The 57,671-nt window shown below is 57.9% G+C and carries 46 protein-coding genes, 1 tRNA gene and 2 pseudogenes (1 of these 49 running past the window's edge); 27 read left to right on the forward strand and 22 right to left on the reverse strand.

The window, feature by feature from the left end; genetic code table 11:
• Nucleotides 1-294: 294 nt before the first annotated feature.
• The 6 genes and pseudogenes from L995_RS02140 (at nt 295) to L995_RS32720 (ending at nt 9,166) form a co-directional block, all read left to right on the forward strand.
• Nucleotides 295-2,052 carry a M14 family metallopeptidase gene (locus tag L995_RS02140; RefSeq protein ID WP_017404579.1) on the forward strand — a complete coding sequence of 586 codons (1,758 nt, stop codon included), beginning with the start codon at nt 295-297 and terminating at the stop codon, nt 2,050-2,052.
• Nucleotides 2,053-2,243: 191 nt separating this feature from the next.
• A tRNA-Arg gene (locus L995_RS02145) sits at nt 2,244-2,320 on the forward strand.
• A 74-nt stretch (nt 2,321-2,394) separates the two neighbouring features.
• Nucleotides 2,395-3,539 (forward strand): annotated as a pseudogene (locus L995_RS02155) (IS3 family transposase); the annotation flags it as partial.
• Between the two features lie 226 nt (nt 3,540-3,765).
• Nucleotides 3,766-5,181, forward strand: a complete 1,416-nt coding sequence (locus L995_RS31630; RefSeq protein WP_156135964.1) for a tyrosine-type recombinase/integrase — start codon at nt 3,766-3,768, stop codon at nt 5,179-5,181.
• 5 nt (nt 5,182-5,186) lie between these two features.
• A complete protein-coding gene (locus L995_RS32715; protein ID WP_156135965.1) occupies nt 5,187-8,516 on the forward strand; it encodes a hypothetical protein in 3,330 nt (1,109 codons plus the stop codon).
• 2 nt (nt 8,517-8,518) lie between these two features.
• On the forward strand, nt 8,519-9,166 hold the full coding sequence (locus tag L995_RS32720) for a hypothetical protein (RefSeq protein WP_156135966.1): 648 nt from the start codon (nt 8,519-8,521) through the stop codon (nt 9,164-9,166).
• Between the two features lie 66 nt (nt 9,167-9,232).
• On the opposite strand, the gene L995_RS32725 is transcribed toward L995_RS32720, so the two are convergent.
• Nucleotides 9,233-10,186 (reverse strand): hypothetical protein, encoded by a 954-nt coding sequence (locus tag L995_RS32725; RefSeq protein ID WP_156135967.1) that lies wholly within the window; start codon nt 10,184-10,186, stop codon nt 9,233-9,235.
• Nucleotides 10,187-10,544: 358 nt separating this feature from the next.
• Between L995_RS32725 and L995_RS31635 the strand changes: the two genes are divergently transcribed.
• A complete protein-coding gene (locus L995_RS31635; protein ID WP_082001469.1) occupies nt 10,545-10,976 on the forward strand; it encodes a helix-turn-helix domain-containing protein in 432 nt (143 codons plus the stop codon).
• Nucleotides 10,977-11,100: 124 nt separating this feature from the next.
• Here the strand turns inward: L995_RS31635 and L995_RS02170 are convergent, their stop codons facing one another.
• Together L995_RS02170 and L995_RS02175 are read right to left on the reverse strand one after the other, a co-directional pair.
• A complete protein-coding gene (locus tag L995_RS02170; RefSeq protein WP_047468832.1) occupies nt 11,101-11,454 on the reverse strand; it encodes an H-NS histone family protein in 354 nt (117 codons plus the stop codon).
• 324 nt (nt 11,455-11,778) lie between these two features.
• The gene (locus L995_RS02175; RefSeq protein WP_047468663.1) at nt 11,779-12,189 is read right to left on the reverse strand and encodes an Rrf2 family transcriptional regulator; all 411 of its coding nucleotides are present in this window, start codon (nt 12,187-12,189) and stop codon (nt 11,779-11,781) included.
• Between the two features lie 56 nt (nt 12,190-12,245).
• Between L995_RS02175 and L995_RS02180 the strand changes: the two genes are divergently transcribed.
• Complete coding sequence (locus L995_RS02180) at nt 12,246-13,223, forward strand: alpha/beta fold hydrolase (protein WP_047468835.1); 978 nt, start codon at nt 12,246-12,248, stop codon at nt 13,221-13,223.
• 28 nt (nt 13,224-13,251) lie between these two features.
• On the opposite strand, the gene L995_RS02185 is transcribed toward L995_RS02180, so the two are convergent.
• Entirely contained in the window at nt 13,252-14,811 is a 1,560-nt protein-coding gene (locus L995_RS02185; protein WP_156135968.1) for a hypothetical protein, read from the reverse strand.
• On the reverse strand, nt 14,808-16,631 hold the full coding sequence (locus L995_RS02195) for a restriction endonuclease (protein ID WP_047468669.1): 1,824 nt from the start codon (nt 16,629-16,631) through the stop codon (nt 14,808-14,810). The genes L995_RS02185 and L995_RS02195 overlap by 4 nt, the downstream gene beginning before the upstream one ends.
• A gap of 68 nt (nt 16,632-16,699) precedes the next feature.
• Between L995_RS02195 and L995_RS31640 the strand changes: the two are divergent.
• Nucleotides 16,700-16,873, forward strand: a pseudogene (locus L995_RS31640) (GTP-binding protein); the annotation flags it as partial.
• A gap of 222 nt (nt 16,874-17,095) precedes the next feature.
• Here the strand turns inward: L995_RS31640 and L995_RS02200 are convergent.
• Together L995_RS02200 and L995_RS02205 are read right to left on the reverse strand one after the other, a co-directional pair.
• Complete coding sequence (locus tag L995_RS02200) at nt 17,096-17,653, reverse strand: HAD domain-containing protein (protein WP_047468673.1); 558 nt, start codon at nt 17,651-17,653, stop codon at nt 17,096-17,098.
• A 484-nt stretch (nt 17,654-18,137) separates the two neighbouring features.
• The gene (locus L995_RS02205) at nt 18,138-19,040 is read right to left on the reverse strand and encodes a LysR family transcriptional regulator (RefSeq protein ID WP_047468675.1); all 903 of its coding nucleotides are present in this window, start codon (nt 19,038-19,040) and stop codon (nt 18,138-18,140) included.
• Nucleotides 19,041-19,148: 108 nt separating this feature from the next.
• Between L995_RS02205 and L995_RS02210 the strand changes: the two genes are divergently transcribed.
• The 3 genes from L995_RS02210 to L995_RS02220 all read left to right on the forward strand — a co-directional run bounded on the left by L995_RS02210 (nt 19,149) and on the right by L995_RS02220 (nt 22,283).
• Nucleotides 19,149-20,342: a CaiB/BaiF CoA transferase family protein gene (locus tag L995_RS02210; protein WP_052195734.1), complete on the forward strand. Its 1,194-nt coding sequence runs from the start codon at nt 19,149-19,151 to the stop codon at nt 20,340-20,342.
• Nucleotides 20,339-21,205 carry an FAS1-like dehydratase domain-containing protein gene (locus L995_RS02215; protein ID WP_047468676.1) on the forward strand — a complete coding sequence of 289 codons (867 nt, stop codon included), beginning with the start codon at nt 20,339-20,341 and terminating at the stop codon, nt 21,203-21,205. The genes L995_RS02210 and L995_RS02215 overlap by 4 nt, the downstream gene beginning before the upstream one ends.
• Before the next feature lie 82 nt (nt 21,206-21,287).
• Nucleotides 21,288-22,283 (forward strand): Bug family tripartite tricarboxylate transporter substrate binding protein, encoded by a 996-nt coding sequence (locus L995_RS02220; RefSeq protein WP_047468679.1) that lies wholly within the window; start codon nt 21,288-21,290, stop codon nt 22,281-22,283.
• Nucleotides 22,284-22,396: 113 nt separating this feature from the next.
• Here the strand turns inward: L995_RS02220 and L995_RS02225 are convergent, their stop codons facing one another.
• From L995_RS02225 to L995_RS02240, 4 genes are read right to left on the reverse strand one after another with little or no spacing between them, the layout of a single operon-like run.
• Complete coding sequence (locus L995_RS02225; RefSeq protein ID WP_197065096.1) at nt 22,397-23,374, reverse strand: Bug family tripartite tricarboxylate transporter substrate binding protein; 978 nt, start codon at nt 23,372-23,374, stop codon at nt 22,397-22,399.
• Between the two features lie 29 nt (nt 23,375-23,403).
• Nucleotides 23,404-24,612: a pyridoxal phosphate-dependent aminotransferase gene (locus L995_RS02230; protein WP_047468682.1), complete on the reverse strand. Its 1,209-nt coding sequence runs from the start codon at nt 24,610-24,612 to the stop codon at nt 23,404-23,406.
• Between the two features lie 13 nt (nt 24,613-24,625).
• Nucleotides 24,626-25,288 (reverse strand): RraA family protein, encoded by a 663-nt coding sequence (locus L995_RS02235; protein WP_047468685.1) that lies wholly within the window; start codon nt 25,286-25,288, stop codon nt 24,626-24,628.
• Complete coding sequence (locus tag L995_RS02240) at nt 25,285-25,953, reverse strand: RraA family protein (protein ID WP_047468688.1); 669 nt, start codon at nt 25,951-25,953, stop codon at nt 25,285-25,287. The genes L995_RS02235 and L995_RS02240 overlap by 4 nt, the downstream gene beginning before the upstream one ends.
• Before the next feature lie 101 nt (nt 25,954-26,054).
• Here L995_RS02240 and L995_RS02245 point away from each other — a divergent pair, with 101 nt between their 5' ends.
• Nucleotides 26,055-26,927, forward strand: coding sequence for a LysR family transcriptional regulator (locus L995_RS02245; RefSeq protein WP_047468691.1), 873 nt, complete (start codon nt 26,055-26,057; stop codon nt 26,925-26,927).
• A gap of 131 nt (nt 26,928-27,058) precedes the next feature.
• Complete coding sequence (locus tag L995_RS02250; RefSeq protein ID WP_047468695.1) at nt 27,059-27,727, forward strand: RraA family protein; 669 nt, start codon at nt 27,059-27,061, stop codon at nt 27,725-27,727.
• Between the two features lie 208 nt (nt 27,728-27,935).
• On the opposite strand, the gene L995_RS02255 is transcribed toward L995_RS02250, so the two are convergent.
• Nucleotides 27,936-28,853 carry a LysR substrate-binding domain-containing protein gene (locus L995_RS02255; protein WP_047468698.1) on the reverse strand — a complete coding sequence of 306 codons (918 nt, stop codon included), beginning with the start codon at nt 28,851-28,853 and terminating at the stop codon, nt 27,936-27,938.
• A gap of 106 nt (nt 28,854-28,959) precedes the next feature.
• On the opposite strand from L995_RS02255, the gene L995_RS02260 reads away from it, so the two are divergent.
• From L995_RS02260 to L995_RS02280, 5 genes are all read left to right on the forward strand, one after another.
• On the forward strand, nt 28,960-30,144 hold the full coding sequence (locus L995_RS02260; protein WP_052195735.1) for a CaiB/BaiF CoA transferase family protein: 1,185 nt from the start codon (nt 28,960-28,962) through the stop codon (nt 30,142-30,144).
• The gene (locus L995_RS02265; protein WP_047468701.1) at nt 30,137-31,114 is read left to right on the forward strand and encodes a hydroxymethylglutaryl-CoA lyase; all 978 of its coding nucleotides are present in this window, start codon (nt 30,137-30,139) and stop codon (nt 31,112-31,114) included. Before L995_RS02260 ends, L995_RS02265 begins: the two co-directional genes overlap by 8 nt.
• Nucleotides 31,115-31,124: 10 nt before the next feature.
• On the forward strand, nt 31,125-31,523 hold the full coding sequence (locus L995_RS02270; protein ID WP_047468704.1) for a VOC family protein: 399 nt from the start codon (nt 31,125-31,127) through the stop codon (nt 31,521-31,523).
• Between the two features lie 96 nt (nt 31,524-31,619).
• Entirely contained in the window at nt 31,620-32,582 is a 963-nt protein-coding gene (locus L995_RS02275; protein WP_047468707.1) for a Bug family tripartite tricarboxylate transporter substrate binding protein, read from the forward strand.
• Nucleotides 32,583-32,595: 13 nt separating this feature from the next.
• Nucleotides 32,596-34,146, forward strand: coding sequence for a carboxylesterase/lipase family protein (locus L995_RS02280; protein WP_052195736.1), 1,551 nt, complete (start codon nt 32,596-32,598; stop codon nt 34,144-34,146).
• Here L995_RS02280 and L995_RS02285 read toward each other — a convergent pair.
• Nucleotides 34,143-35,081, reverse strand: coding sequence for a LysR family transcriptional regulator (locus tag L995_RS02285; protein ID WP_047468709.1), 939 nt, complete (start codon nt 35,079-35,081; stop codon nt 34,143-34,145). The genes L995_RS02280 and L995_RS02285 overlap by 4 nt on opposite strands.
• An 87-nt stretch (nt 35,082-35,168) precedes the next feature.
• Here L995_RS02285 and L995_RS02290 point away from each other — a divergent pair, with 87 nt between their 5' ends.
• From L995_RS02290 to L995_RS02310, 5 genes are all read left to right on the forward strand, one after another.
• On the forward strand, nt 35,169-36,365 hold the full coding sequence (locus L995_RS02290) for a CaiB/BaiF CoA transferase family protein (RefSeq protein WP_082001464.1): 1,197 nt from the start codon (nt 35,169-35,171) through the stop codon (nt 36,363-36,365).
• Nucleotides 36,366-36,367: 2 nt separating this feature from the next.
• A complete protein-coding gene (locus L995_RS02295) occupies nt 36,368-37,219 on the forward strand; it encodes an HpcH/HpaI aldolase/citrate lyase family protein (RefSeq protein WP_052195738.1) in 852 nt (283 codons plus the stop codon).
• Between the two features lie 39 nt (nt 37,220-37,258).
• Complete coding sequence (locus tag L995_RS02300) at nt 37,259-38,230, forward strand: Bug family tripartite tricarboxylate transporter substrate binding protein (RefSeq protein WP_047468718.1); 972 nt, start codon at nt 37,259-37,261, stop codon at nt 38,228-38,230.
• Nucleotides 38,231-38,320: 90 nt separating this feature from the next.
• Nucleotides 38,321-39,280, forward strand: a complete 960-nt coding sequence (locus tag L995_RS02305) for a D-2-hydroxyacid dehydrogenase (protein WP_442855448.1) — start codon at nt 38,321-38,323, stop codon at nt 39,278-39,280.
• Nucleotides 39,281-39,286: 6 nt separating this feature from the next.
• Nucleotides 39,287-40,594: a glycerate kinase type-2 family protein gene (locus tag L995_RS02310; RefSeq protein WP_047468720.1), complete on the forward strand. Its 1,308-nt coding sequence runs from the start codon at nt 39,287-39,289 to the stop codon at nt 40,592-40,594.
• A 171-nt stretch (nt 40,595-40,765) separates the two neighbouring features.
• On the opposite strand, the gene L995_RS02315 is transcribed toward L995_RS02310, so the two are convergent.
• The 3 genes from L995_RS02315 to imuA are packed head-to-tail and all read right to left on the reverse strand — an operon-like array spanning nt 40,766 to nt 45,940.
• Nucleotides 40,766-43,885, reverse strand: a complete 3,120-nt coding sequence (locus tag L995_RS02315) for an error-prone DNA polymerase (RefSeq protein ID WP_047468722.1) — start codon at nt 43,883-43,885, stop codon at nt 40,766-40,768.
• A complete protein-coding gene (locus tag L995_RS02320; RefSeq protein WP_047468725.1) occupies nt 43,882-45,192 on the reverse strand; it encodes a Y-family DNA polymerase in 1,311 nt (436 codons plus the stop codon). The genes L995_RS02315 and L995_RS02320 overlap by 4 nt, the downstream gene beginning before the upstream one ends.
• The gene (gene imuA / locus L995_RS31645) at nt 45,140-45,940 is read right to left on the reverse strand and encodes a translesion DNA synthesis-associated protein ImuA (RefSeq protein ID WP_156135970.1); all 801 of its coding nucleotides are present in this window, start codon (nt 45,938-45,940) and stop codon (nt 45,140-45,142) included. The genes L995_RS02320 and imuA overlap by 53 nt, the downstream gene beginning before the upstream one ends.
• Before the next feature lie 354 nt (nt 45,941-46,294).
• Here imuA and L995_RS02325 point away from each other — a divergent pair, with 354 nt between their 5' ends.
• Nucleotides 46,295-46,483: a DUF3606 domain-containing protein gene (locus tag L995_RS02325; RefSeq protein ID WP_047468728.1), complete on the forward strand. Its 189-nt coding sequence runs from the start codon at nt 46,295-46,297 to the stop codon at nt 46,481-46,483.
• 103 nt (nt 46,484-46,586) lie between these two features.
• On the opposite strand, the gene L995_RS32730 is transcribed toward L995_RS02325, so the two are convergent.
• The 4 genes from L995_RS32730 to L995_RS02335 form a co-directional block, all read right to left on the reverse strand.
• The gene (locus L995_RS32730) at nt 46,587-47,315 is read right to left on the reverse strand and encodes an HNH endonuclease (protein WP_156135971.1); all 729 of its coding nucleotides are present in this window, start codon (nt 47,313-47,315) and stop codon (nt 46,587-46,589) included.
• Complete coding sequence (locus tag L995_RS31650) at nt 47,312-48,670, reverse strand: AAA family ATPase (RefSeq protein ID WP_082001465.1); 1,359 nt, start codon at nt 48,668-48,670, stop codon at nt 47,312-47,314. Before L995_RS31650 ends, L995_RS32730 begins: the two co-directional genes overlap by 4 nt.
• Nucleotides 48,671-49,045: 375 nt before the next feature.
• Nucleotides 49,046-50,992, reverse strand: coding sequence for a UvrD-helicase domain-containing protein (locus L995_RS02330; protein ID WP_047468731.1), 1,947 nt, complete (start codon nt 50,990-50,992; stop codon nt 49,046-49,048).
• A complete protein-coding gene (locus L995_RS02335; RefSeq protein ID WP_082001471.1) occupies nt 50,989-53,352 on the reverse strand; it encodes an AAA family ATPase in 2,364 nt (787 codons plus the stop codon). Before L995_RS02335 ends, L995_RS02330 begins: the two co-directional genes overlap by 4 nt.
• A gap of 975 nt (nt 53,353-54,327) precedes the next feature.
• Here L995_RS02335 and L995_RS33650 point away from each other — a divergent pair.
• On the forward strand, nt 54,328-54,621 hold the full coding sequence (locus tag L995_RS33650; protein ID WP_197065097.1) for a YozE family protein: 294 nt from the start codon (nt 54,328-54,330) through the stop codon (nt 54,619-54,621).
• 55 nt (nt 54,622-54,676) lie between these two features.
• Here L995_RS33650 and L995_RS02345 read toward each other — a convergent pair whose 3' ends face one another.
• Together L995_RS02345 and L995_RS02350 are read right to left on the reverse strand one after the other, a co-directional pair.
• Nucleotides 54,677-55,705 (reverse strand): glyoxalase superfamily protein, encoded by a 1,029-nt coding sequence (locus tag L995_RS02345; RefSeq protein ID WP_047468734.1) that lies wholly within the window; start codon nt 55,703-55,705, stop codon nt 54,677-54,679.
• A gap of 189 nt (nt 55,706-55,894) precedes the next feature.
• Entirely contained in the window at nt 55,895-57,127 is a 1,233-nt protein-coding gene (locus L995_RS02350) for an MFS transporter (RefSeq protein ID WP_231574334.1), read from the reverse strand.
• Between the two features lie 347 nt (nt 57,128-57,474).
• Here L995_RS02350 and L995_RS31655 point away from each other — a divergent pair, with 347 nt between their 5' ends.
• Nucleotides 57,475-57,671 carry the 5' portion of a helix-turn-helix transcriptional regulator gene (locus L995_RS31655; RefSeq protein WP_082001467.1) on the forward strand. 187 nt of this gene lie beyond the right edge of the window, so only the first 197 of its 384 coding nucleotides appear in the window; its start codon is at nt 57,475-57,477; its stop codon lies beyond the right edge, outside the window.

The following is a 57,671-nucleotide window of genomic DNA, read 5'->3' on the forward strand; positions in this document are numbered from 1 at the left end:
GGCTTCGGCGGCGGTGGCCGTGGCGGCTCCTCGCGCGGCGGCTACGGTCGCTGACCGGCACTGAATACCCGGCGTGCCAGGCGGCATGCCGGGCATTGCACCAGCCCAAAGGGCTGCATCTCCCCGGGGCTGCAGCCCTTTTGCATTGCACAGATTGCGCCTTCAGCCGACAGCGCGCCGCAAGCCTGCATGGCTATCATCCCGATAGCATTGCGGCCTGCGGCGACTGAAGGCCGCACCCCTTTTTCCCGGATTCCCCAAGATTCCACACGACTGGTTCCTCAAGGCCACGCCATGACACTGCTGACTCCACCCGCCATACCCTCCAGCCAGCGCCCCGATCCGGAGCTGCCACAGGGCCGGCTGCGGTGGTCGGCCCTGGCATGCACCGCCCTGCTGGCCGCCTGCTCCAGCACGCCGCTGCCGCCGTGGCCCACGTCCTCCAAGCCCCAGGTGGCCACGCCCACCCGCCCGGCCCCGGAAATACCCGTGGTGCCCCAGGCGACCACGCAGCCGATCGCACCGGCCAACAACCTCGTCCCCCTGCCCTACAACGCGGCCGTGGCGGCGCGCTTCCCCGACCCGGCCACGCGCTATGACACGCCCGGCCTGGCGCCGCAGCGCAACCAGTTCACCACGGCCAGCGAACTGTCTTCCTGGCTGAACAGCCAGGCCAGCAAATCTCTGGGCCGCGACACGCGCCTGGGAATCGTGCAGCCCGGCAGCTCGCAGCGCGGCAGCCCCATCCAGGCCCTGGTGGCCACGCGCGCTCCCGGCATCCAGCCGTCGGCGCTGTATGACAGCCGCCGCCCCACGGTCATGCTCGTGGCCGGCCAGCATGGCGACGAGCCTGCAGGGACCGAGGCATTGCTCATCATTGCCCGCGAACTCGCTCCCGGCGGCCTGCTGGAGCCGCTGCTGCAGCAGATCAACGTGATCCTGGTCCCGCGCGCCAACCCCGATGCCGTGGAAGCCGGCACGCGCAATGCAGCCGATGGCACCGACATCGCCCATGACCACCTGCTCCTGAACACGCCGGAGGCCAAGGCCCTGGCCACGCTGGCACGCGACTACCGCCCCGTCGCCGTGGTGGACCTGCAGGAATTCCCGGCCGCCAGCATCTTCCTGCAGAAGTACCAGGCCATACAGCGCTACGACGCCCTGCTGCAGTATTCGGCCACGGCCAACCAGAATGAATTCGTGACCAAGGCTGCGCGCGAGTGGTACACGGCACCGCTGCGCACCGCGCTGTCGCAGGCCGGCCTGAGCAGCGACTGGTACTACACCACCAGCCAGGAGCTGCAGGACAAGTCCATCTCCATGGGCAGCCTGGCGCCCGATTCGCTGCGCAACATCAGCGGACTCAAGAACTCGGTGGGCTATCTGGTCAGCAGCCGTGGCTCGGACCTGGGCCGCGCCCACATCCAGCGGCGCGTGCACACCCTGGTCACCGCCGCCACACGCATGCTGCATTCGAGCGCCGAGCGCGCCAAGGACCTCACCCAGGTGCAGGCCTTCGTGGCGCGTGAGACCGCCTCTCTCGCCTGCCACCAGCAACTGGCCGTCCAGGCCGAGCAGACGCCCGAGCAGCGCACGCTCACCATGATCCAGCCCGACACGGGTGCCGACCAGCAGGTGCGCGTGGACTGGAACGCCTCCCTGCAGGCCCGCACCACGCTGTCGCGCCCGCGCTCCTGCGGCTACTGGCTGTCCGCCAGCGCCCAGACCGCCGTGGACAGGCTGCGCCTGCTGGGCCTGCAAGTGCTCAAGGTGGCCGAGCCCGGCCAGCTGCTGGCCGACTCGTACAACGAGGCCCGCTCGGCCACGCCCGCCAGCGGCGCCTATGCGCTCACGCGCGGCGCCGTCGAAGCACCCGTGGGCAGCTACTACCTGTCGATGAACCAGCCCATGGCCAATATTGCCGCTGCGGCGCTGGAGCCCGACACGCCCTACAGCTACCTCGCACGCGGCCTGGTGCCCACGCTGAGCGACATGGCGCGCGTGATGGCCCCCCCTTCGGTGGTGTTCGAGGAAGAAGAAGACGCCGAATGACGGCAAGGGCGCCAGGGCACGCCGCCAAGCCCTGAGCGCCCGCCCATTGCGGGTATGATCCGCGCTGGCCCGTCAGCGGCCATACCTGCCCGTAGCTCAACCGGATAGAGCAATTGCCTTCTAAGCAATAGGTCGGGGGTTCTTATTGACGGTCTTCCTAGTTGCACATTAGGAATGTATTAAGTTTATGCGCGGCGGTAGCTCAACCGGATAGAGCACCAGCCTTCTAAGCTGGGGGTTACGGGTTCGATTCCTGTCCGCCGCGCCAAGCTAAGCTAAGTTCGCCTGTGGAGTTGACCCGGTTGCGTGGACACAACATTGTTTGTGTTCAAGGAGCCGCAAATGTCCAAAGTCAGGCAGCCGTATCCGGCGCAGTTCAGGCAGCAGATGGTCGAGTTGGTACGTGCCGGACGCACGCCTGCCGAACTCTCACGCGAATTCAACGTCACCGCGCAGTCCATCACCAACTGGGTCGGTCAAGCAGCCATTGATAGTGGCAAACCGCTGCCCGGCAAGGAAGGCTTGACCTGCGTCGAGCGCGAGGAGCTGGTACGGCTGCGTCGTCAACTGCGTCAAGTTCAGCAGGAGCGTGACATCCTGGCAAAGCCTACGACCTGGTTTGGCAGTCGCAGCGATGCGACTTCGACGAAGTCTTCGGACTCATGATGGCAAACCAGGCCGACTTCCCCGTGCGCACCATGTGCCGTGTTCTAAGCGTATCCGCCAGCGGCTTCTACGCTTGGCGAGAGCACAGGCCTTCCCAGCGCAGCATCACCAACGCAGTAATGACCGAACGAATACGCCAGATTCACAAGGACTCATATGAGTCCTACGGCATGCCGCGCGTGAGGGCCGAGCTCATCGAGCAAGGTGCCTCCATCAGCCTACAGCGCGTTGTGCGCCTGATGCGTCTGGCCTGCATCCAGGGCATCCGCCACCAACGCCGTGGCTTCTCGATTACCACGCGCTAAGACAAACGCTTCTCATCCGCCAACGACATGGTCGTTCAAGGCTAGAGAACCCTATCAACTCTGGGTGGCCGATATGACCTACGTGCCCACCTGGACGGGGGTTCTTGCACTTGGCCGTGGTCATCGACGTGTGGAGCCGGCGTGTGGTGGGTTGGTCTATGACCGAGAGAATGACGACCGACTTGGTGCTATCGGCGCTCAACATGGCGCTGACCCAGCGCAAGCCGCAAGACGTCATCCACCATAGTGACCAAGGCAGCCGATACACCAGCCTGGCCTTCGGCGAGCGCTGCCGTCAGATGGGTGTTCGCCCCTCAATGGGCACTGAGGGAGATGCCTATGTCAACGCGATGGCTGAGAGCTTCTTTGCCAGCCTGGAGGCTGAACTCATCGAGAGTCACAGGTCACAGCTTTGATTCAAAGGCGCAGGCCCGCATGGCCGTCTTCACTTGGATTGAAGGTTGGCACAACCCCAGGCGCCGTCACAGCGGTCTGGGCTACCCCTCACCTCTGAAGCCAGCAGGCACGATTCAATGCCTGGAAGCACGACCCACCGTACGCTGACGAAGCACCCCAGATGGTTTGAGAATCAAACCAGAAACCGCCCACCGGACCGGGTCAAACTGCACTGTTCCGCATGCTCGAATCAGCATAGGGAGGCATGTTGCGCATCAAGGCGTAACATCGTTAGACAGGCTTCACCTCTTCTGTAGAGTGTTTGCAGTTGCACATTGGAGGGCGCTTGAAGAACGTCTCGCTCCTTGGTATCGAGGTCGATGGTCGAAAATCCTTCGCTCTCCTCGACGTGGACGGTCGACGCGTCGCATCCTTTGACGCGTTTGCGAACAGCATTATTCGCAACCCCGTCAACACTCGGATGGCGTACTGTCGAAATTTGGCTCGGTTCTTCGACTATTTCATAGAGGCAACAAGGCACCTTGCGACCAAGGCGGCCGTCCCGACGCGGGATGATTTAGTCGATGTGCTAGCGGCATATCGCGAATACCTTGTGTACGGGGGTCACTCAGGCAACCGACTCGCACGTGATGTCAGTTCGACACTACCGTCGCCTATGGTCAGTACTGCAAGCTGCGACTTGATGCATGCACCGGTACGTCGGTTCATTGAGTTGTCCGAGACTCTTCGAAAGCACCTCGAAGAGTTGGCGAGACACGGTTTGTTGACGTCGACCATCGACCCCCTCCCACTTCTGCCTTCCGTCGGCACTCGTCCAACCAAGCGTTTCCAGAAGGCAGCTCTATTGACTAGTTCCATGCTTGCTGGAGTAGTATCTGGCGGGCCGCAGCTTTTGAAGGAAGCGGCGCTGCCAAGCGTCAGAGGAACCTCGCCCTACAACGAGAAGCGCGCCTTTCCTTTTGACGCAGCCCTACCACTAATCGATAAAATGCCGTCTTGGCGGGACAAAGCCTTGTACAGCTTCTGTGCGGCGTCCGGATGCCGCATCAGCGAAGCCTTACAGCTGCTTTGGGAGGACGTTCGAGTTGCGGAAAGCACGGTAAAGCTTGTCGCGCCCAATCGTAGGGCCAACGACAGTAGTTATTTGGCTCTCGAACCTTGGGAGCGCGACAAATTGGTCTGGAAGGGCCGCGCCACGCAGACAACTTTTCTCATCGAGCCTTTTGCCTCTATTTTCTTCGAGGCGTTGGAGAAATACATACGATTTGAATACATGCCTCATGGGCTACATCAGTTCGTATTTCAACACCGTAGAAAGGGCATGGAGGGCAGACCCTTCTTTCTAAGCGCACCCAGCACGCGGAATGAAGTGTTCCAAACTGCAGTTGCAGGCTGCATCCTACTGGCAAGCGAGCGCAAAGGTCTGAGCGTCCATTCGCTTCGTCACTTATATGGAACGTACCTGCTTAATTATTTCCCCCGTGCTGACGGGTCCTATGGATTGCCTATCGGACTCGTAAAGCATCTCATGGGTCACAACAGCGTGACTTCTACTGAACGATATGCCCGCCATGATACCGACCTTCTTCAGATAGAACTTGCGTTCGCAAATACCATGGTCTTCGGAAATGGCAGCATCAAATCATTGAATCAGATGAAGCGCGATGCGCTGCAGGCAAAGCTAGCGGCAGTTGAAATTTCTATTTTAGCAGAAAGCATTAGCCCAATTTCGGTGAGGTAGGAAGGATGCTTAATACCACAAGGGGACAGCTCGTCATCAATTTAACCGGAAAAGAGCTTGACCTTGCGGTGCGTTTGTCGCTCGAGGAAGCCGCTACTGCGCTGGTCGGCCTCTACGGCGCAGAAGATTTTGACCTTGCTGCCGTTACGACGAAGACCCGTACTCGACTGGCATACGCTAAATACGTCTGTCTCTGCACCCTCGTCAAGCGAGGTGTGAAGTTCGATGAATCCTACGTTCTTGAAGCATTTGCAGCAGAAAGCTTCATAAACGGTCCAATGTCAAAAGAAGCATTCTACAGATTAACCCTGGCTGAGCCGGACGGCCCTTATCCCTATCGACCCAGTTACCGAGCTACAGTCCAATTCGGTCTTGGTTTTTTTCTCATTGCATTGCACAGCCGCGGCGCCATCACGCTCCCATTTTCATTCAGATGGCCATTCCCTAAGCGAGAAAATAAAGCCCGGATGGAAATTACGCCATTCCTGGGCTCCGAGCTTATCAAGCTCGTGCGTTCGGTCGGTGATGCCGAATCGCCATACGCTGAAGCACTTGAGTCGGTGACAACACATAAAAGTCGCAGGACCTGGTTTCTTTCACATGGCACAAAGTTGTTGCTTTCTCTCGGGTGGAACCAGCCAGAAGACGTCAATCTGGACGACCTTATCAAACTGAAGGAGGCAAACGACTCAACCGACTTTAGCCGTTGCGGCAGGTCAATTGGCTATCGAGCTCTAGTGACAGTGTTGGAGCGACGTTATGGGGCTGACGTGAACGTTTCAGTCCGCGCATGGGATGAGGCATTACGAGATGCGGAGCGCAAGAACTACAAGACAAGCCGTATGCTAAGTAGCCCAAAAAAACCGGATAGCACCCTTGAGGTGTTCTCAATGCTTCCGTCAGATGCACTGCCTGAGCGAATCATTCGCGTCAAATCACTACCTGGTCTCGACGTAGATTTCTCATCAATGCGAAAGACGTGGATTGAAATCCAGAGGATTTACATTCGCAAGCTACGAGTGGAAACCACAAAAGAAAAATTAAAATCTATTGGATACCTCAATCTCTATCTTTTTTTCTATTTACCATATTGGTTCGACCAGCATCGGGATACTAAGCTCAATTTTCCCTCAAAGCCAAATCAGATGCTGGTGGGAATTTTCATATCACGCTTAATCCCTCATGACTTTGAGGTTCCTCTTACATTTTTGGAATTCATCGAAGAGTGCGGGCAACGTTTAAGGTGGGCACCTGTCACCCACTACATGACCTTGAAAAACGTCGCGCATTTTTTTGAATTTTTGGAAAGAAATTCCAAGGAACTGCCCGGATGCCAAGGATTTACTCAACCCCTCGCCAAGCACGATTTTCCCTCGGTGGGTAGGTCTGCCGGCACGAACAAGCGACCGATTCCACGACGGCTGTTTGCATTCTATATTGCATATGTCGAAGCGTTGGTCACATACACTCATGTCGTGCTCGAACGCATACTTGCAAGTGAAATAGCGCCCAACGACCTTTCCATCTTCAATCCAAAGCTAAATATCATCGACACTCTGCGTGCATCTGTTATTGTTGGATACGTCCCGATGGTGTTCTTCAGGGGCAAGGCGTACAGGTTACAGTTCCTACCTAACTGCCTAGACCTTGGGACATTCAGACTGAAAGATGGTCGTACGCTGCGAATTCCGCAGCCTCACGGGCTTCACCACGTATTAGTAGCTATCTACACAGGCATCCGGAATCAGCACATACAGTGGCTCGATGCAAGAACCTTTGCCTCAAAAGTACATCCCGACGATGTTGAGATAACGAAGTTGCTAGTCAACACGGACAAGGTTAAGACAACGAGCTGGGAGCCACATGTCAACATGCGGGTGATAGAAGTGCTCCGAGAGCAGCTTCGCTGGCGAAACCTTATTGACTGCCTTGGATTCAACCAGGAAGTCTATTACGAACGCAATCCCAAAACGAAATGGCCTTCGATAGTCCCTCTATTTTCAGTCGAAGATGACGGCCATCCCCATCCGGACAGTCGATACGCCACAATCTGGAGCAACATTCTTATGGGCGTTCAAGGTATGTTATCGGAGATAGACTGCGGCCGCGTTGCACCACTCCTAGACTTGCTTCCACCCAATATCCCATATAGCGCAACAGACCGTAGGGCACTCCTAAAACAACACGTTGATTCGACCGAACGCTCCATCGTTCTAATACCCAAGAGTGATATTACACCCCACAGCGCGAGGGTGGGAGTTGTATCGTATCTCATCACGGTGCTTCCAGCCGAGTTCATTGGGAGGTATGTGACAGGACAGCACACCGGTGTGGTGTATCACTATGTGCATATCGATGATGACGATGTGCGAGCTGCGCAGGCACAGCAATCCGTGGAGCTTCAGATTCGCGCTTATGGAAAGGAGTTTGACACGTTGGTGGCCGCCCCTCACCAGCCCAATCCTCATTTCATTAGGGCCGATGGAGCGACATCTGCCTTCTCACAAGCAATGCAGCAGAACATGGACGAAACACTCGCTTCCTACGGCTGTGTAACACTCTCGCTTAGGGAGGACGGCAGAAATGGCATCGACATTCTGAGAGAAACAAGAGGAGCCAACGCATCGTTTAACAAAACGGAAGTCTGTCCGTTTGGCAATCACTGCCCTCCTGACGTGCTGAAGGACCTCCGAGGCATCGGTCGATGCGGAATGTGCCCATACGCTGTACGTAGCGTTGACCATCTTCCCGCAGTGGTAGCGAAAGTCAAACAGGGTGCCGAGCAACTCGAGGCTATCGAGTATCAGCTTGATGCGGATGACTTCGAAGACCACCATTCTGACTCTGAACAAGAGCAGCTTGAAGCGGAGCGCCAGCGCCTTGGTGATGAACTAGCAGCGTGGAAGCTGGTCAGTGAAGTGCTTGAAGTGCAAAGGCGTCTCCTTGAAGTTGGGCAAGACTCGCGCCGCTGGGTAGTTTCAAAGCCTGACATCATCCAACAGTCATTGCAACGACTCGCCGTCCCCACAAACGACACCGCATACATCTTGGCACGCCTTGCCGAAAGTGTGGCATACCCCACCTTTGACAGCCCAGAGATTAAGGCGCGCTTTGACCTGCTGAGGCGCCAGTTGCTGGCAAATGCAGGCAACATTCGGGCCGCCTTGATGTCCAGTCAGCCACCTGACGTTGCGTCACAATGTGCCGGTCTTCTTAGAACAATCGTCGAAGCTAACGGGCTTAACTATCGGGGCGTCGTGGCCCTGCTGACAACGGATATGCACCTACAGGCACTGCCAGAGCCGCACCCCCCCGTTCTTTTGGGGAATATATAAAAATGGTCGGCAAAAACCCTTTCGCAGACTGGCAACAGGCAAAGCAGGAACGTAGAGAGGCTCTTGTTCGAGAATTCCTTGCATACATGAAGAAGAAGCGCTTGAAATGTGAATACATCACGGACCTCGCTGACATGCTGGCAAAACATATCAGTGAGCAGGAAGGAGCGAGTTGCAATCGAGCAACCTTACTCCGAAATAAGCGGTATAAGGTTCTGTTACTTTCATACATGGCGCATAGCTGTGCCGAAGGCACCGATGCAATCGACCGCAGGAGCCTGGATGACCCCAAGGCGGGTGCGCTCGTGATAGCGGCAGAAGTCGGGGCAGAGAGCCTGCGACGGGAGATAAACCGACTTAAGGCCTATATCGCTGAGCTAGAGGCGACAAAGTCACAGTTGGGGCCTCTTAAAGTCAGTCCACCCGTTACTCAGAACTCTGTTGATGACCTAACGCGAAAGCATGTGCTGACCTGCCAGGCTTTATTGGCTATTTTGAAGCATTTTGATGGATTGCTCTTAGTAGATACAGACGGACAACGTGTAATGGATGCCAGTACGCGACCCCAGAAGGTTGTAGTGGATAAAAAATTTTCTGCACCCTTCTTTGAATGGATGAACCTAAACCGTGACGTCGGCGGTTCCTTATGAGCCGCGAGAATGTACCAGGCACATATGCCGTTATGGATTTCAGCCCCCAGTACGAATTTAGGTCAATTAAAAGGGGTGACCTAGTAGCATTTTCCAAGCTAACCTTACTCGCTCTCCCCAAGGCAATTGACGAACTCTGTTTTCGAAAAAAAACTCAGACGAAAATGTCAGCCCACTATCCCTTTTACTAAGCGGGAAGCCTTTTTTAAGCTGACTTCTGCAGGTCATCAAGTCCGGCACCTTCATGCTTTCAGGTCGAAGGCTGTTACAAGCCAAAGAAATATCTTGTGCTGGTATTTTTCTAAACCCTGTTGGATTCATAGTCAGAACAATCCATTCACCCCCCTCTATAGCCATAATTTCTTTATTAGTGCTCCTCGTCTGTAAAAAATCAGCGGAACACAATATGTCATTGATGGGAATAAGTGTTTGGACTTTTACACTACGCTGCGGATACCCGGCGTGTCTCGACCAAGACGTTAACAAATTATGTGGAACCATAATATCGGGTATATTGCTTTCGCCAGTCGCATGAAGCGCCTCGCTAAAGACCTTGAGCTCATACAACGTAGAGGCGAAACCTTTCCGAATTTTATCGCTGTATTCGTCTAGATATGCACGCCCCAGAGATATAAAATCGACTCCGCCAACATTTATTACTTTCTCTTTGTGATAATTTTTCAGCCATTGTTCATGCGCACATCGCATTGTGCGCAATTCGTCTACGGCTGCGTGGATGATATGCTGTTCATTTTCAATCAAATAAACCAGCTTTGAAGTGACATTCTCGAACACTTCTTTCTGCAATGAATAACAAAAGCATGTGTCGGGTTGCCAGGGCATAGGATTGGAATTGAACGCTTTTTGGGCGAGCCACGTCAAAATGCCTTTGGCTACGTTACTTTGGTGTCCATTACTCCAGTTCCCTTTAATGCTCAACATCTTTTGACCAAGGCCGTCACCATAGGTTAGCAATTCATAGACCAAGTCAGAACGAATGGCGTATTTTCCTGAGCTCACAGTACCCCACCTTTCGTATGAAAAAACTTTATGCCAAATAACTACTATCTTGCAATATCCACACTGGCTACTAATTTTTCCTACAGGTAGAGGGTTGAATGCTCGTCAACGTCTTGACCGAGGCTGATGTTTTTTCTTGCATGACTCTAGATGGGTTTACGAGGCGCCAACATTAGTTACTCGCCTTCTACCATGTTAAATGTTAGAAATTCGCTGTTTGCGACCGCTGCACCAGCTTTAAACTGTGCCTCGCTATCAATATGCCTTAAAAGGATTCTTATCCTTTTTTTGCTAGCTTTGTGACTGACTAAGGGCGATTGTGGGGTTTGCAATGTTAGCAACTAGAACCGTCGACGAAATGGAGGCGCACTTGGGCGGACAGCTCAAGCGGCTGCGGCTGAACAAAAATCTTGACCAAAAGACGCTTGCTGCACGTGCGGGGGTGAGCGTGCGAGCGTTGCGTAATCGGGAAGGCGGTGCCGGCACGACCGTCAAGACGCTCTTGAGCGTTGTTCGTGCGCTCGACCGCGAGACTTGGGTTGATAGTGTGGCTCCTGTAGCAACAGTCAACCCTCCTGCTATGACTTCCCGCACGGCGCAAAGACAGCGCGCCGCGAAGAGGCGAAAATTGCGCCCATCCCCGCCTGCGGTCAGGCCAGCAGCAGCCGCGCGCACCACCCCATCAGCTTTTGCTCCTGACGTTTCGAAGTCAGACAGTTCCAAAGTCGATAAGCAAGCGGAGCATGTCTCGCCTGCGCCAACAGACAAGCCTTGTCAGGCTTGGGCATAGTCTACGGGGGTCGTGCTTATTGGCGCTGCGGCCCATGAGGGCCCGTACCGTACAGCAGCAGCACTTTGCGCTGGCGAGGCACTGTTGCTCGAGATGCTCGCCTGGCTAAATTCAAGCCTCAGCATCAGTGGTGGTTGCGACCCGCCGCGGCAGCCATCTCAGCCAGGTAAGGCGCCCGCTGGTGTGATTCGTGTTCGGGCTGGACAATCAAGAAGTCCTCGCGATTTTTGCCAACAATCCACGTTGGAGGCTTCCCGCGGCCTGTCCACGTTTTTCCCGTGTCAGGGTCTTGGTACTTTGCCTCACCTGCATTTTTATCTTTGAGCGGTTTGAGCGGGAAGACTTGCTGCATCGTGAACCCAAACTCGCTGACGAGCTCTTGCACGCGCCGCAACGCAGCTGTTGACTCCCCCTTCCTCGCGGTTGCAATCTCTGCATCAAGCGCGGCTTTGGCCGCGAGCAGCTCTTTCAAATTCATGTTTCTACCTTGTATGTTTGTGAGCACTTCGTTGCACTCAATCATGAATTATCGAGCCTTCTAACCACTGAACGGATGCACGCTAAGCAAATCACCATCAACGCTCACACAGGCGCAGCACAGGCCTACGGGGGGGCGGGAATACGAAGGCAATGCCCGTGGTTGTGTGGCAGTGCTCAACTACTGGCTTGTCGTGGGGCGTATCGAGCGGTTTGAAGTCCCCACAGCAGCTGTCAACGACATCCGCGAGCAGCAACTGTCCAAGGTCTAAGCACCGTTAGGACAGACCGCAATCAGCCTCGGCTTGCACTGGAGCCAGCATCTTCAAGGCACCTCCGCAGCGATATCCAGGAGCCTCTTGGTTGCCAACTGGCGGACCAATGCTTCTTCAGCCAGCTCCATCGATGCTTCCAAGAAGCGATTCGCAGCCGCCTCCACAGGGCATTGAGGGTTGTCTGTTGCGGGACCAAACGCAAAGACTTGACGCGCTGCGACCGCGCGATGCACATCTGCAACGGTCAATTGGTCGAAGCCTGAAGTCAGTGTCCAGCCGCCTCCACGCCCGCCGCTGGAGATGACATAGCCGGCGTCTCGCAAGCCAGCCATCATTCTGCGCACGAGGACCGGGTTCGTCCTCAGCATCGTTGCGATGGTTTCAGATGTTGTGGAGCCGCCGTGCAGATGCATGTGAATCAGCACATGAAGCAGGCGCGCAAGGCGGGTGTCTTGAGGCATTCAAACATTGCGCAACTTTAAATGTTACGCTACATAAAGTGTTTAGGGACGTGACTATGACAAAGATTCCACACCATACCGTGCGCGCCAACGGCTTGAGCTTCAATGTGCTTGAACAAGGCGTGGGCCCTCTCGTGCTCCTGTGCCATGGATTCCCCGAGACCTCCCATGCATGGCGCCACCAAGTGCAAGTACTGTCGCAGGCTGGCTATCGAGCGGTGGCACCAGACCTTCGAGGTTTCGGTGAGAGCGACTGCCCTGAGCAGCCGGAGGCCTATGGGCTGCTTGAGCTTGTCGGCGACCTGGTTGGGTTGATTGACGCGCTGGGAGAGAAGCAAGCTGTTCTGGTGGGTAATGACTGGGGAGCAACTTTGGCTTGGCAAGCGGCTCGCCTGCGACCAGACCGTTTCCGCGCTGTTGTAGGTATGGGCGTTCCGATGATGGGCCGGACACCACAGTTCCCGAGCTTGTTGTTTCCCAAGATGGAGAACGTTTGGGCCTACATCCACTACTTCCTGGAGCCTGGAGTAGCCGAGCGCGAACTGCAAGCGGACGTCGAACTCACGCTGCGCAAAATTTACTACGCCGCCTCCGGGGCCGCCGGCTCTCGGGAGGACCCAACGACGCCCAACCCTTTTGGCCTTCTACCGCGTGGGCAAGGACTGCTGGATGGCCTTCCCACGCCATCGGAGTTGCCTGACTGGCTCGCGCCGGAAGACATGGCCGTGTTCGTCCAGGCCTTTGACCGCACCGGGTTCGCGGGAGGCCTCAACTACTACCGCAACCTGGACGCGAACTGGCGCTCCGATGCGGCCTTTGAGGGTCGTCGCGTTGAAGTACCGGCCCTGTACTTGGTCGGCGACCGCGACACCGGTCTCGCAATGCCAAGTATGCGAGACATCATCCAAGCTATGCCAGCATTCGCGCCTCATCTGCGAGGCTCCCATGTGATACCAGGTGTCGGTCACTGGCTGCCCCAAGAGGCCCCTGATGCGGTAAATGCAGCCTTGCTCGAGTTTCTTGCATCGCTCTAGAGGCCTTTTGTCCCCAGGCCCTCCAGCATCACGCGTAATACTTGAAGTTCGGCTTCCATTTGTCGGAGGTTAGCCCGGGGTTTGCAAGAAGTATCTCACCCACACGGTCTGAATACTTAACTGTGATTGGCTGTCCTTCCCCTAGCTGGCAGGCGTTGTAGTTCAGCTTGGTGAGCCCCAAGATGTCCCGTGCGACCTGAAGCAGGTCTGCTTTGCCGTGCTGAATGGTGATTGCCAGCGGCACGGGAATTTCGAACCCATCGTAAGTACCAAGCCGGGGTTTGAAGCCGTTGGTGAAGAGAAAGCCGTACCGCGGACCGCGCTGCCAAAACACCCCTCTCTGGACTGGGTGTTGACCGCGCTTCGCGACATCTGGATGTTCGTCAAACCGATACAGACGGTGTCCCTGCCGCTCCTGTCGTACGCGTATCGCAACCAGATTCACTCCCTCAGGACAAGCACGACGAAAGCCTTGGTACTCTGCCTCCTCGATGCCTGAACGGGCATGGAGGAAAATTTCTGTGAGAGGTCTCCCGTCTTGCTGCTGATAGGTCTCGATGACACCTCTCAACAGAGCTTCGGCTTTGTCTGGAGGCAGATGGAACTCGCCTTTCTCCCTTGAGTACCACGGGCCGAACTCGCCAACAAACACCAAGCCGTCGCCACTGTCGAGAAACATCTGGGCTGCACAGCAGGCCTGCCGACCGTCTTCAGTCAATTTATAGGCGATGCCGACATAGCAGACGCCTTCTCGGGCCCATGGAGTCTTCCATGGCTTAGCGCCGCTTTTGTAGTAGACGGCAGTGGAGAAGTTCCAGAGCCGGTCGGACAAAGGATTGGTACCCTTCTCGCCGTTCCGGACTTGCGGCGTCACATGTAGCGTTGATTCTTTGATAATTTGAACAGGCAACTCGTGACCCATCATCCGTGCCTTCAACTGGCGGCGAAAGTCTGGGGAAAGCGCGTGGGCACTTTCATAGTCGTCCAGCTCTTCAATATCGTCGTCCTCGAACATACGAGCTTGACCCTTGGCGCGGTCCTTCATGACAGCCTTGAACAGCCCAACCTTTTCCTTGGAGAGGCCTGAGTCACTGCGCTTGTCGGGCGCGACAAATGATTTGGGCCGGCAGTTCTCATAGACCTCATCAGGCACGACACACACGGCCAAGGCTGGGCGCGCATCGAGCTTTGCCAGCTTCTCTAGTTGTGCCATGTATAGATTCGCCACTGAAAAGGCTCGTTCATGGCGGTCCGTTTTGCGCGACGCATTGGAAAGCTCTGTTTCGTTGATGACGAACGTTCGTAGAGGTCTAGGCCACTTAGCCCCAAACGCGACCTCAAAACCTGGAAATGGCGGCCATGCGCGATGCTTCGCCACGTCCACACATGCTGCAGGAGAGTTCATGGCCGAGCACCACTCGGTCCATAGCTCGGTTCCCCTCGGCGTGCCGAAGACCACGTAGTCCGACATCTGCGTGCGACGGTCTGCAGGGCCGAACAAGGCAAGACCATCGTGGGGGTCTTCCGCCGTCTGCTGCTCTCCAAACTCCAATAACGGCTCACCGAGAAAGTGGAAACTGTCGCTCATTTCGCTGAACCTCCATCCTTGTCTGGGCTTGGAACCTCGTCGTCTTCGTCTTCGTCTCTTGTTCGATACTCCGCCAGCTCCTCGCCCATGTCATAGGCGCCACTGAGTACGCCAACGTCCAAGCCGATAGGACACTGCCAGGTCAAGGGAGAAGTGCTCATCACCACGGCAGCTTCCCCTTCATCGAACTGAACATGTCCAACCGAAGTCTCCAACCCCTGCACCACACCAAGCATGCGTGAGAGCCATTGGTTGTTCCACCATTGCTTGGTAACGAACTTTCGACGGCGGCCAATTTCCTTGCCCTCAAACACCTTCCCCTCGAGGTCTGTTACTCGAACATAGACATTGACCAGCACTGTCCAATTCCCTTGAGCATCGCATTGTGCGGAGAACCGCGGCGCAAGCTGGTATAGAAACAGTGATGCTCTTTCACCGAACCCCTTTGTCCGCTCTCCCGTCAATTGCACCTTCGTGGGCCGACCATCTACATGCCGAAGCGGCTGCACCCAAGGGCCTGTGTCGCGGTCGGGGTAATAAAATACCTTCCTGTCTGGGCAGTATTTAAGCCCCTTTTGAAGACATACGACTTCTAAACTGCGACGTGCGAGCTCCTTGGCGATGTCACGTGTTCGACGACCCTCTTTTTCGAAGACATCCTTCCACAGCACCCCACCTTTTCCGGCAACCTTGACCTCATCAGGAGGTTCTTGAAACGCCGCGAAAAGTCGGTCACCAAGGCGAGCGCATGGCCAGGACTTCCGCCACTCCTCAAGCTCTTCTTCCTTCGGTGCATGGCGCAGCTCGAACGTCTTCATGACGTCAGGCAGCGTCAATGGAAAAACGTTCGCGAACACCGGCTCAGGCTCAGCAACTGTGACGCGGTCTGGCAGGTATCCCCCCAGCGCGATGCTACGGCCTCGGACCGCGTCGAAACGGATTTCAACACCCTGCGCTTTGAGTCGGCCCAGTACACCTTCCAGACCCGTCATCCAAGAGGTGCCGAACTCTGCAGCGACGACTGCACTTAGCTTCGATGGCAGAGTTGCGGTAGGAGGCAGAGCGACAGTACAAGGGGCAACAAACCTATCTCTAGTTGCTGCGATGATGCAGCGCTCAAGCAAGCTCGGGTCCTGAAGAGCTGCAGGAGACAGGATAGGTATGTACTGGGCTGCCCTGAACTCAAGCAACGCACGAACCGTCTCGTCCGCATTCTCGCCAACAAGGGGCGCCATACCCCGGCACCACGAACAATAGCCTGCCAGCGCAAGTCTTCTTGCCAACCACGTCGCCAACGCGTGGTCTGCATCCACATGGTCAATCACCACCAAGTCTCGTGATTCAACCATCGACTGGCCGCCTTTCTGTGGGAAGAAGGGCGGCGTAAAAATGCTTGGGTGTTGGGCGATGAGATGCCGATGAGGACCAGCAAGAAGGGCCCGCAGCCGCTCGAGGTCGAAGAGTTCCAGCTCCCACCCGAAGTCGTCGCGAACGAGTTCGTACGCCCAGTCTTTTTGCGAAGCATTTAGCGCTTCTGTGCACACATAGACCAACGCGTCCAGCTTGTGGTGATTCTTTGCAAGCGAAGCACAGTCGCTTTTGAGCTTGGCCCGCCAATCCTCTCGAACCGTGTACGCGAAGCCAATCCTGCGGCCAGAGGCGTCCTGTCGAACGATGGCATCGCGTCCTCCATCCCCCGTGCCACCAAGAGGGTCGATGTTTGGATAGCCCGCCCCGGCGAGTAACGCAGAGCACAGACGCTCAAACTCTCGGTAGTCAGTTAAACGTTCGAGGCAAAAGGTGATGCGGTCAAAGGGCATGCCCCGAGCATAAGGAAGTTTTTGTCGGTTGCGAAATGACGCTGCAATAGGCTGGGTGGCTCCGCCTTGTGACCGTGCTTTTTGTTTTCCTGGGCGCAGGTCAAACAACCCTGTTAAACCACATCCTCAACAATCGAGAAGGCCTCCGTGTGGCCGTCATTGCGAACGACATGCCAGAGGTCAACATTGATGCTGCGCTGATTCGTGATGGCGGAAGCAGGCCGTCTCCGCGTTCGCAAAAACCATCGTTGCTCAACTATGAAGTGGCGCCCAGACGCACAAGCCCCAGCTCACCAGAGTCGCCGGGCAGAGCCCCGTCCTGATACCCATCAGCACGCCAAAAGTACATAGTGTCCGCAGGCAGCGCGACACCCGAGACGCGCTGCCAACCTGACGAAAGTTGGGGCGCAACAGCACGTCACTCTTCTTCGCACCGATGACGTGCTCCATCCGCTCGGCCACGGTCACCAGTATGCGGGCTTCACGTATGGAGTTCGCAGCGCACGAATTGCAGCGGGCAACAACCCCCGATGAAAGCCCCGGTCGACTTCGCACAATATTTGATGGCCGGCGGCATCCCATTCTGATTCGACCAAACTCTCTCCGCTCCGCAGGTCATCAAGAATCAGGAGCGGCTCCCCTCGGTGATGAGCCTCCAGCCATCTGGAAATCGCGACTTGGCGGGAGACGCCAAGGTCGGCTGGCGCGTCCCAATGGGGGTGTAGGGCCTCGGCCACAGCGCCAAGGCTTGTTAGTTTGAAGACCTCAACAAACTGCTGCCGGTCAAAAATTTCGAGCCAGCTGCTCGTCAGCACTACGTTAGGTCGGCACTGCGTCATCAGCTCTTGCAGTGCTCCAACGGCGTCAGCATGGAACAGCTTCTTCCAAATATCCTTGGGCTCATCGTTAGGCCGCGATAGCGCACCGCGTGCGTGGTAGACGCCGAGCGGGTTCGAGAGGCACAACACGTCATCAATATCGAGCAGTAGCAGCCCGCGCGGGGGTGTGTCTTCGGCTTGCATGTGGTTCGTCGCTTTTTAAATTGACAAGCAGGTCGGGAGTTTAGGGCCACTGTGCGCGAAAGCGGGCAGGTAGCTGCCTGGACAAGTGCTTAGCCACAGTCGACGCTCTAGTTGCTCGTGACCCTAGGCCGTTGCAAAACCGATGCTCTCTGAAACGGGGCCTCCAGGCCTACCGGCGATGGTTGCGCGCCTCATTCCTCTTGTGCCCCTCGTGTTGCACGTAGGCCTGGTACCGGAAGAGAGAGAACAAAGAAGTGCAGGTTTTCTCAGAGTCCAGTCGTCTCATGGCCTCGCGCCCGTCCCAGTCTTGGCCTTGGGATGGCACATGCTGGTGATGTGGGCAGTCGCTCGCCGTCACCAAGTCGCGGAAGACGCCAAACGACGCGAGGCGAAGAGTGATTTGCTGCCGGTTTTAACCAACACATGTGCCTAAGGCTCAGCTACTGTATGGCCGACATGGAGGGGGCAGAACCCTGTGCTCGCATCAAGCGATACATCGTGAATAGTGCACAGCGCACAACTCAGCCACGAGCTGGTTGACGAATGGGTTGTCAGACTCGGCTTTGCGCCTGCACACCTCCAGATGCCTTAACGCCCAAGGCTCATCGAGCTGCACCACCGCCAGATGCCGAAGGTCTTCGGTTTCAACCGCCGACCGCGGCACGACGCCAATGCCTGCACCCGAAGCGACAAGATGAGCTATCGCGCGGTAGCCAGACACCTGCACCCGCACATCCAATTGAGCTCCCAGAGCAATCGCATGGTTGGCCAGGAAAGTATGCAGAGCCATCCCCGGCTGCAAGCTCACGAACGGCTCATTGAGGCAGCTGGAAAAACGAACGCCAGCCTTCTTAGCCAAGGCGTTGTTCAGCGGTACCAGGACTACTAGTTCGTCCTCACGGTACGGAACGTAGTGGAGGTCCGGGTGCCGTTGCTCCACAGCAATCACTCCGAGGTCAGCCCTGCCGGCCGCAACAGCAGCAACGATGTCCAGGCTTGGCCGCTCTTCCAAATCAATACGCACCGCTGGATGCTTCGCGAAGAAGCGCGCGAGGTCGGCAGGCAAGTGGCTACTGATGGCATTGTTGTTCGCAAAAAGCGTCACGTGGCCTTTGACGCGCTGCGCAAACGGTAGCAAGTCAGCGTGCATTTGCTCCAGTTGCGCCAAAACCCGTCGCACATGCTCAAGCAGGACCCCGCCAGCCCGTGTGAGCTCCACGCCTCTGGCCTTTCGCACAAAAAGAGGCACGCCAAGTCCATCCTCGAGGCCCTTGAGTCGCAGGCTTACGGAGGACGGCGATAGGTTGGACCGATAGGCCCCACGCGATAAATTGAGCTCTTCAGCAACGGCCAAGAACACCTTAAGGTCGACCAAATCGTAGTGCATCGCTGTCCCTCGTCTTTCGCTTCAATGCTGCCGAGCGTTTGTCTTTCACAAACTCTCACTTTGCCAGATGTCGCTGCACGTTAGATGGGAAGTGCAGAAACTGCGGGGATGAACACTTCAACTCAGTCGAACGCTGGCACAGCCCAGCGTTCAACCGTCAAGCCTCTGGAGGGCCTGGTGGTGGTCACGCTCGAACAAGCTCTGGCTGCTCCCTTGGCCACCAGCCGCCTGGCTGATATGGGAGCTCGCGTTATCAAGGTAGAACGTGCCGAGGGTGACTTCGCTCGTGGCTATGACGGAGCTGCAAACGGTGAGGCGTCCTACTTCGTATGGACAAATCGCGGCAAGGAATCCATCGTGCTGGACTTCAAACAGGAAGGTGACCGTAGAGTCCTCGATGCGATTTTGGCCAAGGCCGACGTCTTTGTGCAGAACCTCGCCCCCGGCGCCTTGGCACGTGTCGGATTGGACAGCGATACCCTTCGTGCAGCTCATCCCCGCCTCATCACATGCGATATCAGCGGTTACGGCACGGGTAACGCAGCCAGCAATCTCAAGGCATACGACATGCTCGTGCAGTGCGAGACTGGCTTGGCAGGCATCACAGGCGTACCAGAGGCCTGCGGCCGCATCGGCGTGTCCATCTGCGACATTGGTGCAGGCCTTAATGCCACGATTGGCATTCTTTCCGCCATCGCACAGCGTGACCGCACCGGCAAGGGCTGCGGTGTGGCCGTGTCCTTGTTCGATGGGGCGGCCGACTGGATGACGGTCCCGTACGTGCACGAGGTGTATGGCAGCGGTGCCCCGACCCGCCAAGGTCTTCAACACCCATCTATCGCACCCTACGCGGCCTACGGAACCAACGATGGCGCCAGCGTGGTCATCAGCATCCAGAACGAGCGTGAATGGGCGAACTTCTGCCTGCACTTCCTAGGCCAGCCAAACTTCGCCCAAGACGAGCGCTTTTGCAGCAACAACGTTCGCGTGCAAAACAAGGATGAGCTCAACAACCTCATTGGGGAGGCCTTCGCGCGAAAGGACCTGGCTCAAGCGACCTCAGCCCTGGAGAAGGCAAACACCGCGTATGGGCAAGTCCGTACCGTACGCGAGATGTCCAGCCATCCTGCACTTCGCAAGTGGCCTATGGCAGTTAACGGCAAGGACCTCAACCTCATTGCCCCGCCTGTGCAAACGCCCTGGGACGAAGGACGCTTCACCCCGTCGCCGAAGCTCAACCAGCATGGAGCTGCAGTACGCGCGGAGTTCGCAATCGAAGTTGGAAATGAGACGACCGCATGAGCACGCAAGAACAAAACGACGTAAACATCGACCTTGACCACCTGCGCACTTGGATAGGCAAGGTAACCGAAGCAGAAGACATCATCTCCGTACGGCACGCCCGTCTTATGGCTGCCAGCCTGGGCTTGCCGCAGAGTGACTTCGTTGCCGGTGCTCAACTCCCTCCCCTGTGGCACTGGCTGTACTTTCTCGAAGGACTTCCTCCGTCGGAACTCGGTCGCGACGGCCATCCCGCTCGGGGTGGTTTCCTCCCCCCGGTCCCCCTGGCCAATCGCATGTGGGCAGGCGGCAATCTTGAGTTTCTTCAGCCACTGCTGCTGGGCTCGACCGTTCGCAAGCGCTCCTATGTGAAGTCGGTGGACCACAAGCAGGGCCGCAGTGGTCATCTCGTTTTCGTGACGGTGCGCCACGAACTCTATTACTGCGGCGAGCTGGCTGTCGTGGAGGACCACGATATCGTGTACAAGCCACCAACACGGCCAGGCGCAGCCCGCCCCACCGTACCCGTCGACCTGCCGAAGCCCACGCACAGCGAGACGTTCGAAGCGACCTCGACGCTGCTGTTCCGCTACTCGGCTCTGACGTTCAACGGTCACCGCATCCATTACGACCAGGACTACTGCCGGGAGGTCGAGGGCTACTCCAACCTCGTTGTGCACGGTCCGTTGCAGGCCACGCTGCTGGCTGCATTGGCTCAGCGTCTCGCGCCAACACCCATCAAGCACTTCCGCTATCGCGGCGTACAGCCCAATTTGCTGGGCACACCACTGGTGTTCCACGCATCGCAGCAGGAACAGGGCTTCTCGCTGTGGTCAGCCATGCCTGACGGGGCGCAATCCATGCAAGCCGAAGCCAACTACTGACTCCCTCGTCAACCGGTTCCGCGCGGGAAGGCCGGATGCGCTAAGCCTTCCCAGATATTCCATCAATAAACAGGAGACAAACATGAAGGTCAACTTCAGCCGCCGGCGTTCCCTTTCCTTTCTTGGCCTACTGGCCGCAGGCATCAGCCCGGCCACCATGCCAGCACACGCGCAGGACAACTACCCCTCGCGACCCATCACTTTGGTGGTCCCGTTCGTCGCAGGTGGAACCACCGACATCGTCGGCCGCATCGTGGCAGACGGCCTCTCCAAGAAACTGGGGCAACCTGTCGTTGTAGACAACCGCGGGGGAGCGGGCGGCAACATTGGCGCTGCAGCGGTTGCATCGGCGAAGCCCGACGGCTACACCCTCCTCATGGGCTACAACGGCACCAACGCTATCAATCCGTCGCTCTACGGGAAGCTGTCTTGGGACCCCGTCAGGAGCTTCACACCGATTTCCCTGGTGGCCCGCGTTAACAACGTTGTGGTGGTGAACCCAACGCTGCCGGTAAAAGACCTTCCTGAACTGGTGAGCTACGCGAAAGCCAATCCAGGCAAGCTGAACTTCGGCTCCGCCGGCCCCGGCTCTATCTTCCACCTTGCGGGTGAGATGTTGGGTCAGCAGACGCACACGACAATGACTCATGTGCCGTACAAAGGCGCAGCCCCTGCGCTGGCGGACCTCATGGGCAATCAGGTTCAGGTCATGTTTTCGACTATCCCCGCCGCGCTGCCCTTCATCAAGAGTGGACAGCTTCGCGCTATTGGTGTCACGGGCCCCAAACGGTCGTCACTATTCCCGGACTTACCTACAGCCAAGGAACGTGGTTTCGACAATTTCGTCGTGGACTCTTGGTTCGCTGTGTTCGCCCCGCAAAGCCTGCCGCCGGCCATTCAGACCAAACTGCACAACGCCATTGCGGAAGTACTAAAAGACCCGGAGGCGTCCAAGAAAATGCTGGCACAAGGCACAGACCCCCAAGGCTCATCCGCTCAAGAACTTGCCGACCTACTCGCGGCAGACCTCAAGTCTTGGAAAGCTGTCGTCACGAATGCCAAGCTCTCTCTGAACTGACGCCTCACACCGCCTCGAGTTGTTAGCCGGACTGCGTAACCCGGCTAACCACGGGCTTTAGGCATGGCATGGTTGAACACATGCATCACATGCAGGTGTTCAACCAAAACCAGTTAGTCAACAGTTGCTCCAGACTCCTTCACGGCTGCTGACCATTTCTTGATGTCGGCCGCAATCAAGCCTCGAAATGCGTCTATGGGCTGGGGAAACGCTTCAGCGCCCAACTCTTCAAGGCGTGCCCGAACCTCTGGCAGCATCAAGACTGCCTGTACCTCAGCATTGAGCTTCGAGGCAATTTCAGGCGACAGGCCCTTAGGCCCAAACATTCCGTACCACGGGACGGCATCAAAACCTGGCACACCTGCTTCAGCCAAGGTGGGGATGTTCGGAAACGCTTTGGCGCGCTGGCCGCTTGTCACAGCCAGCACCCGGATGTTGCCAGCCTTCACTTGAGGCATAAGTGGGAGCGGATTCTCGAATGCCAACGCTACCTGTCCCCCGACCAGGTCGTTGAGCAACGGGCCCGACCCCTTGTACGGGATGTGCTGCATCTTGGTCCCGGCAGCGACATTGAACATCTCCCCAATGATGTGCTGAGGAGAGCCAGACCCCGCCGACCCGAAGTTCAACATGCCGGTCTTCCCCTTGGCGATAACCTCACCGACAGAGGTCAACGGGGCCTTGGCGTTCACAGCAAGAACAAAGGGAGCACGAGCCAGCGGAGAAATCGGGGTGAGGTCAGACTCAGGTTTATAGGGTAGCCGCGGGTACAGAGCACCTGATATGACGATGGGCCCACTTGAACTCACCAAGAAGGTGTACCCATCCGGCTTGGCCTTGGCCACGTAATCCGTGCCGATGTTGCCGCCTGCCCCGGACTTGCTGTCCACCACGATGGACTGACCCAACCGCTTTTGCAGGTGCGCGCCAATCAGTCTGGCCAACACATCCGAGGTGCCGCCGGGGGCATAAGGCTGAATGAAAGTGATGGGCTTTGAAGGCCACGCCTCCTCAGCCAGGGCAGGAAGCGCAGCGAACGCCAAGGCGCTCGCCACGAGGCAACGTCGGGAAATCGAGTGGCTTGCTTTCATGTCTTGTCTCCGTTGTTATTGTTGGGGAATCAGGAAAGTGAGCAGCTGAAGCGCTCTACTGCCGTGCACGCTGCCTGCAGCGAGGCGTTGTCCAACGCATAGGCGAAGCGGATGTAAGGCCCCAGGCCAAACGCGCTGCCATGCACGACAGCCACGCCGGACTCGTCGAGCAGGGCTCCAGCAACGTCCTCATCGGTGCGCAACAGGGTTCCGGCAGGTGTGGTCTTGCCCAGCAACTGCTCGCATGAGGCAAAGGTGTAGAACGCACCAGCCGGCTTGGCACACGCCAGGCCGGCTCGGTTCAAGCGCTCGACCACTAGGTCACGCCGCTCCTGGAAGGCCTCACGGCTGCGATGAATGAAGTCCTGCGGGCCATTGAGCGCCGCGACCGCTGCATGCTGCGAGATGCTGCAGGCACCGGATGTCTGCTGCCCCTGCAGCTTCTCCATGGCGTCAAGCAACCAGCGCGGCCCGGAGCCGAAGCCGATGCGCCAGCCAGTCATGGCGTAGGCCTTGGACACGCCGTTCATGGTCACCGTGCGTTCGGCCAGACGTGGCTCAACCTGCGCAATCGTGTGGAAGGCCTGGCCGTCGAAGATGAGATGCTCGTAGATGTCGTCAGACAGGATGAGCACCTGCGGATGTGCCAAAAGGACTTCCGCCAGCGCTTGCAGCTCCTGCAGGGAGTAGACCGCACCGGTTGGGTTTGAAGGTGAGTTCAGGATGAGCCACCGGGTATTCGGCGTAATGGCCCGGGCAAGGGCATCTGCCGTCAACTTGAATCCAGAGTCTGCCCCGCACGCCACCACGACGGGCGTGCCGCCACAGAGTTGCACCATCTCTGGATAGCTCACCCAGTAAGGAGCGGGGACGATGACCTCGTCACCCGCATCAAGAGTTGCGGCCAACGCGTTGTAGATGACCTGCTTGCCCCCGCTGCATACCAGCGTGTCCTGCCAGCCCACCTTTAGTCCGTTCTCGCGCTGGAACTTCGCTGCGATAGCTTCCCGCAACGCGCGAAGGCCTGCGACCTGGGTGTAGCGCGTCTGACCGTTGCGAATAGCAGCGATACCGGCTTCCTGTACATGCGCCGGCGTGTCGAAGTCTGGTTCGCCAGCCGACAAGGAGATGACGGACGCTCCACTGGCCCTGCGGGCAGCGACTCGGTCCATCATCCGGTAGGTCGCCGAAGGCTGAACGTTCGCCAAATTTCGGTTCAGTCGTTGAATCTCTTGCATCACTACCTCCCCCTCACTGCTTGCGCTGAAGCAAGTGGTAGCCCAGCTCCGTACGTGCTTGGCCCAGGGTCTTACCTGCGGAGATTTGCTCACGAATCTGGGATTCGACCTTCTCGATGCTGCGCGCCAGTTCGGCGACCTCGTGAGCGCGCCCCCGAGGCACGACCACCACGCCGTTGGCGTCAGCCACCACGATGTCGGCCGGTGCCACGCGAGCTGTTCCGATGGACACCGGTGTGTTGACCGAATCCACCTGCACACGGTCCTTGCCAGTGCGCATGAAGCGGCCTTTCGTGAACAGGGGGTAGCCATCGTCCAATGCCTTGGCCACGTCACGGCACACTCCATCGATGACGGTAGCGGCGATGCGGCGGATGCCAGCGTACTGGGTCATGATGTCGCCCCAAATCGTGCAGTCGGTGCGGCCGTCGTTGTCCAGCACCACCACCGCGCCTTCGGGCACGTCGTCGATGAAGTCTCCGACGCTGCCGGCCGGCACAGTGGCCGACACGTACTTCACGGTGAATGCCGGGCCAACGATGGTTTTGCGATAGTTGTCGAGCGGAGCGATGCCCAGGCACTGGCCTGGCAAGCCCAGCTTGTCCATCGCATCGGAAACGCCGGGTGTGTCCAGGCCCTCGAACAGGGCGACGAGTTCTTTGTCTTCGGAGGTCATTGGCTTGCCTTGGTGTTAATAGCTTCGAATTCCTTGTCGTGCATGACGTCGGCCACCGAGCGGCCTGCCCGGACAGCCTGGACCATGCCGTCCTGCCGGCGAGCGATACGCTCTCCCAGGTCCAGCACCTCCTCAATACGGGCCGCAGGAACGAAAACAGCGCCGCAACGGTCTGCAATGACAAAGTCGTCCTGTGCGACCGTGACGCCCGCCATGACCACCGGTTCGCCCGAGCCCGTCTGGATGACACGGTTGCGCGCGGAAATCATGGTCACGCCCTTACCGTAGACCGGGTAGCCAATCGACTCGCTGCCCTCGATGTCACGGCTCAGTCCATCGATGACCGAGCCGCGGACTTTTTTGGCGACCGCGGCGTTTGCCAGGATGTCGCCCCAGCAGGAGATGCCGTCGACGCCGCCTGAAATGACCAGCACACGGTCATCCGATTCGACCTCGGCGATGACCGGGGAAATCAAGTGGACCGTCGGTTTTGCATCGGTTTTAGGACCGAGCTGGATGGTGCTGGCGAGGCCAACGACCTTGGGGCAGTCCCAAAGGGGGCGAAGGCCGTAGGTCGCGCCAGGGAGACCAAGAAAATCCAGCGCGTCGGAGACGGTGTTCGTGTCCAGCGCCTGGAGGCGTTTGAGCAGGGAGGCGGTTGTCATAGAGATGCAGGGGAAGTTCGAAGCGAACTCTCAGGCAATGCAGCTCATACGTAAATTCCGAAGGTCGTAAGCTACCGATACGTGCAACCTATGGAAAGACCATGATTAACTTTCGGCTCATCCGCCATTTGTGGCTCTTCTTGGCCGTTGCTGAGGAAGAAAACTTCGGCAGAGCGGCCAAACGGCTCGGGATGTCGCAACCGCCGTTGACCGAGCAGATTCAAGTGCTTGAGCAGGCGCTAAAAGTGCGTCTGTTCGAGCGCTCTCGCAAAGGCGCCAAGCTGACTCCTGCCGGTGCGGCCATCCTGCCTGCGGTGCGAAGACTTGCTGAGCAACTGGAGCGGGTGGAGCTGGCCGTTTCCGAAGCGATTGCGGGGCACACCGGCATGCTGACCATCGGTGCCATCAGCACGTCCATCGCGGACGTTCTGCCTTCCATGCTGGAGAAGCTGAAAATTCAGTCACCAGACATGACGGTGTCTATTCGGGAGATTGACAGTGCAGAGGCTGTGCCGCTGCTCCAAGGTGGAGACATCGACGTGGCGTTCGCACGTCTTGAGGGTGACTTGGGTCCGGACATAGCCTGTATGCCGCTGACGCAGGACCGCCTGGCCGTTGCGCTATCGCACAAACACCCCCTAGCCAAGGCAACGAAGGTGAGCATTTCCGCTCTAGCGCAGGAGGCATTCGTCACCTTCTCCCGGCGGTACAGCCCGGTGTACTTCGACAGTGTCATGGCTGCGTGCAACGCGGCCGGATTCTCCCCCAGAGTGCTTCATGAGGCACGGTCCGTATCGTCGCAGGTAGCGTTTGTAGCATGCGGCCAGGGCATTGCACTGGTTCCCTCATCCCTGAAGAAGCTGGCCCCGGAAACGGTGGTCATCCGGCCATTGCGAGAGACGGTGAAAGTGGTCACAACGGCAATGGCCTGGCACCGGAAGCGGCCGAACCCCATGGTGGAGCTGTTCTCCTGATGCTTCACGGCATCCCATCATAGGCGCCACATATGGGACCGTTCCTTTTTTCGGAATTTACAGATGGAACGAGTAAAGCAATCCTAAGACGGTCTTGCATCACTGCGCGAGAAACAAACCACCGTCTCACCATGTCTACTGCCACTGCGACCATCCACCCCACACCTGAACTTGCCCCAGACCACATTGTCGCGGCGTTCCAATCTGTTGTGACTCCGCATATCAGCGACAACCTCTCCCGCATGTCCGGCATCACGGGCCTGAAGCGTTTCCATCGGGGCAAAAAGCTTGTGGGCACAGCCTTCACTGTCAAGGCGAAGCCGGGGGACAACTTGTTCATTTACAAGGCTCTGACCATGATGAAGCCAGGTCACGTGCTTGTCGTTGACGGTGCCGGTGACACTTCGAATGCTCTTGTGGGCGAGCTCATCATGCTTTACGCGATAGAGCGTGGATGTGCTGGCTTCGTACTGGATGCTGCCATCCGCGACTCGGCAGCATTCTTCGACGCGGACTTCCCCTGCTATGCACGCAGCGTGACACATCGAGGACCCTATAAGAATGGACCTGGAGCAATCAATGTGCCGGTGAATGTCGGTGGCCAGGTCGTGTTGCCAGGGGATTTGGTAGTAGCCGATGAAGACGGTATTGTCACGTTCGACCAACCGCAAGCACCTTCCCTTCTAGAAGCGGTCAAGGCTACGCAGTCGAAGGAGGATGGCATCAAAGCAGAGATTGCGGCCGGAAGCAGCGAAGAAGGATGGCTTCGAGCCGTCTTGGCACCCGCAGGGCTTGCCTAACGGCAGATGCATATCCCCCTGTTCGACACCGCGCCGGTCTCTGTATACGACAAGCCAGTTGACGATGAACGATACGAGATGTGGGCCATGGCTGCGGATGGTCGATTGGCCACGGAGGATACCGCTGTCGTGAAGCTGGAAGCCGCATGAACTATGAGTCTTGCTCCCGAGAGCAGTCCTGCACGCACGTCAGGGCAGCTCCCGGGAGCTACTTACTCATAGTGCTCGCAGCAAACTTCCGCAAATGCTCCCGCAGCAGCAATGCCGCCGAAGAACACGACTGTGAGACCCCCAGCAATAGCTTTCGCCTTGCCCAAGCTTCCTTCAAGCTCAACACCGCCAGCGGTTGCGGAACTGTAGGTCGCACAACCCCTCTAGGCAGGACACCAATTCCCAAGTTCGCGTTTATGAGCTGACACATGGCGTCGAAGCTACGGACCTGAACCCTCACACGCATGACCTGACCGTACTGTTCAGCTGCACGTGAGGTGAGCTCGAGCAAGGAGCTTCCGCGGTTAAGCCCCACAAAGTCGTACTTCAAGCACTCCTCGAACGAGACACGCTTGCGTTTGGCTAGCGGGTGGTGATGAGCACACACCACTACCAATTGGTCCTGTTGAAAGTTCTCGACACTCAGACTACCGACGGGCGTGTTCTCAGCGAATATTCCGATGTCTGCAAGTCCATCCACGACCGCGCGCACGATGTCACCACTGAGCTGCTCTTCCAGCTCCACATGGATGTCTGGGTGCTCAGACATGAAACTAGAAAGACATTCCGGAAGAAATTCCGTCAATGCCGACATGTTGGCCCAGAGCCGAACGTGCCCCCGGGTGCCCTGGTTGTAGTCCCGAATTTCGCTGCTGAACTGCTCGAAGCCCTGAAAAAGTCGCAGTGCATGCTGCATCGTCAGATGGCCTGCGGGCGTGAGCTTCACGCCTCGCGAACTCCTCTCGAAGAGCGTAGCCCCCGTCGCTACCTCAAATTCGGTAAGCCGCCGGCTGGCCGCCGACACGGCAAGGCTGCAGGCATGCGCGCCATGGGTAACGCTGCCTGTCTGAGCAACCGCGCAGAACAGCCTCAAGGTCACGAAGTCAACGCGTGCAGGATTGATGAGGGCTGACATGACTGGAACTTTCGCTTGTTCGCAAAATGCGAATGCTAGCCTACAACTTAGCAATTCCACGATAGCCCATCTCGTCCTAAAGTGGAACCGTTGAACAACGGATGGGATGAACGTGCAAGCACTTCAAGGTATCAAAGTTGTCGAACTGGGCCAACTGATTGCTGGCCCGTTTGCCGGCAAAACGCTGGCTGACTTCGGCGCCGACGTCATCAAGGTCGAGCCACCCGGAGTTGGTGACCCCCTGCGCAAGTGGCGCATGCTCCGTGATGGCACCTCGGTCTGGTGGGAAGTGCAGTCCCGCAACAAGCGCTCCGTCGCACTGGACCTGCGGACAACAGAAGGACAAGAAGCTACACGTGCTCTGCTCAAGGAGGCCGATGTAGTCATCGAGAACTTCAAGCCGGGCACGATGGAAGCATGGGGCCTGGGCTGGGAGGAGCTCCACGCGCTCAATCCCCGGCTCATCATGCTGCGCATCTCCGGCTACGGCCAGACTGGCCCTTACCGTCAAAAACCGGGCTTCGGCGTCCTCGGTGAGGCGATGGGCGGTCTGCGGCATCTGACAGGAGAACCCGGTCGTGTACCGGTGCGCTGCGGCATCTCGATTGGAGACAGCCTCTCTGCCATGCACGGTGCTCTTGGCGTCATGCTGGCTCTGTACCACCGCGATGCACGTGGCGGCGAAGGCCAGTTCATTGATGTCGCTCTGTACGAGAGCGTCTTCAACATGATGGAGAGCCTTGTGCCGGAATACGACGCCTTCGGTGCCGTGCGCGAGCGTTCTGGAAGTGCCCTTCCCGGTATCGCCCCCACCAACGCCTACCAGTGCGCCGATGGCGGTTATGCGCTCATTGCAGGTAACGGCGACAGCATTTTCAAACGCCTAATGCAGGCCATCGGTCGGCCCGACCTTGAGCAAGACCCTGGCCTTGCGCAGAACGACGGCCGCGTTGCACATGTGCAGGAAATTGATGCAGCAATCGAGGCGTGGACCAAGACAAAGACTCTTGAAGGCGTGCTCGCTGTGCTCGATGAGGCCAAAGTGCCCGCCGGCAAGGTTTATACGGTGGAGGACATCGTGAATGACCCCCAGTACCAAGCCCGGGAAATGATTGTGGAACAGAAGACGGCTACGGGCGAAAGCGTGAAGGTCCCCGGAATCGTCCCCAAGCTCAGCGCCACACCTGGGCGCTTCGCACACCCCGCCCCATTGCTTGGAGAACACACCCAAGACATCGTTCATGCCACGGGCTGGCCCGCACGTCGCAATCTGGAGGCACAGCATGTTTGAAGGCAACTCCGCAAAAATCCGCATCAACGAAGTTGCCACGCGTGACGGGCTGCAGAACGAATCTGTCTTCGTCGAGACCGATGACAAGGTCGCACTTGTCGACAAGCTCAGCGGCCTGGGATACGCCAAGATTGAGGTGACCTCCTTCACTTCGCCCACCGCCATCCCCGCACTCAAGGATGCTGAGGCCGTCATGCACCGCATCCGGCGCGAGCCAGGTGTCGTCTACACCGCGTTGATTCCCAACGTCCGCGGTGGCGAGCGTGCATTGGAATGCCGCGTGGATGAGTTCAACCTGGTGATGTCCGCCAGCGAGACCCACAACCTCGCGAACTTGCGAATGACCCGCCCACAGTCGCTGCGCCAACTCGGTGATGTCGTTGCTCAGGCCCGGTCAGCCAACGTGCCCGTGAACATCTCCCTGTCTTGCGTATTCGGCTGCCCCATGGAAGGCGAGGTTCCGCAGGACAACGTGCTGGAGCTCGTGGGCAAATTCGCAGACCTCGGTGCCACAGGCGTGACGCTTTGCGACACCACCGGCATGGCATACCCCACGCAGGTCTACCGCATCTGCGACAGCGTGGCGAAGGCATTTCCAGGCATCAACATCACCGGCCACTTCCACAACACCCGCGGTATGGGCCTGGTGAACACGGTCGCTGCGGTTCAAGCGGGCATTACCCAGTTCGACATGTCCCTGGGTGGGATTGGCGGTTGCCCCTACGCGCCTGGCGCGTCTGGGAACGTCTCCACGGAAGACGTGGTCCACATGCTGCAGTGCATGGGCTACGACACCGGGGTCAGCGTTCCAGGCCTCATCGAGGCGGCCCACCTTCTCGCCGAGCTGGTTGGCCATGAACTTCCTGCACAGGTCAGCCGCGCCGGTGAACGACTCACACGTCACTCACCTCCAGCAGGATTCAACGAAATCCGGGAGCGAGCTCTGGCTCGCGATATCACAACAAAGTAGAGACATCATCATGATTAGTCACCTCGACCACCTGGTTCTGACCACGGCCAACGAAGCTGAATGCGTTCGCTTCTATACCGAAATCCTCGGCATGCGACTGGAGTCGTTCATCGGCGGAACGCCTCCCGTGGAGCGCAAAGCTTTCATGTTCGGCAACCAGAAAATCAACCTGCATGTGAAGGGTCGCGAGTTCGAACCGAAGGCCCACACCCCAGTTCCCGGCGCTCTCGACCTGTGCTTCCTCGCCGCCATCCCGCTCGACGACGTCATCAAGCGTCTGGAGGAGCTCGCGGTCCCGATTTCCGAGGGCCCGGTGATGCGCACCGGAGCGACCGGAAAGATTCGCTCCATCTACCTGCGCGACCCCGACCTGAATCTCATCGAGATTTCGGAGCTCGCTAAGGCCTAGCAGAGCCTCCAACCTCCCCAATTCTCTCAACCCGGCCTCCCGAAAGGGCAGCCGGGCAGGGATGCTTTCGTCCAAAAAATACTAGGAGACAAGACCATGATTCGTAGAAATGCATTTCTCGCCATCGCCATGTGCACTGCTCTCGGTGCATCCCATGCGGAGAATTGGCCGACCAAGGCCGTGACGCTGGTAGTGCCGAGTGCTCCAGCCGGCTCTACCGACATCGTTGCGCGCTTAATTGGTGAGCAACTTCAAACAGCCATTGGGCACCCCGTTGTCATCGACAACCGCCCCGGCGCAAGCGGGAACATTGGTACCGAGCTCGTTGCTCGCGCATCTGCGGATGGACACACCCTGCTCGTTCAGTACTCGGGCTATCACGTGGGCAACCCCGCCCTGTTCCCGCAGATTCGCTGGAAGACCAGCGATTTCGCCCCCATCGCGCTCGTGATGCGCGCGCCCCATGTGGTCGCAGTCAGCGCAAGTATTCCCGTCAAGAACCTGCAGGAGTTCATCGCCTACGAGCGAAAGAACCCGAAGGGCCTGTTCTACGCCTCTTCCGGCAATGGCTCCATCCAACACATCGCCGGCGAGATGTTCGGTAAGCAGGCCAAGGTGCCTGTCAGCCATGTGGCCTACAAGGGCGCCGGACCGGTCATCACGGACCTCATCAGCGGCCAGGTCGACATGTTCGTCACCACACCTCCATCGGTCATCGGCCAAGTACAAGCGGGCAAGTTGAAGGCACTGGCATATGCCGGAACTCGCCGCCACCCCTCAATGCCTAACGTTCCGACCTCGGCTGAAGCAGGACTGCCTGGGTACGAGGTTGAAAGCTGGTTTGCCGTCTTCGCGCCCGCAAAGACACCGCCAGCCGTTCAAGCTCGCCTGGCCAGCATGATTAAAACCATCGTTGAGAGCGAAACGTACCAAAAGAAGATTGAAGGCCAAGGCGGCTTCGCCGCCTACATGGGACCCGAAGAGCTCGGTGCATTCGTCGCCCAGGAAACAATCTCTTGGGCCAAGGTGGTTCGCGAGAGCAACATCAAGGCCGAGTAAGGAGGTGCGCGCCATGAACACCGCTCAAGCCATTCTGACTGGCCTCTCTAGCGTCCTCCTCGTTGCGTGCGCGACCCCGAGCTCCGGGCCCAAGCTGGCAGACAACCTCGCCGTCACCGAATCGGGCGCCGTCCGTGGCGATGGCGCCGAAGTGAAGCGTTTCCTGGGGATTCCGTATGCCGCCGCGCCAACCGGGAATCTGCGCTGGAAGCCCCCGCAGCCAGCAGCATCGTGGAGTGGTGAGCGACCGGCAACCTCCTTCGGCGACTACTGCGTCCAGCCACAGGAGTACCCAGAGCAGCGCGGCGCCATGAGCGAAGACTGCCTGAACCTCAATGTTTGGACGGCGGCAAAGCAGGCCAACGAGAAGCTCCCTGTGATTGTCTGGATTCATGGCGGAGGCTTCGCATATGGCTCAGGCTCGCATCCGAGCTACGACGGCCAGTCCTTGGCCAGCCGCGGCGCCGTTGTGGTCACCATCAACTACCGCTTGGGCCTGCTCGGATTCATGGCCCATCCGCAGCTGACTGCCGAGTCTCCCAACGCAGCGTCAGGGGACTACGGCCTCATGGACCAAATCGCCGCACTCAAATGGGTTCAGCGGAACATAGCTGCCTTCGGCGGTGACGCCAGCAACGTCACCATCATGGGGCAGTCCGCCGGCGCACATGCCATCAGTGCAGTCATGACGTCCGACCTTGCACAAGGCACATTCCACAAAGCCATTCTTCAGAGCGTTGGGGTGATGCGCCCGAAAATCTCCTTGAAGGAAGCCGAACAGTACGGCACGCAGGTAGGAGGTGATATCGCAGCACTGCGCGCCCGTCCCGCGACAGATTTCCTGGCACTTCAAAAGAAGCTTGGAGGCGGACAGTCCATCGCCACAGGGCGTGCTCTGAGCATCGTGCAGGACGGCTATGTCGTGAAGACGCCCGACTACCAAGCCTATGCCACCGGCAAGTTTGCCAGGGTTCCTCTGCTCGTCGGATTCAATGCCAACGAAGGTGGTGGCGCGACCCGCAATTGGCCTATCAAAACCGTCTCGGAGTACGAGCAACTGGTCCGCAAATCCTTCCCGCATCGCGGCGACGCTGCCTGGGCGGCATACCGGGTGAACAGCAACGACAAGGTACAGCAGGCCCTGGCTGACCTGTACAGCGATACGGAATACCGCTTTGGCACACGCGAACTCTTGGCAAGCTACCTGCAGTACGGCGTCCGTAGCTACCGATACGTGTTCACACGCCATCGCAATGAAGCTGCTGCGGCACCCATCCATGGGGATGAGCTGCAATATGGGTTCGACAATCTCAACGCTCAGCATCGCGGCAAGAACCGGCCCTACAACGAGACCGATTCCAAGGTAGCGCAGACGATGGCAGATGCCTGGGTGCGCTTCGCTCGCACAGGCGACCCGAATGGCCAAGGCCTACCCACTTGGCAGCCCGATAACGCCGCGCAGCGACCCTACATGGAGTTTGCGAACGTTGCCCGACCAGGTGCAGGATACGACTGGCCGGGAATCAACTTCGTGCGCGACTACTTCGCAGCTGAGCGCCGCTAACGAGCAGCGGTTTCACCAATCCAAACCGCCGGCCATCCCCCGCTTTCGACCAACTTGCGAATTTGCTCAGTGATGAGTGACCGCATGGCCTCGATGGCGGGGGTGGTTGGCCGGCCCCGGGACGTTGCGCAAGTCACCTGGCGAGAGATATGAGGTCGCGTAATCGTGGTCACCACCAGGTGGCCTGCTTGCACCTCGTCAGCGACCGCACCTGGAGACAGGATGGTGCTCGCCATACCCGCGAGAACCGCTTTTTTGATGTTCGGCAGCGAATCAATCTCCGCGACCACGTTGAGGTGCACATCATTTTCCGCACAGGCGTTATTTATGACACGAGTCATTCCGTGCTCGCGTGCAGGCAGTACCAGTGGCCTCGAGGAAAGCGTGCGCAACGCAACTGTCGTGGACTTGGGTGCTTCCTGCGACGTGGTCACCAAAGCAAGCCTCTCCTCGAGCATCAATCGATATTCGAAGCCCGGCTCGCTGCCCGCCTCAAACAGCACCGACAGGTCGAGCCTGCCTGCGCGAAGCCACTCGGTCAGGAAGCCGCTGTGACTTTCAATGAGCTTGAGCTTGACCTTGGGGAACTGCTCGCGTGTTGCCGCCAGGATGGGAATCGTCGCGACCAGCGCGACCGTCGTCGGCAGCCCGATGACCACCTCTCCCTGAATGTCGTGAGCCGCGAACTGAACCGCACTGCGCGCACGCTCGATATCGGCGAGCACCACATGCGCGTGCTCAAGCATTGTTCTTCCAGCCTCCGTCAACGTCATACCCCGGTTCGTCCGGACGAAGAGCTGGGCCCCCAGTTCGTCTTCCAGCGAAGCAATGCTTTGACTCAGCGCAGGCTGCGCTACGTGAAGTGTCTTGGAGGCCGCGAGAACACCGCCAGCCTCGCAGACGCCGATGAAGTATCGCAGCTGCCGCAGTTCCATTGGTATTGATTATAACGATATCAAGTAGACGTTGAATGTATTTTACAGATAGATGACAAGAGCCGAGACTGCCGTCAGGAGCATCTCATGAACACACAAAAACACCCTGCGGCAGCAGACGGCACGCAACCTCTAGCAGACGTCAAAGTGGTCGACCTGTCTCGACTCGTCTCCGGAAACATGCTCACCCATGTGCTGGCAGACCTTGGCGCAACCGTCATCAAGGTGGAGCCTCCTCGCAAGGGCGACGAACTACGCGCATGGCAGCGAAGCGGCATGAGCACCTACTGGCTCGCATATAGCCGCAACAAGGACAGCGTCGAGCTCAACCTGCGCACCCCTGAGGACATGGCCAAGCTGGTCGACCTTCTGTCCAATGCCGACATCCTTGTCGAGAACTTCCGCCCAGGAACCCTAGAGCGCATGGGCCTCGGCAAAGACAAGCTCAACGCCATCAACCCCAAGCTCGTGGTCGTCCGTATCTCTGGCTGGGGCCAGACCGGCCAGTTCGCATCCAAGGGAGGCTTTGGCTCCCTGATTGAAGCCATGAGTGGCTTCGCCGCGATGAACGGATACCCCGACCTGCCCCCAGTGCTGCCACCCTTTGCCATGGCCGATTCGGTCGCCGGCATCTATGGCGCGGCATTGGCCCTGGCCGCCTTTCACGGTCAGCGCAGCAGCAGCTCGCCTGAAGTCCAGGAAATCGACCTGTCGCTGTTTGAGCCGCTCTTCTCCATCCTTGGCCCACAAGCCGCGGAGTTCCAGCTCACGGGCAAGCCAACACCTCGCTCTGGCAGCCGCTCACCCACTCACGCTCCTCGCAATGTCTACAAGACCAGCGATGAGAAGTGGGTTGCACTGTCCGCCGGCATGGAGGGCACGCTCGCCCGCCTCTTCGAAGGCATCGGCTATCCCGAAGGTCTGCAAGACCCGCGTTTCGCAACCCATGAAGCCCGCCTGAAGAACATCGATGCCCTCGACGCCCTCATCCAAGGGCACATCATGAAGTTGAACCTTCAGGAGGCTCTGGAGTTCTTCGCAGTGCGCGATATCACTGCCGGCGCGGTTTGCGACATTGCCGACCTGCTGCAGCACCCCTACATCGCGGAAAGCCAGCTGCTGGTAGACCAGGTAGCACCCGATGGCCGCACCGTCTCTGTGCACGCTGCCCCTTACCGCATCAACGGCAAGCGCCCTGCCATTCGCCGTAGCGCCCCCTCCATCGGCCAGGACAACGACACCTGGTTCGAGCAAGCAACCAACACCGCCGAGCAGAGCGCCTGACCATGAAGTTCGTCCGTTCCTTCCTTTTCGTGCCTGCTGCCAACGACCGCCTGCTGCAAAGCGCTGTCAATAAGGCCAGCGATGCCGTCATCCTCGACCTTGAAGACGGCACGCACCCGTCCCTGCGCGCCACGGCACGCGAGCGCCTCGCTGCGTCCATTGGCACGCTCAAGGCTGCGAAGAAGCTTGCAGCTGTCCGGGTCAACGGCGACTGGCTGACCACGGTCGTAGACCTCCATGCGGCCGTCGTTCCCGGGCTGGACATTCTTGTTTTGCCGAAGGTCGAGCACCCTCGGGACGTTCAAGTCATCGCGCAGATGGTCACCGACCTGGAAAAGGCCAATGCGATAGCAGCCGGTCACGTCCGTTTCCTTCTGCAAATCGAGAGCGCGTGCGCGCTTCCGCTCCTGTACGACATCGCGGCATCCTCTCCCCGCGTCATGGGGATGATGCTCGGAAGCGAAGACTATTCGCTGGACTGCGGGGGCTTGCCGACGCCTGACGCGCTTCTCTTCCCGAGCATGGCCGTGCTCACTGCAGCCCGTGCAGCCCGCATCCAGCCCATCGGCTTCATCGCTTCGATTGCAGACCTGGGCTCGGCAGAAGACTTCAAGCCGGTCGTGCGCCGTGCACGTGGGCTGGGCTTTCGCGGAGCCGTGGTCGTCCACCCCAAGTTCGTCGATGTGGTCAACGAAGCCTATACGCCGACTGCCGAGGAACTCGCCTCGGCCAAGCGTGTGGTTGAAGCATTCGACGAAGCCTCCGCTCGCGGTGAAGGCGCCATCAAGGTGGACGGCGTAATGATTGATAAGCCCGTCTACCACCGCGCGAAGGACTTGCTCGAGCAAGCTTGAGCGACACGTGCAAACAAAAAAAAGTTTGGAGACAAAACCATGAACCTCAACCGACGCGATTTCGGCGCTTTCACCACGGCGGGCTTGCTGCTGGGCTCTAAAGCCTTTGCTGAGCAGTACCCCAGCAAACTCATCACCATTGTGGTGCCGCAAGCACCTGGCGGCACCAACGACACCGTGGGACGCATCCTCGCTCAAAAGCTGGGAGAGCTCTCGAACCAACGGGTTATCGTCGAGAACCGCCCAGGAGCTAACGGCAACATCGGGACGGAATATGCTGCTCGGCAGTCCAAGGAAGGGTATACGTTGCTGCTCACGGTTAGCAGCACACAAGCCATCAATCCGGCCCTGTACAAGAAGATTTCCTTCGACCCCGTGAAGGACTTTGACCCGGTTGCTCCCGTCGGCGTGGTGCCCAACGTGCTCGTGGCCAACCCTTCCTTCTCGGCCAAGACCATGGCCGAGCTGATTCAGGTGGCCAAGACCAGCAAGGAGGCGCCGCAGTACGCCTCAGCTGGCAACGGCTCCTTGAACCATCTGCTGGGTGCAATGCTCGCATCGCGCGCGGGCATCCAGTTGCAGCACGTGCCCTATCGCGGCGTGGCGCCGGCACTGACGGACGTGATGGGCGGACAAATCCCCCTGGCCTTCGCCAGTCTGCCGTCGTGCATCGAATTCATTAAATCCGGAAAGCTGCGTGCCCTGGGCGTGAGCTCGCCCAAGCGCTCCTTCGCTCTGCCGGACGTTCCTTCCATCTCGGAAGTCGTTCCTGGTTATACCGGAGAGCTCTGGGTCGGCCTGTTCTCCGTGCACGGCACGCCCGCGCCCGTCATCGCGAAGCTCAATGAACTTGTTGCCCAGGCCGTGGCTGCGCCGGATGTTCAAGAGCGCTTCAAGGTTGCTGGCGTGGAGCCTTTAACTGGTGGTCCGACCCGCCTTGCGCAATTGCTCAAGGAGGACATCGCTCGGTGGGCCCCTATCGTCAAAGAATCCGGCGCAGTTGTTGACTGACCCTTTCGTATCTCCTGCCAAGTCAGCCACCTCTCTTTGAGAAGTCGCTGGCTTTTCTCCGTTCATCAGCCTTAATTTCGATTGACCGCCATGACACTGAAGATTGCATTCCTCGACCGCTCCACGTTCTCCCCTGAAACGACACTGCGCCATCCTTCGTTCGGTCATCAGCTCGTGTCGTACGAGAACACGCAACCTGACGAAGTCGCCGAGCGCATCGCGGACGCAGACATCGTCATCACAAACAAGGTCAAGCTGCACGCCGCCGCAATCCGCCAGGCCAGCAAGCTCAAGCTCGTCGCGGTCGCTGCTACCGGAACCGACAACATTGACCTTGCTGCATGCAGTTCCGGCGGGGTCGTGGTTAGCAATATCCGCAACTACGCGGGCAACACCGTCCCGGAACATACCTTCGCCCTCATCTTTGCCCTGCGCCGTAGCATTACCGCCTATCACGATTCCGTGCGAGCTGGCCGTTGGCAAGAGTCTGGGCAGTTCTGCTACTTCGACCACCCCATTCGCGACCTTGCCGGCTCGACGCTCGGCGTCATCGGCGATGGCGTTCTGGGCAGCGCTGTTGCCACCATCGGCCGCGCGCTGGGCATGAAAGTCCTAGTCTCCGCATTCAAGGGTCGTTCGGACATGGGCGCTCTGTACACCCCGTTCGAGAAGGTGCTCGCAGAGTCCGACATCATCACGCTGCACTGCCCGCTAACAGTGCAAACACGCAACATGATTGGCAAGGCGGAATTCGAGCTCATGCAGCGCAAGCCGCTGCTTATCAACACCGCACGCGGTGGCCTCGTCGATGAAGCAGCACTGGCAGATGCCCTGCGTTCGGGTCTTCTCGGCGGCGCAGGCTTTGATGTGGTCTCCCAGGAGCCACCGCCGGCAGACCACCCCTTCATGTCACTGCTCGACCTGCCCAACTTCATTCTGACGCCGCATGTTGCGTGGGCCTCTCAGGAAGCCATTCAAGGCCTCGCCGACCAGCTCATCGACAACATCGAAGCTTTCGTACAAGGCATGCCAGTCAACGTGGTGAACTGACCGCCGATGGACTCGAACCTGAATCCTCGTGAGCTGCTCGAGCGGCTCTACTACGCTGCGGTCCGGCGCGCGCAACCGTCCGAGACGCTCAAAGACTTCCTGCCTGCACCGCCCAAGGGACGCACCTTGGTTCTCGGGGCAGGCAAGGCAGCTGGAGCAATGGCCTATGCAATGGAGGCCACCTGGCCTTCGGACGCCCCGATGAGCGGGCTTGTGGTCACACGCTACCGCCACACGCCCCCGCGGCCGCAAGGCTTGTCCGACCGTATTGAAGTCATTGAGGCATCCCACCCTGTTCCGGACCAAGCTAGCTACGAGGCTGCCGTTCGGATGCTTGCATTGACCGACGGGTTGACCGAAGACGACCAGGTGGTCTGCCTCATGTCCGGAGGCGGCTCAGCCCTGCTGACCTTGCCCATCGAGGGAATGGACCTGGCAGAGAAGCAGCGCATCAATCAGGCCTTGCTGGAATGCGGCGCGGACATCCGTGAAATCAACTGCGTACGCAAACACATCTCGCGCATCAAAGGCGGCCTCCTTGCCACCGCGTGCCACCCCGCGCGAGTTATCACGCTGGCAATCAGCGATGTGCCTGGTGACGATGTATCGGTGATTGCCAGCGGCCCCACCGTTGGGGACGCATCCACCTGCGCTGATGCGTTGGTCGTCCTGGAAAAGTACGACATCTCGGTACCTGACGCAGTGCGCGAAGCGCTTGAGGCTGGCAGGCTGGAAACCCCCAAGCTCAATGACCCTCGGTTTTCCAAAAACGAAGTGCGGCTGATAGCCACGCCCCAACAAGCGCTTGGCGCAGCAGCCGTAGAGGCGAAACGGCTGGGCCTCGATGTGCGAATCCTTGGAGACGACATCGAAGGTGAGTCCCGCGTCGTTGGTATGGAGCACGCAGCAATGGCTCGGGCTTTCATGAAGAACTCAAGCGCCAATCGCACTCCACTGTTGCTGCTATCGGGCGGTGAGACCACCGTCACGGTCAACATGAGCGTCAAAGAAGGACCCCGTGGTCGCGGTGGCAGAGCTGGTGAGTTCTGCCTGGGTCTGGTGGCTGGCCTGCGTGAAGAAGCCAACGTGTGGGCATTGGCTGCGGATACGGACGGCATCGATGGAGTCGAGGGCAATGCAGGCGCCTTCGTGTGCCCTGACACCCTCGCTCGGGCCCGTGACGCCAAGCTGTCGTTGAGCGACTTCCTGGAGCGCAATGATTCCTACGGATATTTCTCCGAGCTCAGCGACCTGTTCGTAACCGGCCCGACCCACACGAATGTGAATGACTTCCGAGCCATTCTGATTCTCTGAAAGAAGGGCCCCATAGGCCCTTTCTTTTGTGTTATCGCAATGACCGGCTCGCTTAGGTCGTGAGCACCACCGCTCCCTCAGAGTGCCCCGCCTCCAGTGCTCGGTGCGCTTGCGCGGCATCTGCCCATGCAAAACGTTTCGCGACCGGCAGCAGCCACTCAGCACATGCTGTTAATGGAAGTCGCGGGAAGTCGTGGACAGCCCACCCAGAATGTGCGACAGGTCTTTGAGCTTGAAGGCAATGAGGTTCTTCACGTCGCCCTCGCGTTGCCACCGCCCATACACCGCGAGCAGCTTTGAGCGCAACACTTCGGGGCGATGCCGCTCTTTGAGGTGAGGCCAGACGATGACTTGCACATTGCCGGTCTCATCTTCAAGCGAGATGAACACCGTCCCCTTTGCTGTCTCGGGCTGCTGACGGACCGTGACGATGCCGGCGTAGCGAACCATCTGTCCTGCACGTACCCGGTCAAGGTCCGAGGCCCGGGCCAAGCGATGCTTTTCGAGTTCGGGCCTCAACAGCAGCATCGGATGGCTGCGCAGCGTGAGACCGACGGTGTTGTAGTCGTGGACGACCTCTTCGCCTTCAAGGGCAGCGGGCAGTTCAAGGAAGTCTTCATCGACCGGGGCGCCCTGCAGGAGCTCGGGTGCGCGTCGCAACGCCGAAGCTTGCCAAACCTGTTGGCGACGATGGCCAGAGAGGCTTCGCAGTGCATCAGCGCCCGCAAGCAACTTCATCTCGTGCTGCTCCAGCTTCGCCCTGTGAGCCAAGTCCTCTGGGTCATCGAACGGACCATGCGCGCGCTCCGCCATGATGCGCCCAGCCGATGCTTCCTTGAAGCCATCTATTAGGCGAATGCCCAGACGCACAGCGGGAGGGTCCGGAAGGTCCTCAAGGGTGCAGTCCCAGTCGCTGTACATCACGTCCACCGCACGCACCTCCACGTCGTGCCGCTGAGCATCTTGCACAAGCTGTGATGGCGAATAGAAACCCAACGGCTGGGAGTTGAGAAGAGCTGCGAGGAACTCGGCAGGATGATGCTTTTTAAGCCAGCAACTGGCGTAGACAAGCAGCGCGAAACTGGCCGCGTGGCTTTCAGGGAAGCCGTACTCAGAGAAGCCTTTGATTTGTTCAAAAATCTGGTGCGCGAAGGCGCGCTCGTACCCGCGTGACGTCATACCTGTGACTATCTTGTCGTAGTACTGCTGGAGCCCGCCCTTACGCTTCCATGCAGCCATTGACCTTCGCAGTTGGTCTGCTTCGCCCGCAGTGAAGCCTGCAGCCAGGATTGCCACTTGCATGACTTGCTCCTGAAAAATGGGAACCCCAAGGGTCCGACCAAGCGCTTCTTTCAGCGCTTCGCTGGGGTACTCCACAGGCTCCTTCCCCTGACGCCTGTTCAAGTACGGATGCACCATGTTCCCTTGTATCGGGCCTGGCCGCACTATCGCGACTTCGATGACGAGGTCGTAGAAGCACTGCGGCTTGAGCCTGGGCAGCATCGACATCTGAGCCCGGGACTCGATTTGGAATACGCCCACCGTGTCTGCCCGCGAAATCATCTGGTACGTCGCGCGGTCCTCCGCAGGGATGTCCTGCATGGAGAAAGCGTAGCCTTTTCGCATGCTGACGAACTCGAGGGAGCGCCGTATAGCGGACAGCATCCCCAACGCCAGCACATCCACTTTCAGCAATCCCAGCGCATCGAGGTCATCCTTGTCCCATTCGCAGATGGTCCTGTCTTCCATCGATGCGTTTTCGATGGGCACGAGCCGCTTGAGGGGCCCTTTCGTGAGCACAAAGCCGCCAGGGTGCTGACTCATGTGCCGAGGCATTCCGATGAGCTGGGAAGTCAGCTTCATCAGCTGCTGCACCACGAGTTTGGAAGGGTCCAGGCCGGACTCCGCAACACGCTGCTCCAGTACCTCGCTGCCATCCCACCAAGCCAAGTTTGACGCCAGCGCCTCCAGTTGCTCGAGCGGGATGCCCAGAGCCTTACCAACATCCTTGAAGGCCATCTTCGCCCGGTACTTGATGACGACTGCGGTCAGGGCGGCTCGGTCTCTTCCGTACTTTCGATACAGGTACTGAATAACCTCTTCACGCCTTTGGTGCTCGAAATCGACGTCTATGTCCGGTGGCTCATTTCGTTCGCGGGAGATGAAGCGTTCGAAGAGGACGCTCATCCGAGCAGGGTCCACTTCCGTCACGCCTATGCAGTAGCAGACCACGCTGTTTGCAGCGCTCCCGCGGCCTTGGCACAAGATGCCCTGAGACTGTGCGAAACGTACGATGTCTGCCACAGTCAGAAAGTAGTGCTCGTAGTTCAACTCGCATATGAGCTCGAGCTCATGTTCTATCTGGGCTTGGACCTTCGCGGGCATGCCACCTGGCCAACGGCGGCCGGCGCCGTCGTATGTGAGTTGCCGCAGGTAACTTGCAGGGGTCTGCCCCTCCGGCACCACCTCCGAGGGGTACTGGTATCGCAGCTCATCGAGCGAAAAGGTGCAGCGCTCTGCAACGCGTAATGTCTCGTTGAGCAAGTCTTCCGGGAAGCGCTGTGCCAGCAAAACACGGCTGCGCATGTGCTGCTCACTGTTGAGCTCGAGGTCAAGGCCACAGTCAGTGAGCGGGCGTCCGACCCGAGTCGCTGTCATCACATCGTGGAGCATCTTGCGGGACCGAAGATGCATTCGGACGTCTCCCGACGCGACCAGCGGAATCGCGGTCAGCTCGCTCACCAAACGCATGCGGTACAGCCACATCTCGTCATCCAGCACACGCTGCATCTCTACAGCGAGCCAGCACCGACCGATGAAGCTGTTGAGCAGCCATCGTGCAATGGTCTCCAACTGGGCGTCGGTCGATTCGCGGGCCGGCGAAACCAGGACCACGCAGTCTGCCAGTGCCGAAGGCTCAATGGCGTCCAGTTCGAGCCGGTAGGTGCCCTTCTCTGCTGAGCGTCTCAAGCTTGTGATGAACTCGCAAACGTTGCCGTATCCCTCGATGTTGCGCGCTATGACGACCAAGGTGAAGGGTGCATCACACACAACCTGAAACTGGCTGCCGTGCAGCACCTTCAAGTCATGCTCTTTGCTGGCCACATGGGCCCGAACGGCACCGGCCATCGAACATTCATCGCACACCGCAATCGCGCTGTAGCCAAGGGCCTTGGCCCTCTTCACAAGCTCTTCCGGCCAGCTTGCTCCCTTGAGGAACGAAAAATTGCTGAGAGCCCGCAGCTCTGCATACGCCGGGATGCCCGCGCGCGTATCGATGCTGTTGCTCATGCGAAAGCTCCATGGAGGTACCACGCGGTCTGGTCCCCGGCCAGCCGCTGCTGAAAGACCCAGAGCACGCCGCAATGTGGACTTTGAGCCACCCAGTAATCGCGAGCGACATTGCCTGTGTATTCCTCCCCGCCGTTATCAAGCCTCTGCCACCACCCGCCTTCGACCCGGTGCGGCCCGGCAAGCAGCTGCAGCACGCCTTGGTACATCGGCTTGTCCCCGCGCATCGACAAGCGCAATGGTTCTGACAGGATGAAGCTGGGCTGCGGGAAGCGGCTGCTGCGTGCACGTTTCCTGGGAAGTGGCTCGGGAGCGGGCTGCCACTGTGCCATCCACTCCAGCCGGTGGTCTTCCACAACGACAGGACGTACGACCTTCTCCGCGCCAAGCCGCGCGGCGACTCGCTCGAGCACCAGTGTGAGAGATTCACCGGACTGGACCGGGTCGGGCAGTAACGACCGGCTGAGCTCTTCCAAAGGATGCACATCCAAGGCTTCCAGCTCAAGGTCGCCCGCGGGGGCAGCGAGCTCAACTTTTGCGAGGTGCTCAGCAAGCAGGCGACATAGATGCTCCACATCGCGCATGGGCTCTGCAGTTCGCACAGTCAGTTCGCCGCCGTCTCCAGCGTCGCGTGCTCGCATGGCATCGTGGACCCAGCGCAGACAGAACGAGGTCGTACCCGCATTTCTGGCAGCAAGCCATCCGCACATTTGAAGCATCAGTCGGCGGGTCCCGAACAAAAGCGCCGGAGCGGAATCGACACGAGACATGAGTTCAAGACGGGCTTTGAAAACCTCCGGTGCTTCAACCCAGTTGTGGGCTTCCGGGCGCAACCCATACGCCTGGTCTAGCGCTGTCAGAAGCTGCTTGTCGAAACGCCGGCTTATCCCGCCCCGTGGCAATGCCCTGACATCGCCAAGCGTTCGGCAGCCCAATTGCGTCAACGTTGTCAGGTGCGGCTTCACCGCAGCCAATGTCTCCATCGGCAGTGGGTCCAGAAGGGTCGTCAGCGCGCCCTTGATGCCGTTTTCATGCCCACCCCGAGCACATGCCAATGCGGCCAGACTGGTGGAGGACCAAGCTATCTGCTCAACCCCCAACGCGGGAACCTCTGCAACGATGCGGTCTCGTAGGGCCCGCTTGCCACCGAACAACCGAACGCTCGCTTCCAGCTCGACGACTACCGCGTTCTCAACAATGGCTGTGCGCGGCGAAAACTGCAGCGCATACATCGAGAGTCCACGCAGTTGGTCATCAAGCGGCGACGTGTGCGGGCCGGAAGGCAGTAGCAGGGCGACCCACAACATGGGGAACCTCTGGAGTGATGAGTGAACTCGGGCGGCGCAATCTTGGGGTCAGGACCGATGCAAGTCCACCTGGCACAGATGCAAGCACCAGGGAGTGTTCCTGCTGCGGCCCCCGTCGCTTCAGGATTTGTACGTTCAGTTCCCAGTCCAGACCAGCTGAAGCCTGTACGCGTAGTGGTGCAGCAGATGACTCGTGCTGAGCGACCTCAGGGCGGCACAAGAAAACTGGCGCTTCGCAGCCCTGAGAGCACACCTGGAGTCGACGCAGCTGGTCGGGTCGGGCTTTCGGCAGCCACGCAATGATGGCGCCCGCAGAGTTGGACTTGATGAGCTGTTCGGTGGCCCAAAGCCTCTCAGACGGGACATCAGCCTTAATCCACACCAGCTGCCTGTCGTTCAGACCCATATGGGTCAGACCAGGGAGGTGTGGGTTGCGCGGCGGTCCGATGACAACGACCTGGCCACCTGCTTCGATGATGGGGCGCAAACCTGGTGCAAGCAACCGCCACTCAACAACTGAAGGCTGGGCCGTCAGCACCTCGGTGACCGAGCGGCGCGGCCACCCACTACCGGGTAGCTCCTTGTCCAACTCGGGCCACCCGGAAGACACCGTCTCCACAATCTGCGAACCCAGCTCGTTGCCGCACCAGACTACCTGGGAGAGGCCGGAAGACTGGACGAACGCGCGCAGGGGCGCAGCATTGCGGCCAGCAGCATCGTGTTGAGCGTAGTTCGGTAGGGTGGACATGGCTGGGAACCTGTTTTTTTATACAGTACCACGAAGCGCGCACCAGTGTCTGCAAGGAAGACGTCACATCCACCACCGTTACATCTCAGGACTTTATTAGCGTCAAGCCTGTATCTAATCTAAGAAAATCTCCCCATAACACGCCAAACAGGCGTCAAGAACCAGCTGTATGAGCTGGCATACCACTGGGGCTCTGTGCTAGTGCTACCCTGTTTTTGAAACGTCACTGCCCCTAGGAAAGCACATGTCGGAACAGGCTGGCAGCCGCTATGGGGCCACACTGGCCTTGCCCTGGGCGAATGAGACCGACCATCGACTCCAGCGGGGCATTGGCCCCTGTACTAGGAGAGCGATATGTCTGACGACAAGACCAAGACCGGCGGTCAAGACCGCACGCGCATCGATGTGAACGAAGACTACGAACTGCGCGACTGGTCCAAGAAATTCAACGTGACCCCGGAGCAGTTGAAGGCCGCGGTGAAAGCAGTTGGCACGAGTTCCGCTGCAGTCGAACAGCATCTGAAGCAATCCCATACACAATGAATCGATGTAGTGGAACGTTTGTAGCTCGTGCCTAATAACCATGGATGCGTCGAGCGCTACCGGATAAATCCAACGCCGTATGGATGTGCTGCCATAAAAGGGATTATGTCGTCGCAGCTTCTCTTCGACGAATGAGCACCTTGGCCACCGCCTTATAGACATCTGCAGCTCGATGCGTGGAAAGCTCTGCAGCTGCACCTACCAGCAAGGAAAGCCGCCCGCCACGTCGCCCCAACCGAGTCTGTAAGGCGCGCTCTTCAAGGACAGCCACATCATTAAGCTCGCAACCTGAAATCGTCCGCCGCCCCTGTGGAGTCAGGCCTGTGAAGACCCAGCCCCTCTTCAAAATGATGTGTTGCGAATATTGATGAAAGTGTGGGCTGACCCATCGGAAGCTGGAGGGGGTAACCGGAAACCCGGAGCCCGGTGGCAGCTGACCGTGTAAGGCAGGAACGTGACGTGCGCCTGCTCCGAGTGAAATTGAGTATATCTTTTTGTAGGTCTTATTAAATCTCTTGAAATTTTTTTCTTTGTTTGAATTGCATGTCCCGCAAGATAGAGCAAGATTTCTAATTTCGAATGTGAACTCTGGATAAATCTTCTTCTCAAGAAAATGCTCCAGGTGATTTGCGTAGTCATCGTATAAAGCGCGACGACAAAAACAACAAACCCCACCTTGGATATCAAAAAGTGATTTTTTCAAACCGTCCTTGAACTTCTTGATGATAGCTTTTCCTACACCGCTATCCCAATCGAGTCCCGCAAGAAGGGCTGCGGACGTACCATCAGGGTAATTGGGTGTCGGGGAGATTATCTGAAAAACCATATTCATTCAACCACCTCTTTCCCAATTAATGCATCGATAACCTCAATCATCGGGTCGTCCATAGTTAATGCTCTGCGAATATCTAGCAATTCAGGAACTAGCGCTAGGAAATTCTTATTATCAAAATCACCTCGCTCTACAAAAGAAATGGCTCGTTGAACTGTATCCACCACCACCTTGTTGCGACTAGAGCCGACGCCAAACTGCCTAAGTAGCAGTTCATCTGCAGAGGCCCCATAATGGACGATGGAAGTCTTTGCAGATTCAGGGGTGATGTCAACTACTGAACTCAGGTCAGGTGCCGAACCCACAATTAGAGGAGAATGTGTACTAATAATGACATGACCGTTGGAAGACATAACTTTCGAGCAGACTTCGAAAACAGCACTCATTAGGTCCCTCTGCCATTGAGGATGAAGATTATTTTCTGGCTCATCAAATAAAAGAACTGTATCCTCACTCACCCCAAAACCCACAGCCAATATACTCGAGTACATATTGTACTCACCAGAGCTAAGCTCAAACAATGAAAAGGAATCCCCACCCCTGATACTATGAACTTCGACCTCCCTAAGTTTTATTATCCCAATAAGCAAACCAAGGCGTATAGCACTCACTGAAAGCATCTCTGAAGCCGGACCAGTATCTTTCAAATTTACAGAGATATTCCTGTAACGCACCCGCCCCTCAATATATTCCTGGAGTTCTTGTATATCGGCTTCAGAAAATTCCTTCAGAATCCATCTTGCCATAGATTGAGAAAATCTAACACCCACATGCGCCCTAGCGCTTTCGCGACTATTGCTCCGAGAAATTAATTCAATAGAATCTTTAATATCGAAAATATCTTTAGATGGAAATTTAAAACCAAAGGTACACTTTACCTCAGGAAAAATTCCCGCATGAGCATGCGCTTGTTTGAAGAATCCCCAGCCAAACCTTTCCATTTTTTCAGATGCAAAAGCAAGGGCCAGCACTGTCTCCATAGGCGCCTTGCGACTGAGAAGGTTGTTCATTACGCGCTGCCCAACATACGTATAGTTTGGCACGTCGAAATTATTTCGACCACGACCAGGTCTTTCTCGTTGAGGGAACCTATCTGCCGTAGACCCAGAAATGCATAGCAGATGCGGTGAAGGTGCAGGAGTAAGTAGGTGAATATTATTTTCAGCATTAAACTCCTCAGGTGATATCAAATAATTAGCAATATGCCGTAATAACGTACTTTTTTGCGAACCATTGTGCCCCGTCACTACCGTAACCGCAGGTTTGCAAGCACCTTCCAGTCCATGCTCAAGCAGCCTTACCTTCCGGTAATCCTCATTCAAGCCACGAAACCCAACTTTAAGAACAACAGCCATTGAAGATTCCTTTAAAAAAATATACAGGCACATAACTGGCCTCGCGGCGATTCACAACGACTCTTTAATTTAAGCCGAACCTCTCTAGGAGGGTTACATAGTTCTTTTTCATTTCCACTTTCAGCGGAGAATATCTGATGGCATTTTGAAGTTAATGCTGGCTCGCCCGTCAATGCACTGCAACACCTTCTTCAGAATCATCACACCTGAAAGCAACTAAACAACGAGCCGTCGAACATGCGCCCCGATGAGGCTCCTGCATGACCTGCTCCCATGCATGACATGCATCTCAAATGCGACGACAGGCCTCTAACGACCTTTACCGAGCCACCCTGGAGGCTGCTATAGCTCGAGAAAAAATGCAGAGAACTAAGGCTACGGAATCTCGACCACCTCCTCCGGAGCAAACCATCCATTCGTACGAAGGTGCGAAAGTGCAGCAGCCGGGTTATGGGACCAGAGAACCAGAGCCAGAGACTCCTCTGCGCGGCTACAAGTCACATAAAGAAGGCGCAGTGTCCGGTCAATGGTTGTTTCGACCCCGTTGCCAGCGTTAGCTCGGTCAGTTGCGCTGAGCGCCAATCCACCAAGAATCTTGTCGTAGTAAAAGAGCGTGCCTCCGGCCATCTTGTCATCCATCACCACCATGACGTTTTTGAACTCCGAACCCTTAACCACTTGATGGGTTGCAAGTTCCGAGCCGCCCGCCAGGTAGGTGCGGTACTTTCGAAGCTGACTCCAAGGCGCCGCAAATAGCTCAGACCAGCCGCGTTTGAGCCTGTCCACTTTGGCTTCATCTGATTTCTTCTGAGGAGGTGGTGGCGCGGGAGACTTGTCAGCAAAAGCCGCGGAAAGCTTTGCATCTACCTCAAAAATACGTGCCGTCAAAATAGGCTGGAGAACTTGCTCCACACTAGCCGCGGGAGTAGAACAGGCCTTGGCGAAATCGCTCAAAGCAACGAGCATTTCATCAATGCGGCTTTCTCTTGCCAGCGCATCTTCCGGTATTCCATCAAGGCACTTATGTTGTCGAAGGACCTCTGTTGCCAAGAACTCATTGAGCGTACCGTCATCGTTAAGGCACGCTTCCAACTGAGCAAGCTCACTGAGCATCAGCCGAGCAGCGGCAGGGCCCTTTTTCTCGAAGCTGCCGCTGGGTGAAGATGAGTTCGGGTCCAGCAGGTCCATGGCCTCGAACACTTCAACGAACGAGCCGCGCTTCGCAACGAGCTTGTGTTCCAGAGCCAGCGTTTGGTAGCCATCATCCCAGGATGCAGAACTTGTTGCCGCCCTCATGTGGTCTGCGCACCAACGCTCTCCAGCCACCTTCTCGTCGTCCGAGAGGTCATTGAGGCCAACGAAAATTCGCACAATTCCCCCATTTTTATCTTTTCGAGGATGTTGCTTCACGCCCGTGGCGGGTTGGGTCCGGCCATCAAGGTCAGCGGCCCATATGTCGTTGATGAGGTCAACGATTCGACGCTGGCTTCGACGGTTCATCTTCAGCTCAGGCGTGGCCCAACTCGCTGGCACATGGCTCGGCAAGTCATCGTGCCCTTCCAAGTAGATTCGCTGCCTATGGTCCCCGATGAGACCCAGCGTGAGCCCGCTTCCCCGTGGCTCCGCAACAGCTAAAAGCGCATCCAAAACTCCCTCTATCGTGTCTTGCGACTCGTCAATCAGTACTACCGGGTAACGGTCCTTCAGAACCGTTCGAAGTGTTGGACGCCTTTCTATAAGCCAAGCAGTGGCTCCAAGCACGTCGCTGTGGACCAGCGCGCCAGGGCCATAAGTGTCCCGGTCCGGGTGATAGATGAATGTCTCCGTCTGCCGGATGGCTTCGATGTCCGCAAGTAGTTTGTCTAGGTCCCGCTGCTTTGCTGCAGTGATGCCCTTAGGCTTGCTCAAGCCAGCGGCAGTGTCTTTGGCGTGCTTCGCTTCCTTCAGCGATATCAACGCTTCACGTATGTCATCGTCAAAGCCACTGATAAGCTCCCAGCAAAATGCATGGATAGTCGAAACTCCGACCAAGTCATTCTCACCAAGCCGCCCTTTGATGATGGCCACAGCGTTCTTGGTGTAAGTCACCACTCGAATTGAACGGCCGTACATCCGCAGGCTCCGCGCGACCTGGCCACCCTTTTCGTGGGCGGTAACTCCCGTGAGGCGCCGCAGCACTTCAATCAACGTGTACGTCTTGCCCGAGCCCGCCCCAGCAAAAAGGAAGAAGCTTCGCGGAGGCGTCTCGGTCAGATATCCACAGATTTCCTCGACGACGCCTGCGTCAAGGTCCTTTTCCTGAGCATCAACCGCCGCGGTCATGCGGACAGCTCCGATGCCATCGACCCTTCGGCTCTTGGTTCTGGCATAGTCCCAAGGTCCGTTTCGGGCTTCTTCTCAGGCTCCAACTGGGTTTGCAGCCATCCCAGCGCATCGGATATGTACTCGGGGCAGACAACGGGCTCCTGGGCCGAAATCATCTCAAACAAGCTGGCAGCAAAGTCACCTTTGCTGAAGCTGCCATGCATCAGTTTATGAAGCTCATGGAGCAACTCCGTACTATTGGCGGCCTTCGTCGCCCGCCTACCTACAGCCCCTAAAGCGCCAATAGGTGGCTTGATACGGACGCCAGCCTCGTCACGCTGAGTCACCATGAGTGACTTAAACCACTCGACATTGGTAAGAATGAGGGAGTCTTCAAACGTACTTGGCCAGGGACCATCTACCTCACCTACCGGGAGCTGCCAAGCGAATCGCACTACACAGCCGGGTATCTCGCTCCACACCAGTTTTCCTTCATCCGGCCTTTTGAAGTCATCCAGCGAGTGCAGCTTGGGGTGCCAACCTCGCAAGGTGTGGTTACCGCATTGCAGTCCGGGCTGGCCGACGTTTGCGACGGCCACTAGCTTCTCTAAGGAGCCATCGCCATCCGTCGACTCGTTCTGCTCTCCCACAGGGTCAATATCCGTGATGATGACGGTGGGTATCTTGAGCTTCTCCAAGAGCGGACGAAGTCGATGTGCATGGCTACCGCCGATATCAAGGTAGGAGACATACCTGCTGCTTAAATTATGGAAATCCCGCTCAATGAACAGCGGAACAAGCATGCGCTCCGCCACACCCTCGACGAAGATGGCTGCGTTGGCGAACAACAGGTCTGTGTGCTGCACGCGAAAGTAGCGTTCAGCAAACTGTCGGGTCTGCTTGTCGTCGCCAAAAACTTGCCCCAGGTTGACCACCTCAGTGGTCGGCATTGAGTTGGTAGAACTCTTTGCAATGCGGCGCACATACCGCAGTCTGTCAAAGTTCTCTGCATGAGCCAAATGACTCGAGTGAGTGCTGATGAGCAGCTGGCTCGTCAGCGCAGAAGCATCCTTCTGCGTCGGGCTGATGAGCTTGTGAGCCTTAGCGGGAAAAATGCGTTGGACCTGCACATGCAGATGGGCTTCCGGCTCTTCAATCATCACCAGATGAACGGGCGGGGGTGAACCCTTTTCAGGTCGTAGCCGAGCGGCTTTAAAAGAAACCAGTTGGTAGCTTAGGGACTGGAGGTTCTGATACCCCAAGCCGATGGAGTACTCAGGCAAAAGCTCTTCAAGGGACTCCTTCTGCATGCTGTACTGGACCGCAGTTCCATGGTTCAGCAGGTCCGCAGTTTGAATGCGAGTGCGGAAGCGAATTTCCTGAGGGTCATGCAACCCTGGATAGCCCAACTCCTTCACTTGCTCTACAGAGTCGGCAAGGGCCTCATGAATTTTCTTGTCCAAGTCTCGTTGTGCATCAGCCACCGCCTTGATGAGGTCTGCGCGATGCCCGTGCCCGGAACTGGTCACGTTCAGGTGCTTTCGAGCAAACTGCAGAAGCTGGTTGGAAAACATGCCGACCCGATGCGGACCAGAAGTAGAGCGCGACTCCGCCTCTTCACTCCCAAGTCCTCGCTGCGCAGCCACGAAGTCAACACGTATCAGCTTTGACAGGCTCTTCCGCTCAATGGCTACGGCATTTGCTGGAAGTTCTTGCTTAACATAGCTCACCATCCCGCTCATCGGATTGTTGTCAGCATCAAGCTTGTATGCGCAAACCTGCCCAAGCTTTGATGGCTCCCTAAGCCAGAAGTCAAGCAGGTCTATGGGCCAGGCAAGCGAGTCATCACCCATGTCTTTCACCGGTGTCCGGGCCAGGCTATAGGCCCACGCAAGCTTTTTGAGCTCCACAACGTCCGCCACCGGCTCAAGCCGCAGACGCAAGCCTACGGCCCCACCCTTCCAACTGAACCTGGACAAGAAAGGCGCCACGTAGTGGTACATGCCCGCTTCCGCCTCGAACCAGAGGTCAAGAGTTGGCATTGCTGAGAGCAATAATTGGAGCTGCTTTTCCCACGGGTCATTGGGGCCAAGGACAGTGGATGGGTCCTCAGTCAGTGCCTCCCACTGCTGCCCGATGGAGCGAAGCTTGGGCCATTGGGAGAGACTCAGGTCGAAAGCGCCGAACGCCGAACCATCAGCCAAGAAGTGACGAAGCGCGGCCAAGATGGAGGTTTTCCCGCTGTTGTTGGCCCCAACTAGAATTGTCGTCTTCGGGTCAATGTCGACTTGAACATTGCCCAATCGCCGAAACTGGCAAAGCTCAAGGAACCGAAGCTTAATGCTCCCGGTAGGAACAGGAATAGTCGTTTCTGACATCGCTCGCACCTCTAAGAGTTCTCTACAGAACATGCTCCAGACGAAATCTGCAGCTCTCATATCAGAGGCACATGTTACAGATAGAAACTCAAAGCGTCAGCCTTCAAAATTCCACACTAAGTCACCCAAGACCCCACTGAACCGCTCCGGGTTTTGGGGAGGATTCCACCCTTGAGAAGATGAAGCTATGAAGAAGTCGAACAAGTCAGCCGAGGTCAACGCCGGCGTGCGCGAGGATGCGTTGTAGTCGTGAATGAGTTCTTCGCCCTCAGGGCTGCCGGCAGTTCAATGAACTCTTCATCGACCGCGGACCGCTGCAGGAGCTTCGGTGCACGTTTCATCACAGACGGGCCCTGTCGCTGAGCCACCTGCTGCGATGGTCCAGCAAGGGATACACTCACACGAAGAGCATTCCGCAGGCTCGCCCGCCCACACTGGCGTAGTCGTTCGCGACAGCGAATTTCTTCTTTGAGTCTTGGTTTTGACCTGCGGTCACTACGGCTTGATGTGTGGGCGCGTCTTTCCACGGTGACCTTGGAGAAAACCATGGCTACCCCTCTCACTCTTGCTCGTCTTGAACAGCTGCGGCGGGCAGCAAGAAGGCTTGAACGCAAAGAGTCCATCCCTCTGTACGAAGCTCAAGACCGCTTGGCCAATAAGCACGGCTATGCAAATTGGTCGTTGATGCACAAGCACAGCAAAGCCGCGGCCACGGCCAAGCCCGTGACTTCAGCGCCAACAGCACGCCTTATGCTCCCAATCCCAGAGCCAACCGCTGTCGTGGTTGGAAGCAGGAGCCGCCAGTACCTCCATGGTGACCAGCACGACGCGGACCTGACTCGCTTCTACTGCCGCAGCTGCGACGAGTTCGTGGCACCGGAGCACTTCCTCGAAAAACATAACCGTAGGGAAACACTCGGGCGCGCACTCGAGGCCTTGACGCGATGGCATCTCCCTTCCAACGAGAGAGCCCACATGCGCCCTGCCAATGCTCACAACATGCTTGAGGACGAAGCCCGCCGAGAGGCTGTGATTTTTCAGAACTCGCGGAGCACCTTCCACCGTTGGCTCGAACGCCGCAAAGGTAAGGACTCTCCGGTGGGTGACCTGGCAACAGATGTCCTCGGAGACACAAAATTCCCAGTGGATGTTCAGTCAGCCGATGAAGCCGTCTCCTACCTGAACTCTCGCTTCGCTACAGAGGCGGCAATTAAGGCGATGAAGCAGGCTTGGCAGCAGTTTGAGGCCAGTCAGAAGCGCAAAGCCTAATCAACCTAGGTTCGTAGCGCCACATCACGCACATGCAGGATGTGGCGCCATTCGCTCAACGCAGCGGGTCACGTTTGATGGTCGGGTGCCAGTGCCCCACGATGCACGATGGTTCAAGCGGCACCCGTATGCTGAAGCCAGCACCACGCCACTTATCAGGTGCGTAGGTAGGTCCATCCAGCAACTCCTGAAAAATCGACTCGAGCGCGGTACCCGCGAACTCCGCCACCGTGCCCGGATGGAGGTTCTCCAGGGGCACATCACACACGAACAGTGTGGGGTCGAATCGATTCTTCAAGACGCGGCGATAGTCGCGCGTGCCCCCAAGGTTGGCAGCTAATGCCGTCAGGTACTCGCTGCCATAGAGCATGTAGTGGCCACACATCTCTATCAAGAAGCGTTCGTTGGCTTCGAAATATACGCGGCCCTCTCGCGTGACCGGGCTGACGTACTCCATGGCCCTTTCCAGATTGTCCTCCGACAACTCAGAGTACTCCCCGCTCAGAAAGATTTTGCGAGCCTGGTCATGGAACTCCTGAATATCCAGCGGGCGAAGGCCTTGCTTGTAAAAGGAGTCGACCGTGGGCGCAGAAGTGCCGTGGCATGCGCGAATTGCACGGTACCGGTCGAGCAGCCGCTCTGCCAGCTCGGCTTTCGAATCCACATGGATGCCGCGGACCTCCAGCACGAGGTCGTCGAGCCAAGTGAGGTCGTCGGACACAAGGTACTCGGGCGGATTGCTGCGAAAAGCCTTCTTGACGTCCGGTCCGATGAAATCGGACATCAGGCGCCAGATGTCAAGGTGCCAAGTGGAGTGCCGGTTCAAGTCCCACACATCCTTGGGCGCCGGCGGACGCTCACTTGCCGATGAGCTCAACAGACGGGACGGCACTACTGTTGTCTGGGTAAGTCGCGCCGCGGCAGAGGCAGCGTTCCAGTCGCGGAAGCCCTCCTCCCGAGCTGCCGCCTCCAGTGCTGCTCCCCTATTAAGCACCTGCCCGCTCAGAGAAAGCTGCGCCTGCAGCTCTCCAGCACGCGCCTTCAAAGCGCCCAGCAAATCATCGCCTTGCAATTGGTTATCCATGGTTTTCCCATAACCGATGCGCTTCGAAGACGTGGTTCGCGTTACGTCGGCACCGGAGTGGAACCAGTGGACAGAAAGAAAGCTAGGACAGATTCACCATACCCGTAGCGGGTGCGAACGGCAGGGCTGCCACCCCATGCGAGCCATTATAGGAAGGCATGGGCGACTGCGCTAGCCATACGGAACACTTCAGGAGGCCCGTTTGAGTCGAGAGGTGGCCGCCTGAGCCAAGGACGGACTGACTGCATAGGCCACGATGCCCACGAGCACCATGGCCGATGCAAGACCAAAAATCCTGGTGTAGACAGCCGAGGGCGAGCTGCCTGCCGCAAGGCTGGCATCAGCGACAAGTCCGAACACCCAAGCAGCGGCGCCTGAGCCCAAGAAAACGAACGTATTGAGCATTCCCAGACCACGGCCGCGCACCTCAGGAGCCAACAGCAGTCGTCCATGGGCCATCACCAATGGATGCAAAACCCCGATGGTGCCGAGCACCGCCATTAGGGGCACATCCAAGAACAAGCCCACGCTCGGCATCAGTGCCAAGGCGCTACCTGCAACCAGAGCAGCTGCAGCCCAGGCGAGCACGGTCTGGCGCAGGGAAAAGCGGTGAACGAACCAAGGCAACGCCATCGCCGCGAGCAAAGCCGCAAGGCTCAACACCGCCAAAGCAACTCCGCGACTTCCGGCAGGCATACCGAACACATCTGCCAGGTACGGCCCTCCCCACGCATTCCGGAACGTTGTCCCTGCGGCCAAGGCAATACACATGGGAATTAAGGTCCACATTGCCGGGACGAACAGCAGGCGTGCGCTCGAAGCAAGCATCGCAGCACTGCCATCCTCCTGCGCATCGGCGTGCCCGGCATCCTTAACCTGGGTTGCGACGAGGTAGCAGGCTACGGCCATCAACACGCCGGCAATGAAGATGGGCGGCCTCCATCCGAACTCATGAACTGCCCATCCAAGCGGAGCTGTTGCACATAAGGCACCGACCATGCCTGCAGCGTTGGCGCGGCTGACGGAGGCAGCAAATTTGTGAGGTGGCAGTGCCTCTGAAGCGTAGTGCATCAACCCCATGAAGATAGGCGCACATGCCAAGCCCATACCGACCTGGGCAAGCATTGCGGTCGACCCGTTGGGAGCAAGGGCAAAGAGGCCTGCCGAAGCAATGCCAAGAGCAAGAAGAATCCGCGTGGGCGCACCGACTCCGTACTTATCGAACGCAATGCCCACCGGTATCTGTGCGATGCCGAAGGACACGAAGTAGCACGACGACAGCATGCCGAAGCCTGCCTGCGACAGCTGCAGGTCGTGTTGGACCTCGGGTGCCATGACGGCCAAACATGACCGGAAAAACTGGCTCAAGGTCAGCGCGAAGGTCAGTGCTGCGATGCCTCTGACCGGGGAACGAGTGTCCATGATGGTGGGCGCCATGGCATGGCAGTCGCCCCGCTGGCAAATTCGAGAGAAATGTGAGGCGGAGTCTATAGCGAACGATTAGCCGACGCTCAGGCAGGTTGCCAGTTACGTTGTCACGAAGCGTCAGCAGACGCTATCCCCACCAGCTCAGGCGTTACCGGCATCCAAGCGACCGGTTGTCCGCGGAGGAATCGCTAAGCTACCGTTCGTGCAGCTTGCAGCTTGACCAAGGCATGGTGCACCATAAAGCACCCTAAAGGGGCACTTATCTCGAATTTCACGGGATAGGCGGCAGATAGAGGGCAGTTACGGAGCAAGAGATGTTAGTAACTCGAACCGTTGAAGAGATGGAAGTCGACTTGGGCGAGAAGCTCAAGCGGGTGCGATTGAATAAGAACCTGGACCAGAAGACGCTTGCCGCTCGTTCAGGCGTGAGTGTGCGCGCCTTGCGCAATCTTGAGGGCGGAGCCGGTACAACCGTAAAAACGCTCCTGAGTGTCGTCCGCGCTCTCGGGCGCGAGACCTGGTTGGAAACCGTGGCTCC

It is taken from the genome of Delftia sp. ZNC0008 (assembly GCF_000799035.1).
Taxonomy (GTDB): domain Bacteria; phylum Pseudomonadota; class Gammaproteobacteria; order Burkholderiales; family Burkholderiaceae_C; genus Comamonas; species Comamonas tsuruhatensis.

Excerpts from the sequence above, each read along its gene's own strand:
- L995_RS02230 (WP_047468682.1), bottom strand. The coding sequence starts at position 24,612 with ATGCAAGAGATTCAACGACTGAACCGAAATTTGGCGAACGTTCAGCCT.
- L995_RS32730 (WP_156135971.1), bottom strand. The coding sequence starts at position 47,315 with ATGAATATGGTTTTTCAGATAATCTCCCCGACACCCAATTACCCTGAT.
- L995_RS02285 (WP_047468709.1), bottom strand. The coding sequence starts at position 35,081 with ATGGAACTGCGGCAGCTGCGATACTTCATCGGCGTCTGCGAGGCTGGC.
- L995_RS02180 (WP_047468835.1), top strand. The coding sequence starts at position 12,246 with ATGACAAAGATTCCACACCATACCGTGCGCGCCAACGGCTTGAGCTTC.
- L995_RS02215 (WP_047468676.1), top strand. The coding sequence starts at position 20,339 with ATGAGCACGCAAGAACAAAACGACGTAAACATCGACCTTGACCACCTG.
- L995_RS02225 (WP_197065096.1), bottom strand. The coding sequence starts at position 23,374 with ATGAAAGCAAGCCACTCGATTTCCCGACGTTGCCTCGTGGCGAGCGCC.
- L995_RS02265 (WP_047468701.1), top strand. The coding sequence starts at position 30,137 with ATGTTTGAAGGCAACTCCGCAAAAATCCGCATCAACGAAGTTGCCACG.
- L995_RS02170 (WP_047468832.1), bottom strand. The coding sequence starts at position 11,454 with ATGAATTTGAAAGAGCTGCTCGCGGCCAAAGCCGCGCTTGATGCAGAG.
- L995_RS02220 (WP_047468679.1), top strand. The coding sequence starts at position 21,288 with ATGAAGGTCAACTTCAGCCGCCGGCGTTCCCTTTCCTTTCTTGGCCTA.
- L995_RS02315 (WP_047468722.1), bottom strand. The coding sequence starts at position 43,885 with ATGAGCAACAGCATCGATACGCGCGCGGGCATCCCGGCGTATGCAGAG.
- L995_RS02305 (WP_442855448.1), top strand. The coding sequence starts at position 38,321 with ATGACACTGAAGATTGCATTCCTCGACCGCTCCACGTTCTCCCCTGAA.
- L995_RS02195 (WP_047468669.1), bottom strand. The coding sequence starts at position 16,631 with ATGCCCTTTGACCGCATCACCTTTTGCCTCGAACGTTTAACTGACTAC.
- L995_RS02330 (WP_047468731.1), bottom strand. The coding sequence starts at position 50,992 with ATGACCGCGGCGGTTGATGCTCAGGAAAAGGACCTTGACGCAGGCGTC.
- L995_RS02240 (WP_047468688.1), bottom strand. The coding sequence starts at position 25,953 with ATGACAACCGCCTCCCTGCTCAAACGCCTCCAGGCGCTGGACACGAAC.
- L995_RS02320 (WP_047468725.1), bottom strand. The coding sequence starts at position 45,192 with ATGTTGTGGGTCGCCCTGCTACTGCCTTCCGGCCCGCACACGTCGCCG.
- L995_RS32715 (WP_156135965.1), top strand. The coding sequence starts at position 5,187 with ATGCTTAATACCACAAGGGGACAGCTCGTCATCAATTTAACCGGAAAA.
- L995_RS02345 (WP_047468734.1), bottom strand. The coding sequence starts at position 55,705 with ATGGATAACCAATTGCAAGGCGATGATTTGCTGGGCGCTTTGAAGGCG.
- L995_RS02300 (WP_047468718.1), top strand. The coding sequence starts at position 37,259 with ATGAACCTCAACCGACGCGATTTCGGCGCTTTCACCACGGCGGGCTTG.
- L995_RS02270 (WP_047468704.1), top strand. The coding sequence starts at position 31,125 with ATGATTAGTCACCTCGACCACCTGGTTCTGACCACGGCCAACGAAGCT.
- L995_RS02235 (WP_047468685.1), bottom strand. The coding sequence starts at position 25,288 with ATGACCTCCGAAGACAAAGAACTCGTCGCCCTGTTCGAGGGCCTGGAC.
- L995_RS02280 (WP_052195736.1), top strand. The coding sequence starts at position 32,596 with ATGAACACCGCTCAAGCCATTCTGACTGGCCTCTCTAGCGTCCTCCTC.
- L995_RS02210 (WP_052195734.1), top strand. The coding sequence starts at position 19,149 with ATGAACACTTCAACTCAGTCGAACGCTGGCACAGCCCAGCGTTCAACC.
- L995_RS02295 (WP_052195738.1), top strand. The coding sequence starts at position 36,368 with ATGAAGTTCGTCCGTTCCTTCCTTTTCGTGCCTGCTGCCAACGACCGC.
- L995_RS02325 (WP_047468728.1), top strand. The coding sequence starts at position 46,295 with ATGTCTGACGACAAGACCAAGACCGGCGGTCAAGACCGCACGCGCATC.
- L995_RS02275 (WP_047468707.1), top strand. The coding sequence starts at position 31,620 with ATGATTCGTAGAAATGCATTTCTCGCCATCGCCATGTGCACTGCTCTC.
- L995_RS02245 (WP_047468691.1), top strand. The coding sequence starts at position 26,055 with ATGATTAACTTTCGGCTCATCCGCCATTTGTGGCTCTTCTTGGCCGTT.
- L995_RS31635 (WP_082001469.1), top strand. The coding sequence starts at position 10,545 with ATGGAGGCGCACTTGGGCGGACAGCTCAAGCGGCTGCGGCTGAACAAA.
- L995_RS02290 (WP_082001464.1), top strand. The coding sequence starts at position 35,169 with ATGAACACACAAAAACACCCTGCGGCAGCAGACGGCACGCAACCTCTA.
- L995_RS02205 (WP_047468675.1), bottom strand. The coding sequence starts at position 19,040 with ATGCACTACGATTTGGTCGACCTTAAGGTGTTCTTGGCCGTTGCTGAA.
- L995_RS33650 (WP_197065097.1), top strand. The coding sequence starts at position 54,328 with ATGCGCCCTGCCAATGCTCACAACATGCTTGAGGACGAAGCCCGCCGA.
- L995_RS32720 (WP_156135966.1), top strand. The coding sequence starts at position 8,519 with ATGGTCGGCAAAAACCCTTTCGCAGACTGGCAACAGGCAAAGCAGGAA.
- L995_RS02175 (WP_047468663.1), bottom strand. The coding sequence starts at position 12,189 with ATGCCTCAAGACACCCGCCTTGCGCGCCTGCTTCATGTGCTGATTCAC.
- L995_RS02185 (WP_156135968.1), bottom strand. The coding sequence starts at position 14,811 with ATGAGCGACAGTTTCCACTTTCTCGGTGAGCCGTTATTGGAGTTTGGA.
- L995_RS02255 (WP_047468698.1), bottom strand. The coding sequence starts at position 28,853 with ATGTCAGCCCTCATCAATCCTGCACGCGTTGACTTCGTGACCTTGAGG.
- L995_RS02200 (WP_047468673.1), bottom strand. The coding sequence starts at position 17,653 with ATGCAAGCCGAAGACACACCCCCGCGCGGGCTGCTACTGCTCGATATT.
- L995_RS02140 (WP_017404579.1), top strand. The coding sequence starts at position 295 with ATGACACTGCTGACTCCACCCGCCATACCCTCCAGCCAGCGCCCCGAT.
- L995_RS02310 (WP_047468720.1), top strand. The coding sequence starts at position 39,287 with ATGGACTCGAACCTGAATCCTCGTGAGCTGCTCGAGCGGCTCTACTAC.
- imuA (WP_156135970.1), bottom strand. The coding sequence starts at position 45,940 with ATGTCCACCCTACCGAACTACGCTCAACACGATGCTGCTGGCCGCAAT.
- L995_RS02335 (WP_082001471.1), bottom strand. The coding sequence starts at position 53,352 with ATGTCAGAAACGACTATTCCTGTTCCTACCGGGAGCATTAAGCTTCGG.
- L995_RS02350 (WP_231574334.1), bottom strand. The coding sequence starts at position 57,127 with ATGGACACTCGTTCCCCGGTCAGAGGCATCGCAGCACTGACCTTCGCG.
- L995_RS02250 (WP_047468695.1), top strand. The coding sequence starts at position 27,059 with ATGTCTACTGCCACTGCGACCATCCACCCCACACCTGAACTTGCCCCA.
- L995_RS31650 (WP_082001465.1), bottom strand. The coding sequence starts at position 48,670 with ATGGCTGTTGTTCTTAAAGTTGGGTTTCGTGGCTTGAATGAGGATTAC.
- L995_RS02260 (WP_052195735.1), top strand. The coding sequence starts at position 28,960 with ATGAACGTGCAAGCACTTCAAGGTATCAAAGTTGTCGAACTGGGCCAA.